At 39.7% G+C, this 57671-nt stretch carries 57 protein-coding genes and 1 pseudogene (2 of these 58 running past the window's edge); all 58 read left to right on the forward strand.

Going from position 1 to position 57671, the window contains the following annotated elements; translation table 11 throughout:
• Nucleotides 1-634 carry the final stretch of a flagellar basal-body MS-ring/collar protein FliF gene (gene fliF, locus ACOZIR_RS03580; protein ID WP_340141719.1) on the forward strand. 959 nt of this gene lie to the left of the window's left edge, so only the last 634 of its 1593 coding nucleotides appear in the window; the start codon falls outside the window, past its left edge; the stop codon is at nucleotides 632-634.
• 11 nt (nucleotides 635-645) lie between these two features.
• Nucleotides 646-1665: a flagellar motor switch protein FliG gene (gene fliG, locus ACOZIR_RS03585; protein ID WP_328120161.1), complete on the forward strand. Its 1020-nt coding sequence runs from the start codon at nucleotides 646-648 to the stop codon at nucleotides 1663-1665.
• The gene (fliH, locus tag ACOZIR_RS03590; protein WP_045290144.1) at nucleotides 1658-2446 is read left to right on the forward strand and encodes a flagellar assembly protein FliH; all 789 of its coding nucleotides are present in this window, start codon (nucleotides 1658-1660) and stop codon (nucleotides 2444-2446) included. Before fliG ends, fliH begins: the two co-directional genes overlap by 8 nt.
• Nucleotides 2421-3734, forward strand: coding sequence for a flagellar protein export ATPase FliI (fliI, locus tag ACOZIR_RS03595; protein ID WP_045290142.1), 1314 nt, complete (start codon nucleotides 2421-2423; stop codon nucleotides 3732-3734). The genes fliH and fliI overlap by 26 nt, the downstream gene beginning before the upstream one ends.
• A 2-nt stretch (nucleotides 3735-3736) precedes the next feature.
• Nucleotides 3737-4180: a flagellar export protein FliJ gene (gene fliJ / locus ACOZIR_RS03600; RefSeq protein ID WP_045290140.1), complete on the forward strand. Its 444-nt coding sequence runs from the start codon at nucleotides 3737-3739 to the stop codon at nucleotides 4178-4180.
• Between the two features lie 9 nt (nucleotides 4181-4189).
• Nucleotides 4190-4822, forward strand: a complete 633-nt coding sequence (locus tag ACOZIR_RS03605; RefSeq protein ID WP_045290139.1) for a MotE family protein — start codon at nucleotides 4190-4192, stop codon at nucleotides 4820-4822.
• 17 nt (nucleotides 4823-4839) lie between these two features.
• Nucleotides 4840-7080 (forward strand): flagellar hook-length control protein FliK, encoded by a 2241-nt coding sequence (locus tag ACOZIR_RS03610; protein ID WP_340141720.1) that lies wholly within the window; start codon nucleotides 4840-4842, stop codon nucleotides 7078-7080.
• 9 nt (nucleotides 7081-7089) lie between these two features.
• On the forward strand, nucleotides 7090-7518 hold the full coding sequence (gene flgD / locus ACOZIR_RS03615; RefSeq protein ID WP_045290135.1) for a flagellar hook assembly protein FlgD: 429 nt from the start codon (nucleotides 7090-7092) through the stop codon (nucleotides 7516-7518).
• A 25-nt stretch (nucleotides 7519-7543) separates the two neighbouring features.
• On the forward strand, nucleotides 7544-8338 hold the full coding sequence (gene flgG / locus ACOZIR_RS03620) for a flagellar basal body rod protein FlgG (protein WP_045290133.1): 795 nt from the start codon (nucleotides 7544-7546) through the stop codon (nucleotides 8336-8338).
• 35 nt (nucleotides 8339-8373) lie between these two features.
• Nucleotides 8374-8583 carry a flagellar FlbD family protein gene (locus ACOZIR_RS03625; RefSeq protein ID WP_025750317.1) on the forward strand — a complete coding sequence of 70 codons (210 nt, stop codon included), beginning with the start codon at nucleotides 8374-8376 and terminating at the stop codon, nucleotides 8581-8583.
• Between the two features lie 3 nt (nucleotides 8584-8586).
• Nucleotides 8587-9018 carry a flagellar basal body-associated protein FliL gene (fliL, locus tag ACOZIR_RS03630; protein ID WP_033579784.1) on the forward strand — a complete coding sequence of 144 codons (432 nt, stop codon included), beginning with the start codon at nucleotides 8587-8589 and terminating at the stop codon, nucleotides 9016-9018.
• A 21-nt stretch (nucleotides 9019-9039) separates the two neighbouring features.
• Entirely contained in the window at nucleotides 9040-10041 is a 1002-nt protein-coding gene (gene fliM / locus ACOZIR_RS03635; RefSeq protein ID WP_014458444.1) for a flagellar motor switch protein FliM, read from the forward strand.
• Nucleotides 10031-11161, forward strand: coding sequence for a flagellar motor switch phosphatase FliY (gene fliY, locus ACOZIR_RS03640; RefSeq protein ID WP_272946308.1), 1131 nt, complete (start codon nucleotides 10031-10033; stop codon nucleotides 11159-11161). The genes fliM and fliY overlap by 11 nt, the downstream gene beginning before the upstream one ends.
• Before the next feature lie 21 nt (nucleotides 11162-11182).
• Nucleotides 11183-11545 carry a response regulator gene (locus ACOZIR_RS03645; protein ID WP_045290124.1) on the forward strand — a complete coding sequence of 121 codons (363 nt, stop codon included), beginning with the start codon at nucleotides 11183-11185 and terminating at the stop codon, nucleotides 11543-11545.
• 63 nt (nucleotides 11546-11608) lie between these two features.
• Nucleotides 11609-12250 (forward strand): flagellar biosynthetic protein FliO, encoded by a 642-nt coding sequence (locus ACOZIR_RS03650; RefSeq protein ID WP_310878434.1) that lies wholly within the window; start codon nucleotides 11609-11611, stop codon nucleotides 12248-12250.
• The gene (gene fliP, locus ACOZIR_RS03655; protein WP_045290120.1) at nucleotides 12243-12911 is read left to right on the forward strand and encodes a flagellar type III secretion system pore protein FliP; all 669 of its coding nucleotides are present in this window, start codon (nucleotides 12243-12245) and stop codon (nucleotides 12909-12911) included. Before ACOZIR_RS03650 ends, fliP begins: the two co-directional genes overlap by 8 nt.
• A 10-nt stretch (nucleotides 12912-12921) precedes the next feature.
• The gene (gene fliQ / locus ACOZIR_RS03660; protein ID WP_016765390.1) at nucleotides 12922-13191 is read left to right on the forward strand and encodes a flagellar biosynthesis protein FliQ; all 270 of its coding nucleotides are present in this window, start codon (nucleotides 12922-12924) and stop codon (nucleotides 13189-13191) included.
• 2 nt (nucleotides 13192-13193) lie between these two features.
• A complete protein-coding gene (gene fliR / locus ACOZIR_RS03665) occupies nucleotides 13194-13970 on the forward strand; it encodes a flagellar biosynthetic protein FliR (RefSeq protein WP_045290116.1) in 777 nt (258 codons plus the stop codon).
• A 2-nt stretch (nucleotides 13971-13972) separates the two neighbouring features.
• Nucleotides 13973-15055: a flagellar biosynthesis protein FlhB gene (gene flhB / locus ACOZIR_RS03670; protein WP_045290114.1), complete on the forward strand. Its 1083-nt coding sequence runs from the start codon at nucleotides 13973-13975 to the stop codon at nucleotides 15053-15055.
• Nucleotides 15056-15085: 30 nt separating this feature from the next.
• Complete coding sequence (flhA, locus tag ACOZIR_RS03675; RefSeq protein WP_045290112.1) at nucleotides 15086-17122, forward strand: flagellar biosynthesis protein FlhA; 2037 nt, start codon at nucleotides 15086-15088, stop codon at nucleotides 17120-17122.
• Nucleotides 17122-18219, forward strand: coding sequence for a flagellar biosynthesis protein FlhF (flhF, locus tag ACOZIR_RS03680; RefSeq protein WP_045290110.1), 1098 nt, complete (start codon nucleotides 17122-17124; stop codon nucleotides 18217-18219). The genes flhA and flhF overlap by 1 nt, the downstream gene beginning before the upstream one ends.
• Entirely contained in the window at nucleotides 18212-19081 is an 870-nt protein-coding gene (locus ACOZIR_RS03685) for a MinD/ParA family protein (RefSeq protein ID WP_045290108.1), read from the forward strand. The genes flhF and ACOZIR_RS03685 overlap by 8 nt, the downstream gene beginning before the upstream one ends.
• Before the next feature lie 9 nt (nucleotides 19082-19090).
• Complete coding sequence (locus ACOZIR_RS03690) at nucleotides 19091-20134, forward strand: chemotaxis response regulator protein-glutamate methylesterase (protein WP_340141721.1); 1044 nt, start codon at nucleotides 19091-19093, stop codon at nucleotides 20132-20134.
• 14 nt (nucleotides 20135-20148) lie between these two features.
• Nucleotides 20149-22125, forward strand: coding sequence for a chemotaxis protein CheA (locus ACOZIR_RS03695; protein WP_045290104.1), 1977 nt, complete (start codon nucleotides 20149-20151; stop codon nucleotides 22123-22125).
• A 30-nt stretch (nucleotides 22126-22155) separates the two neighbouring features.
• A complete protein-coding gene (locus ACOZIR_RS03700; RefSeq protein ID WP_421535510.1) occupies nucleotides 22156-22584 on the forward strand; it encodes a chemotaxis protein CheW in 429 nt (142 codons plus the stop codon).
• 50 nt (nucleotides 22585-22634) lie between these two features.
• Nucleotides 22635-23129 (forward strand): chemotaxis protein CheD, encoded by a 495-nt coding sequence (locus ACOZIR_RS03705; RefSeq protein ID WP_071271072.1) that lies wholly within the window; start codon nucleotides 22635-22637, stop codon nucleotides 23127-23129.
• Between the two features lie 56 nt (nucleotides 23130-23185).
• Nucleotides 23186-23947: a FliA/WhiG family RNA polymerase sigma factor gene (locus tag ACOZIR_RS03710; protein ID WP_045290100.1), complete on the forward strand. Its 762-nt coding sequence runs from the start codon at nucleotides 23186-23188 to the stop codon at nucleotides 23945-23947.
• Between the two features lie 15 nt (nucleotides 23948-23962).
• The gene (locus ACOZIR_RS03715) at nucleotides 23963-24490 is read left to right on the forward strand and encodes a hypothetical protein (protein WP_310878440.1); all 528 of its coding nucleotides are present in this window, start codon (nucleotides 23963-23965) and stop codon (nucleotides 24488-24490) included.
• 158 nt (nucleotides 24491-24648) lie between these two features.
• Nucleotides 24649-25368 (forward strand): 30S ribosomal protein S2, encoded by a 720-nt coding sequence (gene rpsB, locus ACOZIR_RS03720; RefSeq protein ID WP_013058850.1) that lies wholly within the window; start codon nucleotides 24649-24651, stop codon nucleotides 25366-25368.
• 107 nt (nucleotides 25369-25475) lie between these two features.
• Nucleotides 25476-26357 carry a translation elongation factor Ts gene (tsf, locus tag ACOZIR_RS03725; protein ID WP_013058849.1) on the forward strand — a complete coding sequence of 294 codons (882 nt, stop codon included), beginning with the start codon at nucleotides 25476-25478 and terminating at the stop codon, nucleotides 26355-26357.
• 76 nt (nucleotides 26358-26433) lie between these two features.
• Nucleotides 26434-27156, forward strand: coding sequence for a UMP kinase (gene pyrH / locus ACOZIR_RS03730; RefSeq protein WP_028411409.1), 723 nt, complete (start codon nucleotides 26434-26436; stop codon nucleotides 27154-27156).
• A 2-nt stretch (nucleotides 27157-27158) separates the two neighbouring features.
• Nucleotides 27159-27716: a ribosome recycling factor gene (frr, locus tag ACOZIR_RS03735; RefSeq protein ID WP_013058847.1), complete on the forward strand. Its 558-nt coding sequence runs from the start codon at nucleotides 27159-27161 to the stop codon at nucleotides 27714-27716.
• 134 nt (nucleotides 27717-27850) lie between these two features.
• The gene (locus ACOZIR_RS03740; protein ID WP_045290096.1) at nucleotides 27851-28633 is read left to right on the forward strand and encodes an isoprenyl transferase; all 783 of its coding nucleotides are present in this window, start codon (nucleotides 27851-27853) and stop codon (nucleotides 28631-28633) included.
• A gap of 18 nt (nucleotides 28634-28651) precedes the next feature.
• A complete protein-coding gene (locus ACOZIR_RS03745) occupies nucleotides 28652-29443 on the forward strand; it encodes a phosphatidate cytidylyltransferase (protein ID WP_045290094.1) in 792 nt (263 codons plus the stop codon).
• A gap of 35 nt (nucleotides 29444-29478) precedes the next feature.
• Nucleotides 29479-30627 carry a 1-deoxy-D-xylulose-5-phosphate reductoisomerase gene (dxr, locus tag ACOZIR_RS03750; protein ID WP_028410835.1) on the forward strand — a complete coding sequence of 383 codons (1149 nt, stop codon included), beginning with the start codon at nucleotides 29479-29481 and terminating at the stop codon, nucleotides 30625-30627.
• A gap of 78 nt (nucleotides 30628-30705) precedes the next feature.
• Complete coding sequence (rseP, locus tag ACOZIR_RS03755; protein ID WP_045290092.1) at nucleotides 30706-31965, forward strand: RIP metalloprotease RseP; 1260 nt, start codon at nucleotides 30706-30708, stop codon at nucleotides 31963-31965.
• Nucleotides 31966-32069: 104 nt separating this feature from the next.
• A complete protein-coding gene (locus tag ACOZIR_RS03760; RefSeq protein WP_045290090.1) occupies nucleotides 32070-33767 on the forward strand; it encodes a proline--tRNA ligase in 1698 nt (565 codons plus the stop codon).
• Nucleotides 33768-33885: 118 nt separating this feature from the next.
• Nucleotides 33886-38196 carry a PolC-type DNA polymerase III gene (locus tag ACOZIR_RS03765; RefSeq protein WP_045290089.1) on the forward strand — a complete coding sequence of 1437 codons (4311 nt, stop codon included), beginning with the start codon at nucleotides 33886-33888 and terminating at the stop codon, nucleotides 38194-38196.
• Between the two features lie 365 nt (nucleotides 38197-38561).
• A complete protein-coding gene (gene rimP / locus ACOZIR_RS03770) occupies nucleotides 38562-39032 on the forward strand; it encodes a ribosome maturation factor RimP (RefSeq protein ID WP_045290087.1) in 471 nt (156 codons plus the stop codon).
• A gap of 37 nt (nucleotides 39033-39069) precedes the next feature.
• Nucleotides 39070-40182, forward strand: a complete 1113-nt coding sequence (nusA, locus tag ACOZIR_RS03775; RefSeq protein ID WP_013058839.1) for a transcription termination factor NusA — start codon at nucleotides 39070-39072, stop codon at nucleotides 40180-40182.
• Nucleotides 40183-40195: 13 nt separating this feature from the next.
• On the forward strand, nucleotides 40196-40477 hold the full coding sequence (gene rnpM, locus ACOZIR_RS03780; RefSeq protein ID WP_013058838.1) for an RNase P modulator RnpM: 282 nt from the start codon (nucleotides 40196-40198) through the stop codon (nucleotides 40475-40477).
• A complete protein-coding gene (locus ACOZIR_RS03785; RefSeq protein ID WP_045290086.1) occupies nucleotides 40477-40776 on the forward strand; it encodes a YlxQ family RNA-binding protein in 300 nt (99 codons plus the stop codon). Before rnpM ends, ACOZIR_RS03785 begins: the two co-directional genes overlap by 1 nt.
• 22 nt (nucleotides 40777-40798) lie before the next feature.
• Nucleotides 40799-42667 (forward strand): annotated as a pseudogene (gene infB, locus ACOZIR_RS03790) (translation initiation factor IF-2); the annotation flags it as partial.
• Entirely contained in the window at nucleotides 42664-42942 is a 279-nt protein-coding gene (locus ACOZIR_RS03795; protein ID WP_013058835.1) for a DUF503 domain-containing protein, read from the forward strand. The pseudogene infB and the gene ACOZIR_RS03795, both read left to right, overlap by 4 nt.
• A 14-nt stretch (nucleotides 42943-42956) precedes the next feature.
• Entirely contained in the window at nucleotides 42957-43322 is a 366-nt protein-coding gene (gene rbfA / locus ACOZIR_RS03800) for a 30S ribosome-binding factor RbfA (protein WP_013058834.1), read from the forward strand.
• Between the two features lie 92 nt (nucleotides 43323-43414).
• On the forward strand, nucleotides 43415-44332 hold the full coding sequence (truB, locus tag ACOZIR_RS03805) for a tRNA pseudouridine(55) synthase TruB (protein WP_045290085.1): 918 nt from the start codon (nucleotides 43415-43417) through the stop codon (nucleotides 44330-44332).
• 28 nt (nucleotides 44333-44360) lie between these two features.
• Nucleotides 44361-45317, forward strand: a complete 957-nt coding sequence (gene ribF / locus ACOZIR_RS03810; RefSeq protein ID WP_045290083.1) for a bifunctional riboflavin kinase/FAD synthetase — start codon at nucleotides 44361-44363, stop codon at nucleotides 45315-45317.
• A 149-nt stretch (nucleotides 45318-45466) separates the two neighbouring features.
• Nucleotides 45467-45736 carry a 30S ribosomal protein S15 gene (gene rpsO, locus ACOZIR_RS03815; protein ID WP_013058831.1) on the forward strand — a complete coding sequence of 90 codons (270 nt, stop codon included), beginning with the start codon at nucleotides 45467-45469 and terminating at the stop codon, nucleotides 45734-45736.
• Between the two features lie 168 nt (nucleotides 45737-45904).
• A complete protein-coding gene (gene pnp / locus ACOZIR_RS03820; RefSeq protein WP_421535511.1) occupies nucleotides 45905-48031 on the forward strand; it encodes a polyribonucleotide nucleotidyltransferase in 2127 nt (708 codons plus the stop codon).
• A gap of 142 nt (nucleotides 48032-48173) precedes the next feature.
• Nucleotides 48174-49154: a polysaccharide deacetylase family protein gene (locus ACOZIR_RS03825; RefSeq protein WP_045290081.1), complete on the forward strand. Its 981-nt coding sequence runs from the start codon at nucleotides 48174-48176 to the stop codon at nucleotides 49152-49154.
• Nucleotides 49155-49182: 28 nt separating this feature from the next.
• A complete protein-coding gene (locus ACOZIR_RS03830) occupies nucleotides 49183-50427 on the forward strand; it encodes a M16 family metallopeptidase (protein ID WP_045290079.1) in 1245 nt (414 codons plus the stop codon).
• A 98-nt stretch (nucleotides 50428-50525) separates the two neighbouring features.
• The gene (locus ACOZIR_RS03835; protein WP_028410846.1) at nucleotides 50526-50792 is read left to right on the forward strand and encodes a YlmC/YmxH family sporulation protein; all 267 of its coding nucleotides are present in this window, start codon (nucleotides 50526-50528) and stop codon (nucleotides 50790-50792) included.
• Between the two features lie 188 nt (nucleotides 50793-50980).
• Complete coding sequence (gene dpaA / locus ACOZIR_RS03840; RefSeq protein WP_045290076.1) at nucleotides 50981-51880, forward strand: dipicolinic acid synthetase subunit A; 900 nt, start codon at nucleotides 50981-50983, stop codon at nucleotides 51878-51880.
• The gene (locus tag ACOZIR_RS03845) at nucleotides 51880-52485 is read left to right on the forward strand and encodes a dipicolinate synthase subunit B (RefSeq protein WP_013058825.1); all 606 of its coding nucleotides are present in this window, start codon (nucleotides 51880-51882) and stop codon (nucleotides 52483-52485) included. Before dpaA ends, ACOZIR_RS03845 begins: the two co-directional genes overlap by 1 nt.
• 191 nt (nucleotides 52486-52676) lie before the next feature.
• Nucleotides 52677-53720, forward strand: coding sequence for an aspartate-semialdehyde dehydrogenase (gene asd, locus ACOZIR_RS03850; RefSeq protein ID WP_328120167.1), 1044 nt, complete (start codon nucleotides 52677-52679; stop codon nucleotides 53718-53720).
• 39 nt (nucleotides 53721-53759) lie between these two features.
• A complete protein-coding gene (gene dapG, locus ACOZIR_RS03855; RefSeq protein WP_045290074.1) occupies nucleotides 53760-54992 on the forward strand; it encodes an aspartate kinase in 1233 nt (410 codons plus the stop codon).
• Nucleotides 54993-55067: 75 nt separating this feature from the next.
• A complete protein-coding gene (gene dapA, locus ACOZIR_RS03860; RefSeq protein WP_013058822.1) occupies nucleotides 55068-55940 on the forward strand; it encodes a 4-hydroxy-tetrahydrodipicolinate synthase in 873 nt (290 codons plus the stop codon).
• Nucleotides 55941-56134: 194 nt separating this feature from the next.
• A protein-coding gene (locus ACOZIR_RS03865; RefSeq protein ID WP_328120168.1) for a ribonuclease J crosses the window boundary here: on the forward strand, nucleotides 56135-57671 show its 5' portion. It continues 131 nt past the right edge of the window; only the first 1537 of its 1668 coding nucleotides appear in the window; it begins with the start codon at nucleotides 56135-56137; its stop codon lies off the right edge, out of view.

Here is a 57671-nt window from a genome sequence, read left to right on the forward strand (position 1 = left end):
AACAGGAGAAGAAGATACAACAAATTATTCATCTAGCACAGCAAGTGGAGACGGAGACTACGAAAAAAACGAGGAACGAATTAATTATGAAGTGAATCGAATTCATAAAGAAATCGTCGAAAGTCCATACAAAATTCAAGACCTTGGCATTCAAGTAATGATAGATCCGTCCAATGCAAAAGGGAAATCACAAGTCTCCGATACGCTTGAGTCAGACGTTCAAAAAATGTTAGGTACAATTGTCCGTACTTCCATTTCAAAAGATGCAAATACGAAAGCTCTCTCGGATAACGCGGTCAGCGATAAGATTACCGTTTCCGTTCAGCCGTTTAATGGACAAGAAACAGCTGACAACACAGCAAGTTCGATTCCATTATGGATGTATATAATCGGAGGAGCACTGCTGCTTGTTATTGTGGTTCTTATTGTCCTGTTGGTTAGGAAAAGGCGTCAAGACTTAGATGAAGAGGAATATGATGAAGGGTATGATGAAACGTTTGAAGCATATGAAGCGGCACAAAAAGCTCCTGTTTTAAGTGCTGAACAGAAAACAAAAAGCAATCTTGAAACGTTAGCGAAGCAAGACCCGGAAGAGTTTGCAAAACTGCTGCGAACATGGATTAGTGAGGATTAGGAGGAAAGCTAATGGTAAAGGCTATGCAAAAAAATGAGTTAACTGGAAAGCAAAAAGCAGCAATTTTGTTGATTTCTCTCGGTCCAGATGTATCAGCTTCTATCTATAAACATCTCAGTGAAGATGAAATTGAGCAACTAACGCTTGAAATTTCTTCAGTGAGAAAGGTAGAGCCGTCTCTAAAAGAAGCTGTGCTTCATGAGTTTGAACAAATAACGCTTGCTCAAAACTACCTTGAAAAAGGAGGAGTAAGCTATGCGAAACAGGTGTTAGAAAAAGCACTTGGATCAGAGCAGGCTATGATGATTATCAATCGATTAACTTCTTCTTTGCAAGTTCGTCCGTTTGACTTTGCCAGAAAAGCTGATCCTATGCAGCTGTTAAATTTTATTCAGCATGAGCATCCTCAGACGATTGCCCTTATTTTATCTTATTTAGAGCCGCCGCAGGCAGGACAAATTTTATCATCACTGCCTCAGGAAAGGCAAGCGGATATTGCAAGGCGGATTGCAACGATGGGAAGTACGTCTCCGGAAGTCATTAATGAAGTGGAGCAAATTTTAGAGAGAAAACTTTCTGCTACTGTTACCCAAGACTATACCCAAACAGGTGGTTTAGAAGCAGTAGTTGAAGTATTAAATGGAGTAGACCGAGCGACTGAAAAAATTATTATTGATACGCTTGAAATTCAAGATCCGGCATTAGCAGAAGAAATCAAACAGCGAATGTTTGTATTTGAGGATATTGTAACGCTCGATAACCGTTCTATTCAGCGTGTGATACGAGACGTAGAAAATGATGATTTATTGTTGAGCTTAAAAGTAGCAAGTGAAGAAGTGAAATCTATTATTTTTAAAAATATGTCTAGCCGTATGGTGGAAACGTTTAAAGAAGAAATGGAATTTATGGGCCCTGTGCGTTTGAAAGATGTAGAGGAAGCTCAGTCACGTATCGTTGCTGCAATTAGACGTTTAGAAGATGCTGGTGAAATTGTACTAGCTCGAGGTGGAGGAGACGATATTATTGTCTAATATCATTAAATCAACTTATACGAATAAACTTTCAGATGAAAACGCTAAGCACATTCAAGTCATTCCATTTGGTTTTCCGATACAAGATGAGCCGGCAGAAGAACATCTTCAGCAAGAAAATGCACAGCACGTTATTGAACAAGCGCATAGTGAAGCTGAAATGATAAAGGCCGAGGCAGACGCTTACCGCAAACAAGCTCAAAACGAAGTGGAACGTTTGAAAAAGCAGTGGGAAGAAGAGAAGGTGCTGCTATTTCAACAAGAAAAAAAACGCGGATATGAAGAAGGCTACGAAGAAGGGCTGCTTCAAGGAAAACAAGAGTACGAACATGTATTAGCCATATCGCGAAACATTGTTGACGAAACCAAGAACCAGTACTACGAATATATAAATCAATCTGAAGAAGTCATTTTTGAATTAGGTTTCACCCTGGCAGAAACGATTTTAAATGAGCAGCTTCAAAGAGATGAATCATTTTTATCGGTTGTTGCAAGGTCTTTAAAAGAAGTTAGAGAACATAAAGAAATCCAGCTTTTTGTTTCTCCGAAAAAATATGCATATGTATGTGAACATAAACGAGAACTGTTCGATTTACTAAACGGAGAAACCGGGCTGTTTATTTATGCAGATGAAAATCTTCAGGAAATGGATTGTGTCATCGATTCCTCTTATGGGCGTCTTGTTGCTTCTTTTGATAGTCAGTTAACGGAAATGAAGAAAAAATTAAAAGAACGTTTGTTAGAGGAGAATAAACATGAAAGTCGCACAACTCATTCATGAAATCCCACGCACATCTTCTTTTAAACGGTACGGGAAAGTCAGCCGAGTAGTAGGAATGATGATTGAATCTAAAGGACCTAGAACGTCAATAGGAGATGTTTGCTTTATTCATCTTAGTGAACGAGGAGATAAAATTCGTGCAGAAGTTGTTGGTTTTAACGGTGAGCACGTCGTTTTAATGCCTTATACGTCTGTTCGATATATCGGACCTGGCTGCCTAGTGGAAACAACCGAAAAGCCTCTGCAGGTAAGCGTGGGGAAAGAGTTAATAGGTCAAGTGCTTGATTCCTTAGGGAACCCTTTAGATGGGTCTGAACTTTCTCATTATTTGCCTTTTGTTTTAACCGACCAAGACCCCCCTAATCCCTTAGAACGTCCGCCTATTGAACATCCTATTGAAGTAGGTGTAAGGACGATTGATAGTTTGTTAACCGTAGGTCGAGGACAGCGCATAGGTATTTTTGCAGGAAGCGGTGTTGGAAAAAGTACGCTGCTCGGGATGATTGCTCGTAATACAAAAGCAGATATTAACGTCATTGCCCTTGTAGGCGAGCGAGGAAGAGAAGTTAGAGAGTTTATTGAACGAGATCTTGGAGAGGAAGGGTTGAAGCGCTCAGTTGTAGTAGTTGCTACCTCGGATCAGCCTGCTCTACTTCGAATGAAAGCAGCATATACAGCTACTTCTATTGCTGAATACTTTCGAGATGAAGGGCTGAGCGTCATGATGATGATGGATTCTGTTACCCGTGTAGCAATGGCTCAGAGAGAAATTGGATTAGCCGTAGGTGAACCTCCCACTACCAAAGGTTATACACCATCTGTTTTTGCTAGCTTGCCAAGGCTGCTTGAACGTACAGGAACTAATCAACATGGATCTATTACTGCTTTTTACACTGTATTAGTAGACGGTGATGATATGAATGAACCTATTTCGGATACGGTGCGAGGCATTATAGACGGACATATTGTACTAGACCGGGAGCTGGCCAATAAAGGTCAATATCCGGCCATCAATGTCTTAAAAAGCGTTAGTCGCGTGATGAACCATATCGTAAGTGAACGGCATGAAGAAGCAGCTGAAAAACTGCGTTCATTAATGACTACCTATGCTAATTCTGAAGACTTAATTAACATCGGTGCCTACAAAAGAGGATCTTCTGCTTACATTGATGAGGCAATCCACTATCATCCTGTCATTGATGCATTTTTAAAGCAAAAAACGAACGAACATCCATCATTTGAAACAAGTGTAACAAAGCTCTGTGAACTGTTTGTGAAAGGTGAGTAAATATGGCATATGAATTTAGGTTATCTAAAATAATGGCAATCAAGTCAAATGAAAAAGATGAACTGCTATCTCAATATAATCAATCCTTACAGCAGTTTGAAACAGCGGGTGAAAAGCTTTATAAAAAGTTAAAAGAAAAAGAAACGCTGATTGAACAGCATACGGGCCAAATGAAGCAGGGGCTTTCTATTTTAGAAATTACATCATTTCAGCAGTTTTTAACAAGTGCCGAACGAGTGATTGAAAGGCTGCAACAAGAGGTCATGTTTGCCAGACAGCAAATGAACTTAAAGAAACTAAAGCTAGAAGAAAAGAATGTAGAAGTAAAGAAGTATGAAAAGTTAAAAAAGAGAGACTACGATTCTTATATAACAGCGGAAAAACAATTAGAAGCGAAGCAAATGGATGAGCTGTCTTTACAGCAGTACATGCTGCATAGAAATTAGGTGAAAAACATGGCTAAACGAAAAGAATTAAGAGAAGAGTACGAAGAAGAAAATTATGAAGATGGGAAATCTTACAGTAAAAGCCAGGTGTTTTTATTTTTAATCTTTATTCCAGCGGTGTTCCTCATCTTGGCAGCTTACATTGTCCTGACACTTTTAGGCGTCAATGTAAATGATAAAGTTTCTGCTGTTACACACGCCATTCCGTTTGTATCAAGTGAGCAGTCACAAAAAAATGAAAATATTCAAGAAAGCAATGAAGAAATACAAAAGCAGGTTGAGAGCCTTCAAAAGAAGCTGAGCACGAAAGAAAAGCAAATTGCAGCTTATGAGAAAACGATCAGTACCAAAGATCGTCAAATGGATGAACTAAAAATTGAAATGCGCGATATGGAAGAAAAAGCCGATGACGAAGCGAAAAAACAAAAGAATAATCAGCTGGCTAAAAAAGATGTCATTGCTACTTATGAAAATATGTCTCCTAAAAATGCAGCGCTCATTTTTGCCGAATTAAAAGAAGACAAAGCGGTAACGATGCTTAAGCAGTTCAAAGCAAGTACAAGAACGGCAATCTTAGAAAAAATGGATCCGAAAGTAGCTGCACGCTATACGACATTGTTAACAGATCAGATTGATGAATAAAAGCAGAGGTGAAAACAGTGGAAATTTCACTACGTCCAGCAGCTGCATCAAAGGTAAACTGCGATGAAAAAGCAGCTGTTATTCAGACTCAGGGTTTTTTTGAAGAAATCGTTCAGCAGCTTCAGCAGCTAGATACGCAGCCTTTAGCAAGCCGGGAGAAATCATCGAATGAAACAGCGGTAGATCAAGACCTTTTGCAGGCAGTTGGGTTAATAGCAATTCAGTTAAGTGAAGCGGAAGATAAAGAAGTTGAACCGTCTGTCTTATACGAACATCTAGCCGAAATGATCAGTAGTATTCCAAGTAGTCTAGATTTGGAACAGCCGCTTCTAAAGCTGCAGCACGTGTTAACAGAAATGCAGCAGGAACCTGTTTCATCTAAAACAGAAAGTCAAGAACAATATTTGTCTTCTATTTCTAGCTTGTTGACTATATGTAAAAACACGTCGTCTGCGTTTCAAACAGAATTAGCTGAGCTGATGGAAGAACTACAAAAACCGAAGCTGCAGTCAGTGAAGCTTTCAGATTCGCAGCTTCAAGGCTTGCAGAAAGCTGCTGTTGAAAAAATAGAGAAAATTCATAAACAACCACGTGTATTAACCGATACCTTACATGAAAAGCGCTCAGCTGGTTTCTTCGCCGTTGTTCATGCGGCTCCAAAAAGTTCTGTAAGAGATAGGGCCGCTTTTCAGAACGAGGAAAAAGTACCGCTTTTGAATCAGCTTCCCTGGAAAAAAGATGTGGTTTTAGGTAACCCAAGTATAGATAGTGAAAGTTCTTTCACTGCTAAAACGGCCGGGGTGATGTTAGCAAATAACCCATCAGCTTTTGGAGCTGGAGAAATGCTTAAGATTCAAGAGTTTTCTATTGATCTAGGACAAGCAAACTCTGATCATCAACAGTCTGACAATCTGGTAAACGAGCTGCAAAAGGTATGGAGTAAAGCTTCGATCAGTACTGAAGAAGGAGCATCCAAGCTTTCCATTAAGTTGTTTCCAAATCAGCTAGGTACGATTTCGATTGAAGTGCTTCAACAAGACAATGAAAAAATTGCGCAGGTTGTGGTAACGTCAGCGAAAACAAAAGAGCTTTTAGACGCCAGCCTTTTCAGTTTACGACAAGCTCTTGCGTCTCAGCATGTATCGGTTGAACAAGTGGATGCGGCGGACGTTCAAGCAGCTCCAGAAAGCTCTGTAACAGATATGACTGCTTTTGGTAAAGAAGAAAAAAGGCCGCAGTTTTCTATTGATTTAGGGAAAGCGAAATCAGATTATGAACAGTCTAGCGATCTGGTAAACAAGCTGGAAAAAATATGGAGTAAAGCTTCGGGCAGTACTGAAGAGGCGGCATCCAAACTTTTCGTTAAGTTATTGCCAAATCAGCTAGGGACGATTTCAATTGAAGTGCTTCAACAAGAAAATGAAAGGGTTGCGCAGGTTGTGGTAACGTCAGCGAAAACAAAGGAGCTGTTAGACACCAACCTTTTCAAATTACGCCAAGCTCTCACGTCTCAGCATGTATCCGTTGAACAATTGGATGTGGATGCTGTTCATACAGCTTCAGAAAGTTCTGTGAAAAATGTGACTGCTTTTCCTGAAGAAGAAAAAGTACCGTTTTTTAATCAGCTTCCATGGAAAAAAGATGTGGTTGTACCCAGTGGAAGTATAGATACCAATAGCTTTTTAAAAAATAGCGAAAGTCCGGCAGGTACACACACAACCGGGGCGCCAGTAGAGAATCAGCCATCATCCTTTGGAAGTGGAGAAATGCCTAAGCTTCAGCAGTTCTCTATTTATCTAGGGCAAGCAAAATCTGACTATCAGCAGTCTAGCAATTTGGTAAACGAGCTTGAGAAAATATGGAGTAAAGCTTCGTTTAGTACCGAAGAGGGAACATCCAAGCTTCTCATTAAGTTATTTCCCAAACAGCTAGGTGCGATTTCAATTGAAATGCTTCAGAAAGACAGTGAAACGGTTGCGCGAATTGTCGTATCGTCAGCAAAAACAAAAGAGTTATTGGACTCCAATCTTTCAACTTTGCGGCACGGTCTTGCGTCTCAGCATGTATCAATTGATAAAATTAATTTGCTACTGTCAGAACAAGCGATGTCGTATAACAATGAAAACGACCAACAAAAAGAAAGACAGGAAAAAGAAGCGTTTAAAAAAGAAGAAGAAGATCAAGATTCACAACAATTGGAAGAATCGGCTTCCTTTCTATCTTCTTTTGAATCAGCGCTCATTAACTACAACGTATAGGTGATAACAATGACAAATGAAATTACGTCTGACTTGTATTTAAGCAATAGGGACACACAAGTGAAGCAAACGGGAAACAGCTCGCTTGGCAAAGATGACTTTTTGAAGCTTTTGATTGCTCAGCTTCAAAATCAAGATCCAATGAATCCAATGGAAGACAAAGACTTTATTGCTCAAATGGCTCAGTTTTCATCTCTTGAACAAATGACAAATATGAGCACATCGCTCAATACGTTTGTAACGCAGTCTCAGGCTTCTCCTATTTTAAAAGGAAGCGAATTAATTGGTAAAACCGCTGCATGGTTAGATGAAGAAGGAAATAAAAAGCAAGGAGTCATTTCAACAGCATCCGTCAAAAACAATGAGATATCGTTTACGATCAACGATGAAAATCATACGATACTTTCGCTAAACGATATCTTAGAAGTAAGCAGTTAACCAACCAAATTTAAGGAGTGATTTTATGTTACGTTCGATGTATTCAGGAATCAGCGGCATGAAAAATTTTCAAACTAAATTAGATGTCCTAGGAAATAACATTGCCAATGTTAATACATACGGCTATAAAAAAGGACGTACAACGTTTCAAGATTTAGTAAGTCAGCAGGTAGCAGGAGCGACGGCACCGGCGGGGAACCGTGGAGGTGTTAATGCTAAACAAGTTGGATTAGGTTCACAGATTGGCACGATTGATACAGTTCAAACGGCAGGAAGCATTCAGTCAACGGGGCGTCCGCTTGATTTAGCTATTGCTGGGGATGGATATTTTGTTGTAAATGATGGAAGCACAAATTATTACACAAGGGCAGGGAATTTTTATTTGGATAGCAGCGGTAATTTGGTAACGGGTGATGGACTGTACGTACAAAAAACTGGAGGAGGGAATATTAATATTCCTTCAACAAGTAAGAGCTACAGTATAGGAGCAAATGGGAAGGTTAATATCACAGATGCTAACGGAAACATAACTCCAAATACACCAACAATTGAACTTGCTAAATTTGCAAATAATGAAGGACTCCAAAAGGCAGGAGGAAATTTATTTGCTCAAAGCGTAAACTCAGGAAATCCTTTGCTAGGAGCTCCAGGAGCCAACGGTACAGGAACCTTCGTCTCAAGCGCCCTTGAAATGTCTAACGTTGATTTATCGGAAGAATTCACGGACATGATTGTTGCACAGCGCGGATTTCAAGCGAATACAAGAATTATCACAACATCCGATGAAATACTGCAAGAATTAGTGAATCTAAAACGATAGGCGGGAGGAAGGAGTAGGTATTACTCCGGTCGATTATGATAACTTTAACGAGGCTAAACGGCAAAACATTTACGTTAAATGCTCTTTACATCGAGCAGGTTGAGGCATTTCCCGATACAACTATTACGCTAACAAATAACAAAAAGCTAGTGGTAAAGGATTCAGTTGAAGAAGTGAATGAGAAAGTGACGAGTTATTATCAGCGAATTAACGTATTAGGACTGCAGCAAACGACGGAGGAATAAAGTGTGTTCAAAAATAAGCTAATTAGTAAGATGATTATTATCCTGCTTTCTCTTACTTTAATAGGAAGCATTGCAGTTATTGTGACGTTAAAGTATACGGAGCAGGCAGGTACTGAAAAAGGTCCATCTATCGACGATGTGATTAAAGCTTCTGTAGATGTAACGGATATTAAAACCAATTTAAAAAGCAATAACTACATCAGCATCTCCTTTAAAATTCAAATGGATAGTAAAAAAGCGGCAGCAGAGCTTCAAAAAAGAGACTTTCAAGTAAGAGACATTATTATCAAAAGGCTCTCAGATATGAGTGCTCAAGATTTTGAAGGAACGCAAGGACTCAGCACGTTAGAAACAGATATTGCAAAGCAAATTGATCAATTAATGGAAAACGGACATGTTGTTAAAATTTATACAACGTCTAAAGTGTTGCAGTAAAGAAAAAAGGGAGGGAAGCTAGTGGCTGGGGATGTATTATCACAAAATGAAATTGATGCCCTATTATCCGCGTTATCAACCGGAGAGATGGATGCGGATGAGCTAAAAAAGGAAAATAAAAAACAGCGCATTCGTACATATGATTTTAAACGCGCGCTGCGTTTTTCAAAAGATCAGATTCGCAGTTTGACGCGAATTCATGAAAATTATGCGCGCATGCTAATCAACGTCTTTTCGGCGCAGCTTCGTAACGTTGTACAAGTGTCCGTTGTATCAGTGGATCAAATTCCGTATGAGGAGTTCATTCGCTCTGTTCCGAAAGTAACCATCTTAAATGTGATAGCTGTCCCTCCTTTAGAAGGGCATATCATTATGGAAGTCAACCCGAACATTGCCTATGCGATGCTTGACCGCTTGCTCGGGGGACAAGGTGAGAGCGGTGGGAAAATTAGTAACTTAACGGAAATTGAAACGAGCTTGGTTCGAAACTTGTTAGAGAAAACGTTAGATAGTATGAGAGAAGCTTGGAGTTCTATTGCGGAAATTGAACCTGAAACATCAGAGTTTGAAGTCAACCCTCAGTTTTTGCAGGTGATTTCACCAAATGAAATTGTCATCGTCATTTCATTAAACGTACAAATTGGAGATGAAACGGGCATGATCAATCTATGTATTCCGCACGTGACGCTTGAGCCTATCGTGTCCAAACTGTCCGTTCATTACTGGATGCAATCTTCGAAAAAAGAACCTAATGTAGAAGAGGTTGAGCAGCTAAAGGAACAAATTAATGATGCGGAATTGCAGGTTGTAGCCGAGCTAGGAAAAGCGGATATTTCAATTGAAGATTTCCTAGCATTAGATGCAGGAGATGTTATTCGACTGCAAACAAGCGTTCATAATCCGTTAACTATTTACGTCGGAGAACAACCTAAATTTATTGCACAGCCTGGAAAAGTCAGTCGAAAAGTAGCTGTGCAAATTCTAGATGATGTTAAGAGGAGGAACGAAAGGAATGAACGATGACATGCTTTCGCAAGATGAAATTGATGCGTTGTTAAAAGGAACTTCGTCACTTGACGAGTTTTCAGAGCCGAATAAGTCAAGTCAAGTAGACGATTACTTTACGGAAATGGAAAAAGACGCGCTTGGCGAAATTGGAAATATTTCGTTTGGCAGTTCAGCAACAGCGCTATCGGCTTTATTGAATCAAAAAGTCGATATTACCACACCGTTTGTATCGCTCGTATATAAAGAAGAGCTGACGGATGAATTTCCAAATCCTCATGTCGCTGTGCAAGTTCAGTATACAGAAGGCTTTTCTGGTACGAATTTGTTAGTTATTAAACATGAAGATGCAGCTGTTATTTCAGATTTGATGCTTGGTGGAACGGGTGAGAATCCGACGGAAATCATGGATGAAATTAAGCTGAGTGCAGTGCAGGAAGCGATGAATCAAATGATGGGTTCTGCAGCGACGTCTATGTCTACGGTATTTCAAAAGAAAATTGATATATCTCCGCCGAGCTTAGATATTTTAAATATTCAAAAAGGAGAAGGTACAGAGCTGATTCCACAAGATGACGTCTTTGTAAAAGTCTCTTTTAATTTGAAGGTAGGCACATTAATCGATTCGAATATTATGCAGCTTTTATCGATATCTTTTGCCAAAAGTTTGGTTGAAGAGCTCTTAGTTCCAAGCGCAGAAGGTACGGCAGCTTCTATTGAAAAAGAATCAGATCTTAACGAAAAGCAAACAGAACAGCCAGCAGCTGAATACATACAGCATGAAGAAACACAGCAGGCAGAACCTGTTCATGTACCAGTTGATGTTCAGCCCGCATCGTTTTCAGAGTTCGAGCACGTGTCTTCTCCTCAAGGGGATTCACGAAATTTAGACATGCTGCTTGATATCCCGCTTCAAGTTACCGTGGAGCTTGGAAGGACTAAGCGAACGGTTCAAGAGATTTTAGCATTATCTTCTGGTTCAATCATTGAACTTGATAAACTAGCAGGCGAACCGGTAGATATCTTGATTAATAGCAAATTAATTGCAAAAGGTGAAGTGGTCGTCATTGACGAGAATTTTGGCGTTCGCGTAACTGATATTATTAGTCAAAGAGACCGTATTAACAAACTAAAGTAATGATTTTTAGGAGGAGTAGAGATGGGAAACCGAATTTTAATTGTAGATGATGCTGCATTCATGCGCATGATGATCAAAGATATTTTAACGAAAAACGGATATGAAGTAGTAGCGGAAGCGGCAGACGGCCAGCAGGCTGTGGAGTTATTTAAAGAGCATACACCAGATCTTGTCACAATGGATATTACGATGCCTGAAATGGACGGAATTACGGCCTTAAAAGAAATTAAAAACATAAAAAGTGATGCTAAGGTGATCATGTGTTCAGCCATGGGGCAGCAAGCAATGGTGATTGATGCCATTCAAGCAGGGGCAAAAGACTTTATCGTTAAGCCGTTTCAAGCAGATCGTGTAGTAGAGGCAATTTCAAAAGCAATTGGATAAACAACAGATTGGCGGGACTTTCCCGCTAATCTTACACTATGTTGAAGTAAGAGGTGGCAGACATTGCTGCGAAAGTTCGTAATTGCTGCGCTGTTGATAAGCGTATTAGCAGGATCAAATCAAATCGTCTATGCAGAAAGTGGATCTGCATCGGTAAAAGAATGTTTGGAAAAAACGGAGAAGTGTGCAGAGAGTGAGAGTGCTGATTCAAAAGAAAAAACTGAACTCCAGGGGACGCCCGCGCTTTCAGCTGGAGATATCGTGAAGATGATATTCGCGTTTTTACTTGTAATTGGGCTGCTTTTTGCGCTCTTAAAATTTGTTAATAAAAAAGGAAGGCTGCTTCAAAAAAATAAAATAGTACAAAACTTGGGCGGTACAAATGTTGGAAGCAGCAAATCTGTACAAGTAGTCAAAGTTGGAGATCAGCTTTTAATCATTGGAGTCGGTGAAAATGTGCAGCTTCTTTCAGAAATTACAGGGCAAGAGAAACAGCAGCTGCTTACGCAGTATGAGGAACAACAGAAAAACGAGGGCGAATATAAAGTCGTACTACCGTCTTTTTTAGAAAAATTGACTTCTAAAAAAGAAGAGAAATCTAGTCATTCTTTTCAGCAGCTTTTTCAGCGAGAAATGAATGAAATGAAAATAAAAAGGCAAAACGTACTGAAAGAGTTAGAAAGGAACAAAAAGAACGATGAATGAAGTGATGAATCTCTTTAACTCAAGCAGTCCTACAAATATTTCAACTTCTGTCCAGCTTTTGCTGCTGCTGACGGTGTTTTCGGTAGCTCCTGGAATTTTAATCATGATGACCTGCTTTACACGAATTGTCATTGTGCTTTCATTTGTACGTACGTCGCTTGGGACACAGCAAATGCCTCCTAATCAAATATTAGTTGGTTTATCGCTGTTTTTAACATTTTTTATTATGGCGCCAACTTTTTCTCAGGTAAATGAACAGGCGCTTCAGCCGCTTTTAAAAGAAAAAATCACGTTGAATCAAGCCTATAAAAAAGCAGCTGAACCGATGAAAGAATTTATGAGTGCTCATACAAGACAAAAAGATTTAGCTCTTTTTTTAGAATATGCGGATATAGATAAACCATCCTCTGTTCAAGATATTCCCTTAACTGCGCTCGTTCCAGCTTATGCGATCAGTGAGCTAAAGACGGCATTTCAAATTGGATTTATGATTTTTATTCCTTTTCTCATTATCGATATGATTATAGCAAGCGTGCTGATGTCTATGGGAATGATGATGCTTCCTCCTGTTATGATTTCGCTCCCGTTTAAAATTTTACTATTTGTACTGGTTGACGGCTGGAATTTAGTTGTTAAATCATTATTAATAAGTTTTCAATAGGTGATAGACAATGAATGGAGAATTTGTCATTTCGTTAGCAGAAAAAGGCGTGTATACGATTTTAATTGTATCTGGTCCTTTATTACTGCTGGCCCTTGTAGTTGGGCTCATTATTAGTATTTTTCAAGCAACTACCCAAATTCAAGAGCAAACTCTTGCTTTTGTTCCTAAGATTGTAGCGGTCTTAGTAGGGATTGTATTTTTTGGTCCGTGGATGTTATCGAAAATGATTTCATTTACATATGAAATTTTTTCAAATCTGTATCGGTACGTAGGATAGCTATGAGTCAGTTGATCTTATCCTATCCCGCGTTTTTACTAGTATTAGTGCGGGTAACGTCTTTTTTTATCACGGTTCCGCTATTTTCATACAAAACGATTCCCGCAGTTCATAAGGTAGGTTTGTCTGCCTCGCTATCCGTCATTATTGCGACAACGATTGATTTACCCGTCGTTTCGTTAGATGCACAGTTTGTACTTTTAGTAGTAAAAGAATGTGCTGTTGGGTTGTTTATTGGTTTGACTGCGTATGTATTTATTATGGCTATTCAAATTGCCGGAGGTCTCATCGATTTTCAAATTGGGTTTGCCATTGCCAATGTAATAGACCCGCAGACAGGGGCGCAAAGTCCGATACTAGGTCAATATTTATATGTATTTGCTCTTTTATTTTTATTATCGACCAATGGACATCATTTATTAATAGATGGCATTTATAATAGTTATTTAATTATTCCGTTAGACAAAGTAGCTTTCCCTGTGGGAAGCCAAGCATTTGCTACACACATCATAACTGTTTTTTCATCGATGTTTTTAGTAGCTGTTCAAATGTCTTTGCCTTTGGTTGGTTCATTATTTTTAGTCGATATCGCGCTTGGCATCGTTGCGAGAACGGTTCCGCAGTTAAATATTTTCGTAGTGGGATTTCCCGTGAAAATCATCGTTGCCTTTATTTTACTAATTGCAGTGATGGGGAGCATGTTTTATATGATGCAAATCATATTTGAACAAATGATAGAAGCGATGCGCGCGATGATCCGCATATTAGGAGGGGGGTAGCTTTGTTTTTAGTAAAAGTTGATTTGCAATTTTTTGCAGGAGAAAAAACGGAAAAAGCTACACCTAAAAAAAAGCAGGACTCTCGAAAAAAAGGACAGATAGCTAAAAGTCAAGACGTTACCACTGCGCTCATTCTTTTAATGGTTTTTCTTTATTTTTTGTTTGGAGCCAAACAATTTTTACAGCAAATGATGAAGCTGTTAAGAGAAGCTTTTCAAACGTATATGCTTGAGGAAGTGACGGCAGAGCGCGTATTTGCGATGTTTAAGCATCTTCTTCCTTCAATTGCTCTTGCAGCGGGTCCTGTCATGCTCGCAGCTTTTGTTGCTGCGCTCGGAGCGAATTATATGCAGGTTGGCATTCTTTTTTCCACGGAGTCCCTTCAGCCTAAGTTAGAAAAGATTAACCCTATTAGCGGAGCCAAACGGATTTTTGCCGTGAGAGCGCTGGTAGAACTAATCAAGTCAACGCTGAAAATTATGTGTATCGGAGCCGTCACGTTTTTTATCTTATGGATTCACATAGAAGATGTATTAAATTTATCTCAAAAAAGTATAGGGGACTCGCTGGTTGTTCTGTCTAAGCTTGTTTTTCAAATGGGGCTTGCGGCCTCGCTTATGCTTTTATTTTTATCGCTGCTTGATTATTTGTACCAAAAGTTTGATTTCGAGAAAAATATTCGAATGTCAAAGCAAGATATCAAAGATGAACATAAAAACATTGAAGGAGATCCTCTAATCAAATCAAAAATAAAGCAAAAGCAGCGGGAAATGGCAATGTCTCGCATGATGCAAGAAGTTCCAAAAGCAGATGTCGTCATTACAAACCCTACTCATTATGCCATTGCTTTAAAATATGATGAAGAAAAAATGGATGCTCCCTATGTTGTAGCCAGCGGCGTAGATTTTATTGCTCAAAAGATTAAAGGAATTGCCAAAAGTCACGAAATTATCATGATAGAGAACCGCCCGCTGGCAAGAGCGCTTTTTGATCAAACCAAAGTAGGGGATGCGGTTCCAGAAGAGTTTTTTAAAGCGGTGGCTGAAATATTAGCTTACGTATACCGCATTCAAAATAAAATGTAACGTTACGCTATTGTAAGGAGAGAAAAATTAATGTCTGCAAGAGAACTGCCAGTTGTTATAGGTGTTGTACTCATTATCGTTATGCTTGTTATTCCGTTGCCTTCATGGTTATTAAGTATTTTAATCATGATTAACATTTCTCTTGCGCTGCTTGTACTGCTCGTTTCCATGAATATGAAAGAACCCTTAGAGCTATCGGTGTTTCCGTCTTTGCTGCTGGTTCTTACGCTGTTTCGATTAGGTTTGAACGTATCGACGACACGTTCAATCTTAGGAACAGGCGAAGCAGGCGGAGTGGTGGAAACATTTGGCCACTTCGTTATTGGAGGCAATCCGCTAGTGGGGTTTGTTGTCTTCATTATTTTAATTATCATTCAGTTTCTCGTTATTACAAAAGGAGCGGAGCGTGTTTCTGAAGTAGCCGCACGCTTTACCTTGGATGCGATGCCGGGTAAACAAATGAGCATTGATGCGGATTTAAATGCAGGTATGATTTCAGAAAAACAAGCAATTGACCGCCGTGAAAAAATTCAGCGCGAAGCAGATTTTTACGGAGCAATGGATGGAGCTAGTAAATTCGTCAAAGGTGATGCCATTGCAGGGATTGTCATTACCCTTATTAACATCTTGTTTGGAATTATTATCGGCATGCTGCAAATGGGAATGTCCATCACTGAAGCATCCCAAACCTTTACTTTGTTAACAGTAGGCGATGGATTAGTGAGTCAAATTCCAGCCCTCATGATTTCAACAGCGACGGGAATTATCGTCACGAGAGCTGCTTCAACAGGCAATTTGAGCGAAGATATTACACGGCAGCTGTTTGCTTTTCCCGTTATGCTTTATGTAACTGGAGGAACAATTGCGGCTCTTGGTTTAATTACGCCAATTAATGATGTCATTACAATGCCTATTGCTATTTTATTAGGGGTGGGAGGCTATTATTTGTCTCAGGCTAAACATCAGGCGGTTCGTGAAGAAATGGCGCCTACTGAAGAAGAGCTAGAAGACAATGAAATGAAAAGTCCAGAGAGTGTTGTCAATCTATTAAGCGTTGATCCGATTGAATTTGAATTTGGGTATGCATTAATTCCGCTTGCTGATATGAATCAAGGAGGCGATTTGCTCGATCGAATTGTCATGATTAGGCGCCAGCTGGCGCTTGAGCTAGGATTAGTCATTCCGGTTGTTCGCATCAGAGATAACATTCAGCTTCAGCCCAACGAATACTGTCTTAAAATAAAGGGCAATGAAGTGGCAAAAGGGGAGCTGCTGCTCGATCACTACTTAGCAATCAGTCCGGGAATGGATGATGAGTTGATTGAGGGAATTGATACGTTAGAACCGGCTTTTAAAATGCCTGCGAAATGGATTAGCGAGTCGGTGAAGGAGCAGGCTGAGATGTTCGGGTATACCGTTGTGGACCCCCCGTCGGTTGTGTCTACGCACATAACAGAAGTTATAAAATCGTATGCGCATGAGCTGATTGGAAGGCAGGAGACAAAGCAGCTAATTGATCACACAAAAGAAACGTATCCTATTTTAATTGAGGAAGTAACGCCTAATCCGCTTTCTGTTGGAGATATTCAAAGGGTACTGGCAAAACTTTTAAAAGAAAGCGTCTCAATTCGAAATTTACCCATTATTTTTGAGGTGCTGGCCGACTATGGAAAAATGACGTCAGACACCGATTTGTTAACCGAATATGTCCGGCAAGGACTCGCAAGACAAATTACCAGTCAATACACGGTCCAAGAAGGTCTGCTTCGAGTTCTTACCCTTTCAGGAAAAGTTGAAAAAACGATGGCTGAAGCTGTTCAACAAACGGAGCATGGGAATTATTTATCACTAGACCCTAACGTTTCACAAGCTATTGTGGAAAGTATAGCCAAGCAAATAGAAACACTTTCTTTTCAAGAACAGTCTCCCATTGTGTTATGTTCTCCTGCGGTGAGGATGTACGTGCGCCAAATCACTGAGCGGTATTTTCCCCATATGGCGGTTTTATCATATAACGAGCTAGAAGCAAATGTTGAAGTTCAAAGTGTTGGAGTGGTGGATATCTGATGAAAGTAAAAAAATACGTAGTAGCATCTATGCCGCAAGCTATGAAAGCAATTCGTTCAGATTTAGGTGAGGAAGCGGTTATTTTACATTCAAAACAAATTCGAACAGGAGGGTTTCTTGGCTTATTTACTAAGGCAAAAATAGAAGTATTGGCAGCTGTCGATTCCGTAGAAAAGCTGAGCGTAAAGAAGAACTTAGCACCGCCAGAACCCAGTATGAAAGATAATCAATCTTTTATGAAGCAGCAGCTCAGTGAGTTAAATACTCTTGTCTCACAAATGAGTCAAATGCCAAAGGTTTCTTCAGGTTCATATCCAAAAGCAGTGGAAGATGTGCTTGCCTATTTGCGTTTGCAAGAAATAGACGAAGCTATTTTAGAAAACTTGGAGGCTCCTATGCTAGAGTACTACTACTTACATCGCCTTGACTCAAACCAACTCATGGAGTGGACGAAGAGATGGTTTATCAATCAGTTTAAAGCAAGTGAATGGAGCGGTCCTTTCAAAAAATATGTAAGTGTAGTAGGGCCAACAGGTGTCGGTAAAACAACCACTCTTGCTAAATTGGCCGCAAAGTGTGTCTTGGAACAAAATCAAAAAATAGCATTTATCACAACGGACACCTATAGAATTTCAGCGATTGAGCAGCTCAAGACGTACGCTTCGATCTTGAATGCGCCTTTAACGATTTGTTATAACGGAGCAGATTTTAAAAAAGCGTTGCTGGAAACAGAAGCATACGATGTGATTTTTATTGACACAGCAGGCCGTAACTTTTTAGAACCGCAATATGTAAATGATTTAAAGAAAATTATTACGTTTCAAGAAGATTTGCAAACGTTTCTTGTTTTAGCCCTAACGTCAAAAGTATCAGATATGAAAGCTGTATATGAACGTTTTGCTAGTCTGCCTGTTGATCACTTGATTTTTACGAAGCAAGATGAAACCACCCGCAAAGGCTCACTTTTAAATATGTTATATCATTACGGCCAGCGAGCTGCTTTTACAACAAACGGGCAGGATGTACCAGAAGATGTTTCGGCATTTAAAATAAAAGAGTTTATTGACGATGTGTTTGGAGATTGGAAAGATGAATGATCAAGCAGCAGTTTTAAGAGAAAAAGTGTTAAAAAAGCATCAAAACTCTTTAAGGAATTGTAAAACAATAGCCGTGTTAAGCGGAAAAGGAGGAGTTGGAAAGTCGAATCTATCCTTAAACTTATCTCTTGCGCTAACGAAGCAAAAGCAAAGAGTTCTTCTTTTTGACATGGATATAGGGATGGGAAATATTGATATTTTGATTGGACAAACTGCTTCCTATACGATGGTTGATTTGCTAGAAAAAAAGCTTTCCATCCAGCAAATTATTAAAAAAGGTCCTAAAGATTTAGCTTATGTGGCTGGTGGAACGGGGATTTCCTCTGTATTTGAGTGGTCTCCATCAGACCTTGCTCATTTAATACAAGAATTGGGTTCTTTAACAAATCAATACGATTATATGATTTTTGATATGGGAGCGGGCATGTCAGAAAGTGTGCTTAAGTTTTTAAAAGCTGTAGATGAAATGATCGTGGTCACAACACCCGAACCTACATCTATCACAGATGCTTACGCTGCTATTAAGCTAGCAGCTTCCTATTCTGTATCAGCACCGGTTCGTCTTATTATTAACAAGACGCTTTCTGACAAAGAAGGAAATGAGACGTATGAACGATTTAACCGAGCTGTTCAGCAGTTTTTGAACATATCTATTTCTCTATTAGGTATTGTACCAAACGATCAAGCCGTCCAAAAAGCGGTCAATCGCCAAATGCCTTTTTTGCTTCAAAACCCAGCATCTAAAGCGAGTATATCACTAATAGAAATGGTGAATATGCTTATTCCTCAAGACAATAGGACAACGGCTAAAACCGAGGGAATGTTTATTCGGCGCCTCAAACGATTTTTTCTTGAAAGGTAGGAAATTAGAGTGAATGAAATAAAGGTGCTTATTGTGGATGATTCTGCATTTATGCGAAAGTTAATCGGCGATTTTTTAGCATGTGACAGTCGTTTTCACGTTGTGGGTACCGCACGTAACGGTGAAGAAGGGTTAAAAAAAGCGCTCGAGCTGTCGCCAGACGTTGTGACACTTGATATCGAAATGCCCAAAATGAATGGCTTAGATATGTTAAAACAGCTCATGCGTGTGAAGCCCCTTCCTGTTGTCATGTTATCGAGTACAACAATAGAAGGTACTGAAAATACGCTGACCGCTATGCAGTACGGCGCAGTTGATTTTGTTGCTAAACCTTCGGGAGCTATTTCGCTTGACTTACATAAAGTGAAAGATGAGCTTATCTCTAAACTATTGCTTGCTAGTAAAGCCAACATATCTTCAAGCAGTCATCAGTACGTGCAAAAAAGCAGTATATATAACCTCCAGGCAGGAGCGAAAGTGAACAAAATGATTTGTATTGGCACTTCTACTGGAGGGCCGCGTGCGCTGCAAGAAGTATTATCAACTGTTTCAAAAGACATAAGTGCACCCATTTTTATTGTGCAGCATATGCCTCCAAATTTTACAAAATCATTAGCGGTTAGACTAAATCAGCTAGCTGATATTAAAGTGAAAGAAGCAAAAGACAATGAAAACGTTCGCTCAGGATGTGCTTATATTGCGCCTGGAGGTTTTCATATGACGGTTGTAGAGAAAAAAGGACAGCTCAGCATTTGTTTAGACACTTCTTCACCTGTAAAAGGACATCGCCCCTCAGTGGATCGATTGTTTCAGTCGATTAGTAAAATTTCAGGTTATCAAAAACTTGCTATTGTGTTGACGGGAATGGGGGCAGATGGAACGGAAGGCATTATTGATTTAAAGAAAAATAAAGACGCGCTTATATTGGCTGAATCTGAAGAAACAGCTGTCATTTATGGGATGCCCAAATCAGCTGTTTCTACAAAGCTTGTTGATTATATTGAACCGCTGCGAAACGTTGGAAGTTTTATTTCTCGCTACGCACAGAAATAGGAGGGAAAGTTACGATGGATATGAATCAATATCTAGAAGTGTTTATTGAAGAAAGCAAGGAACATCTTCAAAACGTTAATGACCAGCTAATGCGTTTTGAAAAAAATACTGATGATCTTGGCTATGTAAACGAAATTTTTCGGTCTGCTCATACGTTAAAAGGTATGTCTGCAACAATGGGTTTTGATGATTTAGCACAATTAACTCACAAAATGGAAAACGTGTTAGATGCCGTTCGAAATCATCAAATCGACGCGCACACGGAAGTTCTTGATACTTTGTTTCAATCAGTCGATGCGCTAGAAATAATGGTTCAATCTATTTCTGAAGGCGGCGATGGTCAGCTTGATGTCAAATTGCTTGTTCAAAAGCTGCAGCGTATTGTAGCAGAGGAACCCGCAGCAGAGCATGCGGCTTCTTCTATTGAGTATGATGAATTCGTACAAACGCTGCTCAGTCAAACAGCAGATCAAGGGTTTAATACGTTTGAAATAACCGTACAGCTCGAACGCACCTGTCTGTTAAAAGCTGCGCGTGCGTATATGGTATTTGATGTGTTAGAGCAAGCAGGAGACGTCATTAAGTCAGCGCCAACCGTTCAAGATATCGAACAAGAAAAATTTGAATCATCTTTTATCGTTATATTAGTAACAACCGAATCGCAAGAAAAGCTGAAGGCGAGCATTATGGAAGTCTCTGAAGTAGAAAGCGTGAACATTGCTGCGGTCCCCATAAAAAAGGAGATAGAAACGGAGGAGCCGGTTTCACAAGAAGCAGCAGCCATACAGGAAGTTACTGTTTCCGCACCTTCTAAACCGCCTGTTGAAGAGAAAAGACAGGCCTCAAATAACAAGACGATTCGAGTCAATATTGACCGTTTGGACAGTCTCATGAACTTGTTTGAAGAACTAGTTATTGATAGAGGCAGGTTAGAACAAATATCAAAAGAATTGAATAACAGCGAGTTAGACGAAACGGTAGAGCGGATGTCCCGTATTTCTGGAGATTTGCAAACGATTATTTTAAATATGCGTATGGTGCCTGTAGAAACCGTTTTTAATCGGTTTCCTCGTATGGTGAGACAGCTTTCAAAAGATTTAGGGAAACAAATTGAACTTCAAATTGTCGGGGCCGACACAGAGCTGGACCGCACCGTAATTGATGAAATTGGAGATCCGCTTGTTCACTTATTAAGAAATGCCGTTGACCATGGAATTGAAATGCCTCAAGTGCGCTTAAAGAACGGAAAGAATGAAAAGGGAACGATTCGCCTTAAAGCTTATCATAGCGGAAATCATGTCTTTATTGATTTAGAAGATGACGGGGCGGGCATCAATCGTGAAAAGGTACTGCATAAAGCGTTAGATCGAGGAATTATCGATGGAAAAACAGCTGAAACGCTGACGGATAAACAAGTGTACGAGCTCATTTTCGCTTCGGGCTTTTCAACGGCTGAGCAAATTTCAGATGTTTCCGGACGAGGAGTAGGTTTAGATGTCGTGAAAAACACGATTGAATCACTAGGGGGTTCTGTAACGATTGATTCTAATGAAGGATACGGTTCGCGTTTTTCTATTCAGCTGCCGCTCACTTTGTCTATCATTTCTGCTTTACTCGTGCAAATGAGTGAAGAGCGCTATGCCTTGCCGCTTTCTTCGATTATTGAAACAGCTATTGTTCAGCCGAAAGAGGTCATGCATGTACACGGTCAAAAGGTTATTGACTTTCGAGGAGCCATTATTCCTCTTATTGATTTAAAAGAACTATTTACTGTGCCTAACTCGGTACAAGGCGATCATTATTCAGTCGTTATTGTGAAAAAAGGAGAAAAGACCGCCGGGCTAATTGTTGATTCTTTTATCGGTCAGCAGGAAATCGTTTTAAAATCTTTAGGTCATTATCTGCCGGGTGTATTTGCTATTTCAGGAGCCACGATTTTAGGCGATGGACAAGTAGCACTTATCATTGATTGCAACGCTTTGATTAAATAACAAATGCTGTAAAAAGAAAGGGAGAAAGGCATGGAAATTATTGTGTTTCAATTAGGGGACGAGGAGTACGGAATTTCAGTAGAAGAAGTGCAATCGATTGAAAAGATTCAGCACATAACACGCGTTCCTGGAGTAAAAGAATATGTAAAAGGTGTTATTAATCTTCGTGGTGTTATTACACCGATTATTGATTTGCGCACTCGTTTTAACTTACAAGAACAGCTTAACCATGAGCTGACACGTATTATTATGGTTCGTCTTAATGATGTAGAAGCAGGTTTGATTGTCGATGCGGCAAATGATGTGGTGGATATTGATGAAAAAACGATTGCTTCAGTGCCTGAAACAGTTGAAGGAACAGCTGTAGAATACTTGAACGGAGTCGTTAAAGTAGATAGCCGTTTAATTGTTCTTCTAAATTTACCTAAAGTGCTCTCTTTAGAAGACCACCTCCAGTGAGCCAAATGAATAATGGATATCACGCTGAAGGTTCTAGGAGTTGAAGAATCGTGAGAGATGATAAACAAGTGATTAAGGTAGGAATTGCCGAGATGAATGTTACACATGCACCCGCAGTGCTTCGAACAGCCGGGTTAGGGTCATGTGTAGGAGTTGTCGTTTATGACTCTGTTCACTCAGTAGCTGGGCTCGCTCATGTGATGCTTCCGGATTCAAGCGGGGCTAAATGTCCTTTTAATCGAGCTAAATATGCAGATACAGCCATTTTTGATTTGATAAATATGTTGATTAGACAAGGCGCACATAGAAGATTATTAAAAGCAAAAATAGCAGGGGGCGCGCAGATGTTTCAATTTGAACCAAGAAATGATGTGATGCGAATTGGCCTTCGAAATGTTCAAGCAGTGGAGAGAGAGCTGCATAGAAACAGTGTAGAAATTGCAGCAAAAGCTATAGGAGGACACAACGGACGCACAATTGAATTTGATCCTCAAACGGCTATTTTAAAGGTTCGTACGATTAATGAAGGGATAAAAACGATATAAAGCGCGCTCTGACCGTTGACCGTTTAATAGCGCTATAAAAAGGAGTTGAAAGACCCTTGAAAAGTATACAAGAAGTTGAAGAACATAAAATTTGGCAGGAATGGGTAGAGACGAGAGACTCACATGCGGGAAACATGCTTGTTAAAAAGTATATGCCGCTTGTTAACTATCACGTTCAGCGGATTAGTGTAGGGCTGCCGAAGAATATTCATAAAGAAGAGCTTCGTAGTTTAGGGTTAATCGGCCTTTACGATGCTTTGGAAAAGTTTGATTACGGTAGAGACTTAAAGTTTGATACATATGCGTCTTTTCGAATTCGAGGCGCGATAATAGACGGACTTCGTAAAGAAGACTGGTTATCAAGAAGCGCAAGGGAAAAGACGAAAAAGATTGAGCAAGCAACAGAAGCACTTGAACAAAGGTATTTGCGCAGAGTTGCACCAAGTGAGGTTGCAAAAGAAGTAGGCATGACAGAAGCAGATGTTGTTCATACAATGAATGAAGGCTTCTTAGCTAACGTTTTGTCCATGGAAGAACAGCCAAAAGAGTATGAAGACGGAGAGCAAAAATACACGATTAAAGATGAAAAAACGCTCTCTCCTGAAGAGGAGCTAATTAACGACGAACGATATCAAGAGCTCGCTGAAGTTATTGAGCAGTTAAATGAAAAAGAGCAGCTTGTTGTTTCGTTATTCTATAAAGAAGAGTTGACTTTCACAGAGATCGCGCAGCTGTTAGGGCTATCCACTTCACGCATTTCTCAAATTCATTCGAAAGCGCTGTTTAAAATGCGTACGAGTTTAAGCAAAATAATTTAACAAAGAGGTAAAAGAATGGGGTTTTTACTCACAGTTAGTTTTTTAATTCATGGTCTCTCACTGTTTTGCATTATTCTTTTATATATGCAAGTGACCAAAGGGAAAAGGGTTGAACGCTTGCACCAGCAAAATATAAATAAAATGGAAGCTGCAATGAGTTCATATCTCGCTGAATTTCAGGAACAAAACGAGCAGTTTTTACGGCAGCTTCGTGAGCGTTCAACTTCGCTTTCTTCCGATATGGAAGAAAGCAGCGCAAAATCACCTTTGGTAGATGAAGAAGACGTGCCTCTTCAAAGGGTGGATCTAAAAAGTGAGCCTTCTCAGTCGCTGCATGAACTTCTCTCTATAGAAGAAAATCAGAAACATATAAGCGCATCTTTTGATGAATTAACTACAGACCAAATTCAAGATTTGTCAGGTGAAGAGATAAAAGAATTTTCCGTTTATTTAAAAGGAAAAGGTTTAACAATTGAAGAAATTGCAAAACATTTACACAGAGGGAAAACTGAAATTGAATTATTATTGAAATTTCATCAATAAACTTAATGAAACGCTTGCTTGTGAAAAAGGAGTGTGCTATATTAGTTTTTGGTGTTATTACACACGCTTGTTGATTCGGTTGATGGTGCTACTTTTTGTAGTTTCGGCTGAAGATGATATAAGCGGAGGAGACTTAAAACCATTAGGAGGAAAAACACATGTCAGTAATTTCAATGAAACAATTACTAGAAGCTGGTGTACATTTCGGTCACCAAACTCGCCGTTGGAACCCAAAGATGAAGAAATACATCTTCACTGAGCGTAACGGCATCTACATTATCGATCTTCAAAAAACAGTTAAGAAAGTAGAAGAAGCGTACAAATTCGTTAAAGAATTAGCTGCAGACGGCGGTACTGTTTTATTCGTAGGTACGAAAAAACAAGCTCAAGATTCTGTTAAAGAAGAAGCAGCTCGCGCTGGTATGTACTTTGTTAACCAACGTTGGTTAGGTGGTACATTAACTAACTTCTCAACTATCCAAAAACGTATCAAACGTTTAAAAGATATCGAAAAAATGCAAGAAGACGGTACTTTTGAAGTACTACCTAAGAAAGAAGTAGTTCAACTTAAAAAAGAGTTAGAGCGTCTTGAAAAATTCTTAGGCGGCATTAAAGATATGAAACAACTTCCAGATGCATTATTCATCATTGACCCTCGTAAAGAGCGTATTGCAGTAGCGGAAGCTAAAAAATTACACATTCCAATCGTTGGTATCGTAGACACTAACTGTGATCCAGATGAAATTGATTATGTAATCCCTGCAAACGATGATGCAATTCGTGCTGTTAAACTTTTAACTTCTAAAGTTGCTGATGCTATTCTAGAAGCTAAACAAGGTGAAGAAACAGCAGTTGAAACTGAAACAACTACTGCTTAATTCCGTGAAAGGTGATAAGAGGGAATAGCCTTTTATCACCTTTTTTTGAAAAGATTTAACCCATTTATATACATTAATTACATACCCAAACAAGGAGGCTACACATTATGGCAATTACTGCTCAAATGGTAAAAGAACTACGTGAAAAAACAGGCGCTGGTATGATGGATTGTAAAAAAGCGTTAACTGAAACTAACGGTGATATGGAGCAAGCAATCGATTTCTTACGTGAAAAAGGTATTGCAAAAGCTGCTAAAAAATCAGACCGTATTGCTGCTGAAGGTCTAACTTACATCGAAACTCAAGGTAACGAAGCTGTTATCTTAGAAGTTAACTCTGAAACTGATTTCGTTGCGAAAAACGAAGGTTTCCAAAAATTAACAAAAGAATTAGCTGCTCACATCTTGGCTAACAAACCAGCTGACGCTGCTGAAGCTGCTACTCAAAAAATGGAAAACGGTGCAACTGTTGAAGAACACATCAACTCTGCAATCGCTACAATCGGAGAAAAATTATCTCTACGTCGTTTCGCTGTAGCAACAAAAACTGATGCTGATGCATTCGGTGCTTACCTACATGCTGGCGGACGTATCGGTGTGTTAACAGTATTATCTGGTACAACTGAAGAAGCTGTTGCAAAAGACGTTGCTATGCACATCGCTGCAATCAACCCTAAATACATCTCTCGTGACCAAGTTTCTGCTGAAGAAACTGAGCGTGAGCGCGAAGTATTAACTCAACAAGCATTAAACGAAGGCAAACCAGAAAAAATCGTTGCAAAAATGGTTGAAGGTCGCCTTGGCAAATTCTTCGAAGATATTTGCTTACTAGATCAAACATTTGTTAAAAATCCTGATCAAAAAGTACGTCAGTTCGTTGAGAGCAAAGGCGCTACTGTTGAAAGCTTCGTTCGTTTTGAAGTAGGAGAGGGTATTGAGAAACGTCAAGACAACTTCGCTGAAGAAGTAATGAACCAAGTTAAAAAGTAAGGGTTTGACCGTATAGGGAACACTGTGTGTTCCCTTTTTTACAAAAGAGATCTCACCGTTAACGATGGAGGTAAGCATGAGTCAAGCAAAATATAATCGTATCGTATTAAAGTTAAGTGGAGAAGCATTAGCTGGTGAAGATGGTTTTGGTATTAACCCATCCATCATCAAATCTGTTGCTGAACAAGTAAAAGCCGTTTATGAATTAGGTGTGGAAATTGCTGTAGTCGTTGGTGGCGGAAACATTTGGCGCGGTAAAATTGGTAGTGAAATGGGTATGGATCGTGCAGCTGCTGATTATATGGGAATGCTAGCAACGGTAATGAACTCGCTGGCTCTTCAAGATAGCTTAGAGAACATTGGTGTGCAAACACGAGTTCAGACTTCTATCGAGATGAGACAAGTGGCAGAGCCTTATATTAGAAGAAAAGCTGTTCGACATCTTGAGAAAAAACGCGTTGTTATTTTCGCTGCGGGTACAGGAAACCCTTATTTCTCTACAGATACAACAGCAGCTTTGCGTGCAGCTGAAATCGAAGCTGACGTTATCTTAATGGCTAAAAACAACGTAGATGGCGTTTATAATGCAGATCCTAAGCTTGTACCTGATGCTGTAAAATACGAAACATTAACGTATATTGATGTTTTAAAAGATGGACTAGCTGTTATGGATTCTACAGCTTCTTCATTATGTATGGACAACGATATTCCGCTAATTGTTTTTTCAATTACGGAAGAAGGCAATATTAAACGTGCCGTTACAGGCGAAAACATTGGAACAATTGTAAAGGGGAAATAAACATGCCAAAACAAGTGTTGCAAAACGCAAAGGAAAGAATGGAAAAAGCAATTCAATCATTTAGCCGCGAACTAGCATCAATTCGTGCTGGACGTGCAAGCGCGTCACTTCTTGACCGCGTAACGGTAGAATACTACGGTGCACCAACACCGATTAACCAATTGGCGCAAGTAAGCGTACCGGAAGCTCGTATGCTTGTTATTCAGCCTTATGACAAATCACAAATTGGTGAAGTTGAAAAAGCTATTTTAAAATCTGATTTAGGATTAACGCCTACAAGCGACGGAACGATTATCCGTTTATCGATTCCTGCTTTAACGGAAGAGCGTCGTCGTGAGTTAGTGAAAATGGTGAAAAAATATGCTGAAGAAGCAAAAGTTGCGGTTCGTAACGTACGCCGTGATGCAAACGATGATTTCAAAAAGTTAGAGAAAAAAGGTGAAATTACTGAAGACGATTTACGCGGCTACAGTGATGACATTCAAAAACTAACAGATGACCATATCGTAAAAGTGGATAAAGTGGCGAAAGATAAAGAAGAAGAAATTATGGCAGTTTAAGTCATTTCAAGGTAAAATATATTGTAAAAGACCCTCTATTGTTTACAGGGGGTTTTTTTGTTAATAATGTGTAGTAAGAAAAAACTCACATAAGCCACACGTTTATGTGAGAGCGTACAACGGGGGACCTTTGCATGTTAAGAAAATTTCAAGCATGGAAGAAAAGTCAAGATTTAAGTACACTGTCTTTGTCAGAACGAAAAGATCAAGTGAAACAGCACCCTGTTCCTGAACATATTGCAATTATTATGGATGGGAACGGTCGTTGGGCGCAAAAACGTGCTCTTCCTCGCATGATGGGCCATCATGAAGGAATGAAGGTAGTGCGTCATGTGACCAGACTGGCCAATGAATTAGGTGTTAAAGTATTAACTTTATATGCATTTTCCACTGAAAATTGGAAGCGCCCCAAAACTGAAGTCGAGTTTTTAATGAAACTGCCAGAGGAATTTTTAACAACCTTTCTGCCTGAGCTAATTGAAAAAAATGTGCAAGTTCGTATTATGGGGGATAAAAGTGAGCTCCCTGCCCATACGATTCGAGCCGTGGATAACGCAATTGAAAAAACAAAGCATAACACAGGGTTGATTTTAAACTTCGCGCTTAATTACGGTAGCCGTCACGAAATCATGGGCGCTATTCAGTCATTGGCAGAAGATGTGGAACAGGGAAAAATAGCTTCCTCTTCTATTTCAGAAAATTTATTTTCTTCCTATTTAATGAGCAAAAGCCTTCCAGATCCGGATTTGCTCATTCGCACAAGCGGCGAGCTTCGCTTAAGTAATTTTATGCTTTGGCAGTTAGCTTACACAGAGTTTTGGTTTACAGAAGTATTATGGCCAGATTTTAAAGAAAATCATTTAATCGAAGCAGTCGAGGCGTTTCAAAAGCGCGGTCGCCGCTTTGGTGGTGTATAAGAAGGTGTGGAAAACAAGATGAAACAGCGCATTATCACCGCGATTGTAGCACTTGCGGTATTTGTGCCGATTGTTTTAATTGGAGGGTTACCTTTTACCCTTATCATGTATGTAATCGGAACAGTTGGTGTAATTGAGCTTTTAAAAATGAAACATTTGAAAGCAATGTCTTTTCCAAGTATCATTAGTTTATTGCTAACGTGGGTGTTTTTGCTGCCAAACGGAAGAGATGTTGCATTTCAATTCGTAAGTGAACATAAGATAGAAGTAGCGCTTGCTGCTGTCCTTCTTTTATTAATGTACACGGTTGTAGTTAAAAATAAATTTACCTTCGATGACGTTGGGTTTATTTTATTAACGACAGTGTATGTGGGCTTTGGCTTTCATTACTTTATCGAGGTTCGTCAAGAGTTCGGGTTAGCTTATTTGTTCTTTGCTTTCCTTATTATTTGGGCGACGGATTCCGGAGCTTATTTTATTGGACGAGCAATGGGGAAAAGAAAGCTATGGCCGGAAATCAGTCCGAATAAAACAATTGAAGGTTTTGTTGGCGGCGTCGTATGCGCTATTGTAGTAGCCATTGTATTTAAGCTGTTAGCAGATATTGATCAAACGATGATTGAACTACTTGTAATTGGTATTATCGTATCGTTATTTGGACAGATGGGTGATCTTGTACAATCAGCGTTCAAACGTCACTATGGCGTAAAAGATTCAGGAAAGATTTTACCGGGTCATGGTGGGGTTCTAGACCGTTTTGACAGTTTAATGTTCATCATGCCGATTTTAGCTTTTTTATTATCTCTATAAAAAAGATGTCTTTGTTTTAATAGGAGTGAATATACTTGAAGAAAATTTCCTTGTTAGGAGCTACAGGTTCAATCGGTACTCAAACCGTTGATATTGTTCGAGCGCATCCTGAACATTTTGAGCTCTCAGCAATCTCTGTAGGTCGAAATATTAATGAAGCAAGAAAGATTATTCAGCAGTGTAAGCCAGCCCTTGTTTCCGTAATGAAGCAAGAAGATTGTCTGTCGCTGCAAGCGGAATTCCCTTCTATTCGATTTGTTTATGGAGAAGAAGGGCTTGTGGAAGTGGCAACTCATCCATCTACAGAAGTGTTGGTAAACGCTGTTCTTGGAAGTGTAGGGTTGACTCCTACGCTAGAAGCAATCAAAATGAGAAAAACAATTGCTATTGCAAATAAGGAGACACTTGTTACCGCTGGTCACCTTGTCATGGAAGCAGCCAAGGAATATGGCGCTGATATTTTACCGGTAGACAGTGAGCACTCAGCTATTTTTCAAAGTTTGCAAGGGCAAGATCAAAAAGCAATAGACCGTTTAATTTTAACGGCTTCTGGAGGGAGCTTTCGAGATAAGACGAGAGCAGAACTACAGGGAGTAACGGTTGAAGATGCATTAAATCATCCAAACTGGTCAATGGGAGCTAAAATTACAATTGATTCGGCAACGATGATGAATAAGGGACTAGAAGTGATTGAAGCACATTGGCTTTTTGATCTTCCCTATGAGAAAATTGATGTATTGTTACATAAGGAAAGCATCATTCATTCCATGGTAGAGTATTCTGATACAAGCGTTATTGCTCAGCTTGGAACGCCTGATATGCGCGTGCCAATTCAATATGCGTTAACGTATCCAAAGCGGATGTCTTTGCCTAACACCAAGCGTTTAAGTTTGGCGGATATTGGCCAGCTTCATTTCGCTAAAATGGATGAAGAACGTTTTCGCTGTTTAGCTTTTGCATTTGAGGCTGGCAAAGCGGGTGGAACACTTCCGACTGTTTTAAATGCAGCTAATGAAGAAGCTGTTCAAGCCTTTCTAGATGGTCACATTACATTTTTACAAATTGAAGATGTGATTGAAAAAGCAATGAATGAACATACTGTAATACAGAAACCTTGTTTATCTACTATTAAAGAAGTAGATTTAGAAGCAAGAGAGTTTGTTAGATCCGCCATCTCTCGATAATGTGCGTGCGAGAGAAGCCGCTCACTTATTTCTAGTGGGTGGAGGTTTGACTCTATTACATGAAGGGGGTAATACCCATTGAACACAGTCATTGCGTTTGTCGTCATTTTTGGAGCTCTTGTATTCTTTCATGAGCTTGGTCATTTAGTTTTTGCAAAGCGTGCAGGCATCTTATGCCGTGAGTTTGCCATTGGGTTTGGTCCCAAAATCTTTTCATTTAAACGAGATGAAACAGTTTATACCATTCGCTTACTGCCTCTAGGTGGATTTGTTCGAATGGCTGGAGAAGACCCGGAAATGATTGAAGTTAAGCCTGGTCAAATGGTGGGCCTCATGTTTGATAAGGAAGGCAAAGTAAATAAAGTCATTATTAATAACAAGGAACAGCATCCAAATGCAAAAGTTATTGAGGTAGAGCAAGCAGACTTAGAGCATAATCTATTTATTTCAGGTTATGAAGAAGGTGAAGATGAACATCTGCAAAAATTCGAGGTAGCAGAAGAATCTTACTTTGTTATGGACGGAGAAGAAATTCAAATTGCACCTTACAGCCGTCAGTTTGCTTCCAAAACTCTTGGTCAGCGTGCGCTAGCCATTTTCGCTGGTCCGCTAATGAACTTTATATTAGCCTTTGTTATTTTTATCGTTCTTGGGATTTCTCAAGGATATGTTGTTGACAAACCTGTGATGGGCAAATTAACATCAGATGGAGTAGCCGTTGATGCGGGACTTAAACAAGGAGATAAAGTTCAAGCAATTGATGGACAAAGTGTTTCAACGTGGGATGATGTCGTAAAAGTGATTCAAAAACATCCTGAACAGCAAATTACATTCACGGTTCAGCGCGGCGGCAAAACCCTAGATATTCCGATTACACCTGAAAGCCGCAAGGTTGGGGAACAGACAATTGGATTAATTGGCGTATATGCACCGGTTGAAAAGTCATTCATTGGTTCGATCACGCACGGAGCTACTGAAACATATACGTGGATGAAAGAAATCTTAACGGGTCTAGGGAAGCTTGTGACAGGACAGTTCAAACTGGATATGCTTTCTGGTCCTGTAGGTATTTACGCAGCAACCGATCAAGTAGCACAGTCAGGCATTTACTACCTAATGAAATGGGCAGCCGTTTTAAGTATTAACTTAGGGATTGTCAATTTGCTTCCACTTCCTGCTTTAGATGGAGGACGACTATTATTCTTCGCTGTAGAAGGAATTCGAGGTAAGCCAATTGATCGTCAAAAAGAAGGAATTGTTCATTTTATCGGTTTTGCTTTACTAATGCTGCTGATGCTCGTTGTAACGTGGAACGATATTCAAAAGTTCTTTTTATAAGACATACGCTCAGCGAGGGATATTCCCTCGCTGATTATATGAAAATTGCGGCATGGTCCGCTTTAAAAAATAAGATAGAGAAGTAAGCAAAGAGGTGCGAGGTTATGAGACAAAGTTCTACATTGATTCCTACATTAAGAGAAGTGCCAGCTGATGCGGATATAAAAAGCCATCAGCTTCTATTGCGCGCAGGTTATATGCGTCAAAATGCAAGCGGCGTGTACAGCTTTTTACCGCTTGGTAAGCGCGTATTGCAAAAAGTTGAACAAATTGTTCGTGAAGAGATGGACCGTGCAGGTTCTGTCGAATTATTGATGCCTGCTTTACAACAAGCTGAATTGTGGCAAGAGTCTGGCCGCTGGTATTCATATGGGCCTGAGTTAATGCGTATGAAAGATCGTCACGGCCGTGAATTTGCTTTGGGAGCAACACACGAAGAAGTTATCACAAGCCTGCTTCGCGACGAAGTGAAGTCATACAAACGCTTACCGCTAAATTTATATCAAATTCAAACGAAGTTCCGCGATGAAAAACGTCCACGCTTTGGTTTATTACGCGGTCGTGAATTTATTATGAAAGATGCATATTCGTTTCATGCTTCTCAAGAAAGTTTAGATGAAGTGTATGACAAAATGTTTGCTGCCTACAGCCGCATCTTTGAGCGCTGCGGATTAAATTTCCGTGCGGTTATCGCTGATTCAGGTGCAATGGGCGGAAAAGATACGCATGAATTTATGGTTCTTTCTGAAATCGGGGAAGATACAATTGCTTATTCAGATACATCTTCTTATGCAGCAAATGTTGAAATGGCACCGGTTGTAAATACGTATGAAAAATCAACTGAAGCTGAAAAAGAATTAACAAAAGTGGAAACACCAAATCAGCATAGCATTGAAGACGTAGCTGCTTTCTTAAATGTTGAAGCAACTTCTTGTATCAAGTCCCTTTTATTTAAAGTAGATGATCGTTTTGTGCTTGTACTTGTTCGCGGGGATCATGAAGTAAACGATATTAAAGTGAAAAACTATTTTGAAGCTTCCGTTGTTGAACTGGCAACTCCAGAAGAAACAAAAGACGTTTTAAAATGCGCAGTTGGTTCAGTAGGTCCGATTGGCGTAAGTGATTCAGTAGAAGTGGTAGCTGACCATGCTGTAAAAGCAGTTGTTAACGGTGTATGCGGAGCAAATGAAGAAGGTTATCACTATATAAATGTGAATGAAGGTAACTTTAATGCAACTTATGAAGATTTCCGCTTCATCCAAGAAGGAGATCAGTCACCGGATGGACAAGGCGTTATTAAGTTCGCTAAAGGTATTGAAGTCGGACACGTCTTTAAGCTGGGAACTCGCTACAGTGAAGCGATGGGAGCAACGTATCTAGACGAGAACGGACGCAGCCAGCCAATGATTATGGGCTGCTATGGTATCGGTGTTTCTCGTACAGTAGCTGCGATTGCAGAACAATTTAATGATGAAAACGGTCTTCTATGGCCAGAAGCTGTTACGCCTTATCAAGTGCACGTTATTCCAGTTAACGTGAAAAATGATGAACAGCGTGAACTAGGTGAGAAATTATATAATGAGTTATTAGATAATCGCTTTGAAGTGCTGTTAGATGATCGCCAAGAGCGTGCAGGAGTAAAATTTGCAGATTCAGATTTAATTGGTCTTCCTGTTCGAGTAACAGTTGGTAAACGTGCATCTGAAGGAATTGTAGAAGTAAAAGTACGCAAAACTGGGGAGTCATTAGAAGTGTCAGTTGACAATCTTGTTTCAACAGTGAAAGAACTGCTAGCGAAGTAATGAAGCAGCGGGGATTTGTATCCCTGCTGTTTTTATGTTTATAAACAGAACATATGACAGAATAGAAGTCATCTATGTTAAAATAGATTGCACTCATTTATAAAAGGAGGCAGAAAACTTGGAAGCACAAACGCTAGGAAAAAAAGAGCGTTTTAAGTTGCTGCTGCAGCAGTTAGAGCTGACGAGTGATCAAATTGTTCCTTACTTTGAAAACGCAGCGATTGAAAAGCTCGTCATTCAGAAAGAACAAAAAAAATGGCATTTTCATTTTTCTTTAGAAGGGTTATTACCTTTTGAGATCTATGAGTTATTCCATGCTCGCATGTCTTCAGCTTTTTCTCATATTGCGAGTGTTTCTTTTTCTATTCAAACCGTTAATAAAGAATGTACGGAAGAGCATGTACAGTCGTATTGGAAGCATTGTATTGGAGAAATGCAGGGCATATCTCCGCTTTTACAGTCGCTTTTACAAGATCAAATGCCGAGATTGAACGGTGCCAAATTGATTGTGAACGCACGACATGATGCAGAAGGAACGGCTTTACGTAAAAAGTACAGTCAGTTAATTGCTGATCAGTATGCGTCCTATGGGTTTCCGAACCTTCAGCTAATAACGGAAGTTGTACATTCAGAAGAAGCATTTCAGCAGTTTGTAGAGCAACGAAAACAAGAAGATACAGAAAAAGTATTACAAGCCATCACAGAAATGCAAAATAAAGAAAATGAAAAAAGTGATGGGCCAGACCTACCAAAAGGTCCGCTTACAATTGGATATACGATTAAAGACGAGACGGTTCGCCTAGACTCCATTGTGGATGAAGAAAAGCGAATTGCCGTTGAAGGATACGTATTTGATGCAGAAACTAGAGAATTACGAAGCGGACGTACGCTTCTTATTTTTAAAGTGACAGATTATACAAACTCTATTATGGTTAAAATGTTTTCACGTGACAAAGAAGATATTCCTTTACTTCAAGCGATTAAAAAAGGAATGTGGGTAAAGGTTCGCGGAAGTGTACAAAACGATACATTTGTCCGTGATCTAGTTATGATTGGAAATGATGTCAACGAGATTACCGGTCCTGCTAGACAGGATACAGCGCCTGAAGATGAAAAGCGTGTGGAGCTTCACTTGCATACGCCAATGAGTCAAATGGATGCCGTTTCATCTGTTGGAGCTTTAGTCGGACAAGCCAAAAAATGGGGACATCCGGCTGTAGCGATAACTGATCACGCGGTTGCACAGTCGTTTCCTGAAGCATATGGAGCGGGGAAAAAGAACGGCATTAAAATACTGTACGGAGTGGAAGTTAATTTAGTAGACGACGGCGTGCCGATTGCCTATAATCCGAAGCATGTGGATTTGACAGAAGCAACTTACGTAGTATTTGACGTCGAAACAACCGGTTTGTCAGCCGTATACGATACCATTATTGAACTTGCTGCCGTGAAGATGAAAGAAGGGGAAATCATCGATCGATTTGAACGGTTTGCAAATCCTCATCATCCTCTGTCTGCAACAACAATTGAGCTGACAGGTATTACAGATGATATGGTCCAAAATGCGCCTGAAATCTCAGAAGTACTTCGTGATTTTCACGAGTGGATGGGCGACAGTATTTTAGTCGCTCATAATGCAAGCTTTGATATGGGATTTTTAAATATGGGACTGCAAAAAATCGGATTAGAAAAAGCAGCTAACGGCGTCATTGATACGCTTGAACTCGGAAGATTTTTGTATCCGCATATGAAAAATCATCGTTTGAATACTCTTGCTAAAAAGTTTGATATTGAACTTGTGCAGCATCACCGCGCGATTTATGATGCGGAAACAACCGGCTATTTGTTAAATAAAATGCTGAAAGATGCATTTGAACGTGAAATTACAATGCACGATCGCTTAAATGATTATATGGGAGAAGGGAATGCATATCAGCGGGCCCGTCCTTATCATGCGACGCTTTTAGCACAAAACGACGTAGGATTAAAAAATCTATTTAAACTCGTTTCGATTTCTCATTTAAATTACTTTTATCGAGTTCCGCGAATTCCAAGATCTCAGCTCGACAAATATCGAGAAGGCATCTTGATTGGAACCGCATGTGACCGAGGCGAAGTATTCGAAGGCATGATGCAAAAAGGAATTGATGAAGTAGAAGGAGCAGCTGAATTTTATGATTACATCGAAGTACAGCCTCCTGACAATTACAAGCACTTAATTGAACTAGATTTAGTGCGAGATGAGAAAGCCTTAAAAGATATTATTAGCAATATTGTGAAGCTTGGTGAAAAGCTTGGAAAGCCGGTTGTAGCAACAGGAAATGTTCACTATCTCAATCCGGAAGACAAAATTTACCGAAAAATTTTAATTGGTTCACAAGGCGGGGCTAACCCGTTAAACCGTCATCAGCTGCCGGATGTTCACTTTAGATCAACGGATGAGATGCTGAATTGTTTTTCATTTTTAGATGGGAGTAAAGCGAAAGAAATTGTCGTTCATAATACGCAAAAAATAGCCGATATGATTGATGATATTAAACCAATTAAAGATGATTTATATACCCCGAAAATTGAAGGTGCCGACGAAGAAATGCGTGAAATGAGCTATGCGATGGCACGCAGCATCTACGGTGAAGAGCTGCCTGAAGTAGTAGAAGCTCGTCTAGAGAAAGAGTTGAAAAGTATTATCGGCCACGGGTTTGCCGTTATTTACTTGATCTCGCATAAACTCGTTAAAAAATCATTAAATGATGGTTACTTAGTTGGTTCACGTGGTTCCGTAGGGTCTTCATTTGTGGCGACGATGACGGAAATTACAGAAGTAAACCCACTGCCGCCGCATTATGTATGTCCAAAATGTAAGAAATCCGAGTTTTTTAATGACGGTTCCGTCGGTTCTGGATTCGATTTGCCGGACAAAAGCTGCGATGACTGTGGCGTACCGTTTATTAAAGATGGACACGATATTCCATTTGAAACGTTCTTAGGGTTCAAGGGAGACAAGGTTCCCGATATCGATTTGAACTTCTCCGGAGAGTATCAGCCGCGAGCTCATAACTATACAAAAGTACTGTTTGGAGAAGATAATGTATACCGGGCGGGAACAATTGGTACAGTTGCCGAAAAAACAGCTTATGGCTATGTAAAAGGCTACGCTGGTGACCGTGATTTACATTTGCGAAACGCAGAAGTGGATCGTTTAGTAGCAGGATGTACGGGCGTAAAACGTACAACCGGTCAGCATCCAGGAGGAATTATTGTTGTACCGGACTATATGGATATTTTCGATTTTTCACCGATCCAGTTTCCAGCTGACGACCGTAATTCCGAATGGAGAACAACTCATTTTGACTTCCATTCGATTCATGATAATTTATTAAAACTTGATATACTCGGACACGATGATCCGACCGTGATTCGTATGCTTCAAGATTTAAGTGGAATTGATCCAAAAACAATTCCGACGGATGATCCTGAAGTGATGAAAATTTTTAGCGGAACGGAATCACTTGGCGTAACAGAAGAGCAAATTATGTGTAAAACAGGAACGCTTGGCATACCTGAATTTGGAACGCGCTTTGTGCGTCAAATGTTAGAAGATACGAAGCCAACGACGTTTTCAGAGCTTGTTCAAATCTCGGGACTGTCGCACGGGACGGACGTATGGCTTGGTAATGCGCAGGAGCTAATTCGCAATGATATTTGCAACTTAAGTGAAGTAATCGGCTGTCGTGATGACATCATGGTTTATCTGATTTATCAAGGTCTTGAACCTTCACTTGCCTTTAAAATTATGGAGTCTGTGCGTAAAGGGAAAGGGCTAACACCTGAATTTGAAGAAGAAATGATCAAAAATGGTGTTCCGGACTGGTATATTGATTCTTGTAAAAAGATTAAGTATATGTTCCCTAAAGCCCATGCGGCTGCTTATGTATTGATGGCCGTGCGTATTGCTTATTTCAAAGTGCACCACGCGCTTCTTTATTACGCAGCATACTTTACGGTTCGTGCAGATGACTTTGATATTGATACGATGATCAAAGGCTCAACTGCCATTCGAGCGAAGATGGAAGAAATCAATGCCAAAGGGTTAGATGCATCTCCTAAAGAGAAAAACTTATTAACGGTGCTTGAGCTTTCTTTAGAAATGTGCGAACGAGGCTATTCATTTAAAAAAGTAGATTTATATGAATCGAGCGCAGACGAATTTTTAATTGACGGCACGTCTTTAATTCCACCGTTTAATGCCATTCCCGGTCTTGGCACAAATGCAGCGCTGAACATCGTAAAAGCTCGTGAAACGGGAGAGTTTTTATCGAAAGAAGACTTGCAGCAGCGAGGCAAAGTATCAAAGACGATTTTAGAGTATCTAGACAACCACGGATGCCTTGAATCATTACCTGATCAGAACCAGCTTTCTCTTTTCTAACATTTGCATAAAATAAGCGGTTATGATATAGTAATTGTGGAAATGCTAAGGATACGGACGAGAAAGAGTGGGGAAACCCGCTCTTTCTTATTGATATGAACTTACTGACATAGTAAGTAGTATGGAGAACGAATCGGCTTCTAGCATGATTCGTTTTTTCTGTAGATTTTTCAATCACCATGATTGATTTATTATGTGACGTTTAAAATCCTGCAATACAAATGACAACATTTCCACTCTAGTAGGTTAGACCTCTTATAGAGTGCAAAATAAAAATAGCAAATAAACCACTCTTTTTTGATATAAGAGACATAAAAAACGCGTAACCTAAACATACCATGCAATGTCTCGAAGGGAGGATTAGAATGAGTAAAAATGTGAAACAAACAGTGGAAGAAATGGTTTCCCCTATCTTAGAGGAAATGAATTTAGAGCTTGTTGAGATTGAATACGTAAAAGAAGGAAAAGAATGGTTTTTACGTGTGTTTATCGACTCTGATACCGGCGTGGATATCGAAGACTGCGGAGCCGTAAGTGAAAAATTGAGTGAGAAAATGGATGCAGTAGATCCAATCCCTCATAATTATTTTTTAGAAGTATCATCGCCTGGTGCGGAACGCCCATTAAAAAAAGATAAAGATTTTGAACGTGCAATTGGTAAGCATGTATACATAAAAACATATGAACCAATTGAAGGTGCAAAAGAATTTGAAGGCGAATTACAATCATTTGACGGAGAAACTGTCACATTATCTATTCGTATCAAAACACGCACAAAAACGGTGATTTTACCATATGACAAAGTCGCTTTTGCTCGATTAGCGATTGTATTTTAATGTGTAGGGGCCAATATTAAAGGGGGATTATCCAACGATGAGCAGTGAGTTATTTGATGCCTTAGTCATTCTTGAAAAAGAGAAAGGCATTAGCAAAGATGTAATTATTGAAGCAATTGAAGCAGCGCTAATTTCTGCTTACAAACGTAACTTTAACCAAGCGCAAAACGTACGCGTTGATTTAAATTTAGAAAGAGGTTCAATGCGCGTGTTTGCTCGCAAAGATGTGGTTGATGAAGTATATGATCCACGTCTGGAAATTTCGGTTGAAGAAGCACAAACAATCAACCCTAACTTCCAGCTAGACGATGTGGTTGAAATCGAAGTAACGCCAAAAGACTTTGGACGCATCGCGGCTCAAACAGCAAAACAAGTTGTTACACAGCGTGTTCGTGAGGCGGAGCGCGGCGTTATCTACTCAGAGTTCAGCGATCGTGAAGAAGATATTATGACAGGTATTGTTCAGCGTCAAGATTCTCGCTTCATTTACGTGAGCCTTGGCAAAATTGAAGCATTGCTTCCTCAAAGCGAGCAAATGCCAAATGAGCAATATAAACCTCATGATCGTATTAAAGTGTATATTACGAAAGTAGAAAAAACAACAAAAGGACCACAAATCTACGTTTCACGTACGCACCCAGGTCTTTTAAAACGTCTTTTCGAAAAAGAAGTACCGGAAATCTATGACGGTACAGTTGAATTAAAATCAGTAGCTCGCGAAGCTGGAGACCGTTCAAAAATCTCCGTTCATTCTGAGTATGCTGAAGTAGATCCGGTCGGTTCTTGTGTTGGGCCAAAAGGTCAGCGCGTACAGGCTGTTGTGAATGAACTAAAAGGCGAAAAAATTGACATCGTTCGCTGGTCAAATGACCCGGTTGAATTTGTTGCCAATGCTTTAAGTCCATCTAAGGTAGTAGATGTGATTGTAGATGAAAATGAAAAAGCAACAACTGTTATCGTTCCTGACTATCAGCTTTCACTTGCAATTGGTAAACGTGGACAAAATGCACGTCTAGCTGCTAAGCTGACAGGCTGGAAAATTGATATCAAAAGTCAATCAGAAGCTGAGCAAGAAGGTATGGTTGTAAAAAACAGCGATGATATGCTAGTAAGTCAACATGCATTTGATTCAGATGAAGATATGGAATAAGAGGTGAGCCAAGGTGAACAATCGTAAAAAAGTCCCGATGCGAAAATGTGTGGCCACTGGAGAAATGAAGCCTAAAAAAGAGCTAGTACGCGTTGTACGCTCAAAAGAAGGCGACGTTTCAGTTGATGTAACGGGTAAAAAGTCCGGGCGCGGAGCTTATGTAAGCAAGGATAAAGAAGCAATTTTATTGGCAAAAAAGAAAAATGTGCTTTCGACACATTTAGGCGCGTCAATAGATGAAGCGGTTTATGAAGAGTTGCTAGCGCTTGTAGAAAAGGAGAAACAGTCACGCTAATGAATGAACAGTGGATCTCTTTTTTAGGGCTTGCAAACCGTGCACGCAAATTGATTTCTGGAGAAGAACTTGTGGTTAGAGAAGTTCGGAAACAAAAAGCAAAGTTAGTACTTTTAGCAAGCGATGCGTCTGAAAACACAAAGAAAAAAGTAACGGATAAATGTTCTTACTACAACGTTCCGGTTAGAATCGTTCCCGATCGCTACACGCTAGGTCAAGCGATTGGTAAAGATGCTCGAGTTGTGGTAGCCGTTACGGACGAGGGGTTTGCTAAAAAGCTAACAACGATGCTCGGTTAATTTTATGGGGGTGAAAGTATTGAATAAAAATACAAAATCAACAGCTAACAAAGGAAACAATAAAGGTAACAAAAAGCCACAGGCACAAAAGTCACAGGCACCAAAAGGTAGACCAGCTCCAGCAGCTGCAAAAGAGTTACCGGAAAAAGTAACGTTTGTCGGAAGCTTAACGGTTTCTGAGTTAGCAAAAGAATTAGGCAAAGAGCCTTCTGAAATTATTAAAAAATTATTTATGCTTGGTGTAATGGCAACAATTAACCAAGAGTTAGATAAAGATTCTATCGAATTAATTGCCGGAGAATACGGTGTAGAAGTTGAAGAAGAAGTAGTAGTAGATGACACTGCTTTCGAATCATTAGAAATCATTGATGACGAAAAAGACCTTCAAGTGCGTCCTCCAGTTGTTACAATCATGGGTCACGTTGACCACGGTAAAACGACGCTTCTTGACTCTATTCGTAACACAAAAGTAACGGCTGCAGAAGCAGGCGGTATCACGCAGCATATCGGTGCTTATCAAGTTGTAGTTGACGAAAAGAAAATTACATTCCTTGATACACCAGGGCATGCTGCATTTACAACGATGCGTGCTCGTGGTGCGCAAGTAACGGATATTACAATCCTTGTTGTGGCAGCAGACGATGGTGTAATGCCTCAAACAATTGAAGCGATTAACCATGCAAAAGCGGCAGAAGTGCCAATTATTGTTGCGGTTAACAAAATGGATAAAGAAGCAGCAAATCCAGATCGCGTTATGCAAGAACTAATGGAGCACGGCCTTGTAGCTGAAGAGTGGGGCGGAGAAACAATCTTCTGTAAGCTTTCAGCCATTTCAGGTGAAGGTATCGATCAATTGCTTGAAATGATTTTACTTGTAAGTGAAGTAGAAGAGTTAAAAGCAAATCCTAACCGTCGTGCAGCAGGTACAGTTGTAGAAGCACAGCTAGATAAAGGCCGTGGGTCTGTAGCAACGCTTCTTGTTCAAACTGGTACACTACGCGTAGGTGATCCAATCGTAGTCGGAAATACGTTTGGCCGCGTTCGCGCAATGGTAAATGATATCGGCCGCCGTGTGAAGGAAGTAGGACCATCTACTCCGGTTGAGATTACTGGCTTAAACGAAGTTCCATTAGCTGGAGATCGTTTCTTAGTGTTTGAAGATGAGAAAACAGCTCGTCAAATCGGAGAAGCTCGTGCTCAAAAGCAGCTTGAACAACAGCGCGGTGAAAAATCTCGCGTAAGCTTAGATGATTTATTTGAAAAAATTAAACAAGGTGAAATGAAAGACTTAAACCTTATCGTAAAAGCAGACGTACAAGGTTCTGTAGAAGCATTGGCTGCTGCTCTTCAAAAGATTGATGTAGAGGGTGTAAATGTTCGTATTATCCATACGGGTGTAGGTGCAATTACAGAATCTGATATCATTCTTGCAACTGCTTCTAACGCAATCGTTATCGGATTTAACGTTCGTCCAGATGCTGGAGCAAAACGTACAGCTGACGTAGAAAACGTAGATATTCGTCTTCACCGCATTATTTATAAAGTAATTGAAGAAATTGAATCTGCGATGAAAGGAATGCTTGATCCTGAGTTTGCTGAAAAAATCATCGGTCAAGTGGAAGTACGTCAAACATTCAAAGTATCAAAAGTTGGTACAATCGCAGGAAGTTACGTAACAGACGGTAAAATTACGCGTAACAGTGGAATTCGTTTAATCCGTGACGGAATTGTTATCTTTGAAGGCGAAGTAGATGTGCTAAAACGCTTTAAAGACGATGCAAAAGAAGTCGCTCAAGGATATGAGTGTGGTATTACAATTAAAAACTTCAATGATATTAAAGAAGGAGATATTATTGAAGCATATGTAATGGAGCAAATTGATCCTAAATGATTGGACTAGTGGAGTGTGAATGCTTAATTTATGATGCTGCTTCTCTTAAAGAAAAACGTGCCGTGCTTCAGCGCATCTTGATGCGCTTGAAGCAGCGGTTTAACGTATCGGTTTCGGAAACTGATTTTCAAGATGTGTGGCAACGAACAAAAATTAGCATTGTCGCAGTCTCATCTAGCCGTGTCACAACGGAACAAGAACTGCAAAAAGCGCTAAGCTTGATCGATTCTTTTCCAGAGATTGAACGTACCATTACAACTTTTGATTGGTTATAAAAGGGGTGACACAGATGAACATAAGAGCAACTAGAGTCGGAGAACAAATGAAAAAAGAGATGGGCGAGATTTTAAATCGTAAAATCAAGGATCCGCGCATCGGTTTTGTGACTGTAACAGATGTTCAAGTATCAGGCGATTTACAGCAAGCGAAAGTTTATATCTCTGTTTTAGGAGATGCTGAACAGCGTGAGAATACGTTAAAAGGCCTTGCGAAAGCAAAGGGATTTATCCGCTCAGAAATCGGTCAGCGCATTCGCTTACGTAAAACACCTGAAATTACGTTTGAGTTTGATGAATCAATTGATTATGGTAATCGAATTGAATCATTGCTTCATGAAATTAAAAAAGAAAGCGATGACCATCAAGAGAACGAATAAGATCAGTGAATGTAGAAACAAAAAAGGGTGTCTCAAAAGTGGTTTTTGCTTCTGAGACACCCTTTTTTAAATGAAAAGGAGATGAAGAATGAGTGGACGGTGTTTTAGTTTTACATAAACCAGCTGGCCTGACTTCGCACGACTGTGTGTTTAAAGTCCGAAAGCTGCTTCGCACTAAAAAAGTAGGGCATACAGGCACATTAGATCCAGACGTTACAGGGGTATTGCCTATTTGTATCGGTAGAGCTACCAAAATTGTAGAATATCTAACAGGAGCTACTAAAACCTATGAAGGGGAAGTTACACTCGGATTTTCTACAACAACAGAAGATTCTTCCGGAGAGGTTGTAGAAGAAAAGAAAGTAGCGGATTCTTTTTCACGTGCTCAAATCGAACAAGTGCTGTCTTCGATGACAGGGGAACTTCAGCAAGTCCCTCCAATGTATTCAGCGGTAAAGGTCAAAGGTAAAAAACTATATGAATATGCAAGGCAAGGAATCGAGGTAGAGCGCCCCGTTAGAACTATTCATATCTATAGCTTTGAACTGCTGGATGATCGCGCTACATTTGAGGGAGAACAAATTTCCTTCAAATTCCGCGTAACGTGCAGCAAAGGTACATATGTGCGAACGCTTGCTGTGATGATTGGAGAAGCTCTTGGCTACCCCTCTCATATGTCGTATTTGCAGCGAACGGGTTCCGGACAGTTTTCACTCGAAGATTGTGTGACATTTGAAGAGATTGAACGGGCGGTAGAAGAAGAAACGATCAATGAGAAACTACATTCGATCGAAGAAGCTCTTAATCATTTGCCGAAACTTCAAATTAGTGATACATTAGCAGAGAAAGTGAAAAATGGCGCGGTATTGCCGTGTACGGAAGATGAAGAGTTAAAAAAAGAACCATTCTTTTTAATGATAAATTCTGCAGGTAAGTGCTTAGCAATTTATGCTCAGCACCCAACAAAAAAACATTTAATGAAGCCGGTTAAAGTGTTGGCAATCGACTAGACCGGTTAGGGAAAAGGTGAACTGTGTTTTGGAAACGATTGAAATTCGACATCCACACCACTTTCAACGAGAAGCTGTTCAACAATCAGTGTTAGCGCTTGGTTATTTTGATGGTGTGCATTTAGGGCATCAGCAAGTGATAAATTCAGCAAAACAGTTAGCCGATGAAAAAGGCATAGCTAGTGCTGTGATGACGTTTACTCCTCACCCTTCTGTGGTGCTCGGGCGCAATGTGCAGCACATTGATATGATCACACCGCTTCAAGAAAAAAAGAAACTCATTGAGGAAATGGGAATTGACTTTTTATATATCGTTCATTTTGATAAACAGTTTGCAGCACTATTGCCTCAAGAGTTTGTTGATCAGTATATTATTGGACTGAATGTACAGCATGTGGTAGCTGGATTTGACTATACGTATGGAAAGTTAGGTAAAGGAACAATGGAAATACTACCATTTCATTCTCGATCAAAATTCACGCAAACAACAATTGATAAGTTAACAAATGGTGAAGAAAAAATTAGTTCAACGCTTATTCGCGAAAGTTTAGCAAATGGAGATATGCATCGAGTAAAAGAGCTGCTTGGCCGCTATTATGAAGTGTCAGGTACAGTAACTCATGGAGAAAAGCGAGGCAGGCAAATAGGTTTTCCTACTGCTAACATCGCTTTAGACGATGAATATTTACTTCCACGCATCGGCGTATACGCTGTTGAGCTTCAGCTCCACGGCAAGTGGTATGCAGGAGTGTGCAACGTGGGCTATAAGCCGACTTTTCACGATAATTTAGAAAAGCCAACAATCGAAGTCCACTTATTATCATTTGACGAGCAAATCTACGATCAGCACGTAACGGTGAAATGGCACCAAATGATTCGTTCAGAAAAAAAGTTCAGCGGCATCGAAGAGCTTGTCGGTCAGATCTCAAAGGACAAGGAAGAAGCCCTTGCTTATTTTGAAGGAATTCAAAAGCATAAGAAATAAAAAAATATATATAAATAGCTGCTACGACTTGCTTTTTGTTCTAATAAGTAGTAACATAACACTTGTATGTAAAACAACCATTGCTTGGCATTACGATTCACCAACGTTTTGCTCGGTAACTGGGGTTTAATAATAAGGAGGTGAATAGGATGGCTATCACACAAGAGCGTAAAAATGAAATCATTAGTGAGTACAAAACTCATGCGAACGACACTGGTTCTCCAGAAGTTCAAATCGCTGTCCTAACAGAGCAAATTAACAATCTAAACGGTCACTTACGTACTCATAAAAAGGATCACCATTCACGTCGTGGTCTTTTAAAAATGGTAGGTCGACGTCGTAACTTACTTAACTACCTACGTAACAAAGACGTTACTCGTTATCGTGAGTTAATCAACAAACTTGGTTTACGTCGATAATAAGAAGAAAGCGGGAGCATTCCCGCTTTTTTAGTATGTACATTTAAGAAACATTAAAGATGCTACATAATGTGAAAAAAGCTATTGTTTTTGGATATTTCGTTTATAATAAAACTATCACATTTGATTACATACATATTTTATATGTAGAGAGGGGTACTCGTCGATATGGAACAAGAAAAACGAGTGTTCTCCGTAGATCTAGCTGGACGAAAGCTAGAAGTTGAAGTTGGCCAGTTGGCAAAACAAGCAAATGGCGCAGCATTAATCCGCTATGGAGACACAGTTGTATTAAGTACAGCAACGGCTTCAAAAGAGCCTAAAAATGTAGATTTCTTCCCGTTAACAGTAAACTATGAAGAGCGTTTATATGCAGTCGGTAAAATCCCAGGTGGATTCATTAAGCGTGAAGGCAGACCAAGTGAAAAAGCAATCTTGGCTAGCCGTTTAATTGACCGTCCGATTCGTCCTTTATTCGCAGATGGTTTCCGAAACGAAGTTCAAGTTGTCAGCGTTGTAATGAGCGTAGATCAAAACTGTTCTTCAGAAATCGCAGCAATGTTCGGTTCTTCATTAGCATTATCAGTATCTGATATTCCATTTGAAGGTCCTATTGCAGGCGTAATCGTAGGCCGTGTAGACAATGAATTTGTTGTAAACCCAACGGTAGATGAGCTTGAAAAAAGCGATATTCATCTGACGGTTGCTGGTACAAAAGACGCGATCAACATGGTTGAAGCAGGCGCTGATGAAGTACCGGAAGAAGTAATGTTAGAAGCAATTATGTTTGGACACGAGCAAATTAAAAAATTAATTGCGTTCCAAGAAGAAATTGGAGCAGCAGTAGGCAAAGAAAAAGTAGAAGTTGAGCTTTATACTGTTGATGCTGACCTTGAGCGTCAAGTTCGCGAAATTGCAGAAGGTGACATGAACCGTGCCGTTCAAGTTCAAGAAAAGCATGCGCGCGAAAATGCGATTAAAGAAGTGAAAAGCGCAGTAGCTGCAAAATTTGAAGAGCAAGATGTAGAAGAAGAAGTACTAAATCAAGTGAATGAAATTTTGTCGAAGCTTGTTAAAAGTGAAGTGCGTCGCTTGATCACAGAAGAAAAAGTGCGTCCTGATGGCCGTAGTATTGACGAAATTCGTCCACTTTCTTCTGAAACAAACTTGCTTCCACGTACACACGGATCTGGACTATTTACGCGTGGACAAACTCAAGCGCTTAGCATCTGTACATTAGGTGCACTTGGCGATGTGCAAATTTTAGATGGTTTAAGTGTAGAAGAATCTAAACGCTTCATGCATCACTATAACTTCCCTTCATTTAGTGTTGGTGAAACTAGACCGATGCGCGGACCGGGTCGTCGTGAAATTGGACATGGTGCGCTAGGTGAACGTGCACTTGAGCCAGTTATTCCAAATGAAAAAGATTTCCCATATACAATTCGTCTTGTATCTGAAGTATTAGAGTCAAACGGTTCTACTTCACAAGCAAGTATTTGTGCAAGTACGCTTGCGATGATGGATGCTGGGGTTCCAATTAAAGCACCTGTAGCAGGGATTGCCATGGGTCTGATCAAATCAGGTGAACACTACTCGATTCTAACGGACATTCAAGGAATGGAAGATCACCTAGGAGACATGGACTTTAAAGTAGCAGGTACGGAAAATGGCGTAACTGCGCTTCAAATGGATATTAAAATTGACGGGTTATCTCGTGAAATTTTAGACGAAGCCCTTCAACAAGCAAAAAAAGGCCGTATGCAAATCTTAAATCATATGATGTCAACGATTGCTACGCCTCGTCAAGAGCTTTCTCAATATGCGCCTAAGATCCTTACAATGGCGATTAACCCTGATAAAATTCGTGATGTTATTGGACCAAGCGGCAAGCAAATCAATAAAATCATCGAAGAAACAGGCGTTAAAATTGATATCGAACAAGATGGTACAATCTTCATTTCTTCTATTGATCAGCCGATGAATGAAAAAGCGAAGAAAATCATTGAAGATCTTGTACGCGAAGTTGAAGTCGGCCAAATGTACTTAGGAAAAGTAAAACGAATTGAAAAATTCGGTGCATTTGTAGAAATCTTCAGCGGAAAAGATGGACTTGTTCACATTTCAGAGCTTGCAGAAGAGCGTATTGGAAAAGTAGAAGACGTTGTAGCGATTGGTGACGAGCTTTTAGTTAAAGTCATGGAAATTGATAAACAAGGTCGCGTTAACTTATCTCGTAAAGCAATTTTAAAAGAACAAAAAGAAAAAGAAGAAAAAGCAAAAGAAACAAAATAATCTTCTTTTACTACTATATAGATATTGTGAAATCGTCCATACATGAAGAAAATCCATGTGTAGGGCGATTTTATCGTTTGTAGATGTTTGTTCTACCTTGTCCTCTTTATACATATTTTAAATGGTAAAGGGGGAAGGATAAGTGAAGAGAACCATTGTGCAATTTACAGCATTTCTATTTTTACTGGCAATTACATATAAATGTATTTATAATCCTTTTGCTGAAGCATATATAGAAGCACTTAAATCCGATGTACAACTTGTATCAGCTCAGCATGATGCGTTATATCAAAAGATTGAAGAAAAAGCAAAAGATTATGAAAAGCCAGCAGCGAATGCACGAATCGATCCCGTTTGGAAACGGGTTCCTGGCTATAACGGTATAAAAGTTGATCTTGCTGCTTCTTATAAAAATATGAAACCTGCGGGTAAATTTGATGAAAAAAAACTAGTGTACAAACAGGTTAGACCAAAGGTTCACTTGAGAGATTTACCACAGGAACCTATCTACCGTGGACACGATGAAAAGCCTATGGTATCGTTTACAGTGAACGTAGCATGGGGGAACGAGTATTTGCCTAAAATGTTAGAAGTGCTAAAAAAGCACCATGCTAAAGCAACCTTTTTTTTAGAAGGGAAATGGGTTAAAAATAATCCAGATATGGCAAAAATGATTGTAGACGCAGGGCATGAAGTAGGAAACCACTCTTATTCTCATCCTGATATGGCCACTTTATCGGCTAGTCAAATCAATCAGCAGCTTAAAAAAACGAATGATATTATTACATCTACTACGGGACAAAAAGTAAAATGGTTTGCTCCGCCGAGCGGCAGTTTTCGCCCCGAAGTAGTAACGCTTGCTTCTCAGTTAAAAATGAGTACAATCATGTGGACAGTTGATACAATCGATTGGCAAAAACCAAGTTCAGAAGTGTTAATTAATCGAGTAATGAAAAAGATTCATCCAGGGGCTATTGTACTGATGCACCCGACTGAATCAACGGCTGAATCGCTTGACCAATTGTTAACCGACATTGAACGCAAAGGCCTGAAAGTTAGCGATGTGTCAACAATGCTAGATGAAGAAAGAATGATGAAAATACCTTCTTCTACTAAGAAGTAAGTGAGATAAGCAAAAGGGAGGCACTAGCTTGATAAAACGATATACGTGCAAAAATGGTGTAAGAATTGTATTGGAAAATATCCCAACTGTTCGATCTGTGGCCATTGGGGTATGGATCGGAACGGGTTCTCGAAGTGAACACCCTGAAATTAATGGTGTATCACATTTTCTTGAACATATGTTTTTTAAAGGAACAAAAACAAGATCTGCTCGTGAGATTGCAGAAAGCTTCGACCGCATTGGCGGACAAGTCAATGCATTCACTTCTAAAGAATACACGTGCTACTATGCAAAAGTATTAGACGAACACGCAGATCAAGCGCTAGATGTGCTGGCGGATATGTTCTTTAATTCTTCATTTGATGAAGAGGAATTAGCTCGTGAAAAAAATGTTGTATATGAAGAAATTAAAATGTATGAAGATACACCTGATGATATTGTACACGATCTATTAGGAAAAGCCGTATATGGCAATCATCCATTAGGCTATCCAATTTTAGGAACGGAAGATACCTTAAAAACATTTAACGGTGATTCGCTTCGTCAGTATATGGAGCAAATGTATATTCCTGAAAACATCGTTATTTCAGTAGCTGGAAACATTGATGAGAGTTTTATTAAACAGGTGGAAAACTATTTCGGTACATATACGTCAAGTCATTCCGCTCATCAATATGTTCAGCCAGAGTTCCATACAAATCATATTGCGCGCAAAAAGGAGACAGAACAAGCTCATCTTTGCCTTGGATTTAAAGGCTTGCCAATCGGCGGAGAAGATGTATATAGCTTAATTGTATTAAACAACGTGCTTGGTGGAAGTATGAGCAGTCGTTTGTTCCAAGAAGTCCGCGAACAGCGCGGCTTGGCTTACTCTGTTTTCTCTTATCATTCTTCTTACCGAGACAGCGGTCTTGTAACGATTTATGGGGGGACGGGAAGCCATCAGCTCGACGTATTATATGATACGGTTCAAGAAACGCTTTATGATCTGAAAGACAAAGGTATTACGGATAAAGAACTTGCTAACAGCAAAGAGCAGCTGAAAGGAAACTTAATGCTGAGTCTTGAAAGTACAAACAGCCGTATGAGCAGAAACGGAAAAAATGAGTTAATGCTAGGCTATCACCGTTCATTAGATGAGATTTTAGACCTTGTTAATGCCGTGACTAAAGATAGTGTAAATGGTCTTGCGCGAGATATTTTCAAAGATGAATTTGCTCTTTCGTTAATAAGCCCGAGTGGAGATTTACCTAAAGGCTTTAAAGGAAATTAAACAGTAAAAGTAAGGTTGGCTAAAATAATTGAGCCAGCCTTATTTTTTTGTCATTTTTTGTATGGTTGTTCAATAAATTAGATGAAAGGAGGGATTCTATGAGATTAAGCGAACTGAGTGGAAAAGAAATTGTAGATGTTAAGCGAGCAGAGCGTTTGGGTATTTTAGGGCAAACAGATCTTGAAATTAATGAACATACGGGACAAATTAATGCGCTTATTATTCCATCCGTGAAGTGGTTTGGGTTTCGAAAACAAGGAGATGAAGTGCGAGTGCCTTGGGGGAATATCGAAAAAATTGGTACAGATATGGTGATTGTAAATGTCCAGCAGCTAGAAGACATAAACAATGAGTCAACAAAATAAGAAACGAGATGCTTCCTGCATCTCGTTTCTTTTATTTTCAGGGATAAAGATTCACCGATTCCTGTGTGTTTACATAGTATGTTGAAGAAAAGCAATAGGCATTCTAGGGCGTAATGATAGCACTTTACATCTCGATGGTTTAAGCGAAGGATACATCTATTTAATGTTAAAGAAGGTGAAAATGAAACATGTTAACGGATTTGCACATAGCTGTAATTGGCGGTGATGCTAGGCAGCTTGAAGTCATTCGAAAATTAATTCAATTAGATGCAAAAACCTCTCTTATTGGTTTTGATCAGCTAGATCATGGTTTTACAGGTGCGACGAAATATCAGATAGAGGAGCTGGATTTTTCAGATGTTGACGCCATCATCCTTCCAGTGCCTGGAACAAATCACGAAGGGCAAGTAGATACTATTTTTTCAAATGAAAAAGTAGTCTTGACTGAAGGAATACTTAAAAAAACGCCTGAGCACTGCATTATTTATTCTGGTATTAGCAATGGGTATTTAAACGAATTAGTCAAAACGACAAACCGTAAACTCGTTCAGCTATTTGAGCGTGATGATGTAGCAATTTATAACTCTATTCCTACTGTTGAAGGTACCATCATGCTTGTTATTCAACATACGGATTTTACCATTCACGGTTCAAATATTTCTGTCCTAGGTTTAGGAAGAGTAGGAATGAGCGTGGCGAGGTCCTTTGCTGCACTTGGTGCCAATGTAAAAGTAGGAGCTAGAAAATCTGAACATCTAGCACGTATTGCTGAAATGGGTTTGCAGCCTTTCTATCTATCTGAACTCGATAAAGAAATTGCTGATAGTGATATATGTATTAACACCATTCCATACCCCATCTTAACGGCTAAGACATTATCTAATGTCCCGACCCATGCGCTCATTATTGATTTAGCTTCAAAGCCTGGAGGAACCGATTTCCGCTATGCAGAAAAACGAGGAATTAAAGCTATTTTAGCACCTGGTCTTCCAGGAATTGTGGCTCCAAAAACAGCAGGTCAGATTGTCGCTAATGTATTAGTGAATTTATTAAAAGACGCTGCGGATGCGAGAGAGGAGAAAAAATAATGTCATTAAAAGGTAAAAGAATAGGATTCGGCTTGACGGGATCTCACTGTACGTATGATGCGGTTATGCCAGAAATTGAAAAGCTTGTTAATTTGGGAGCAGAAGTGTTACCGGTTGTTTCTTACACTGTACAATCCACAAATACTCGTTTTGGAGATGGAGAAGACTGGGTGAAGAAAATTGAGGAATTAACAGGTCACGCCGTCATCAATACAATTGTAAAAGCAGAGCCTCTAGGACCAAAAATTCCGCTTGATTGTATGGTGGTTGCCCCAATCACTGGGAATACGATGAGTAAGTTTGCAAATGCAATGACTGAATCTCCGGTACTCATGGCAGCTAAAGCAACGCTTCGTAATAATAAGCCGGTGGTACTGGGAATTTCGACTAATGACGCACTAGGGCTAAATGGTGTAAACTTAATGAGGCTAATGGCGACTAAAAATATTTATTTTATTCCATTTGGTCAAGACGACCCGGTGCTTAAGCCAAATTCAATGGTAGCGCGTATGACGATGCTATCAGATACGGTGTACGCAGCGCTTGAAGATAAACAGATTCAGCCTGTTATTGTCGAAAGGTTCCGCGACGGTCAAGAGTCATAGGACATATATGCCTCTTGCTGCTGCATGAATCTATTCAATACTGCGGCTGTAAGAGAACTCTCAATCTCAAAGAAGAGAAGATTTTAAAAATCTTCTCTTCTTTGACGCAATGAAGCATAATAATATGTTAAAATAGTCAGTATATGCAGATAAATGTTGAGTAGTTGAAAATTGTTGGAGGCGGTATTAAAATGACAAGAGAATTACATGTAGCAGTAGTAGGAGCAACAGGTGCAGTAGGACAACAAATGATTAAAACCCTACAGGAGCGTAATTTTCCAGTTGGTAAATTAACGTTATTATCTTCAGCTCGTTCAGCTGGTAAAAAAGTGTTGTTTAACGGAGAAGAAGTTGTTGTGCAAGAAGCAACTCCTGATAGCTTTGAAGGCGTAGACATTGCTTTATTCAGTGCAGGCGGGAGCATTTCAAAAGCACTTGCACCAGAGGCAGTAAAACGCGGAGCAATCGTTGTAGACAACACAAGCGCTTATCGAATGGATGAAAATGTCCCGTTAGTTGTGCCGGAAGTGAATGAAGACGCATTACACGCACATAAAGGAATCATTGCTAATCCAAACTGCTCTACAATTCAAATGGTAGCAGCATTACAGCCATTACGCGAAACATACGGTTTATCTAAAGTGCTAGTATCAACGTATCAAGCCGTTTCTGGAGCAGGCGCTGCTGCAATTAATGAATTAAAAGAACAAGCTAAAGCTATTTTAGAAGAAAAAGAGTTTACACCGGAAATTTTACCGGTTGGTGGAGATAAAAAACATTATCAAATTGCTTTTAATGCCATTCCGCAAATTGATAAATTTCAAGATAACGGTTTTACATTTGAAGAAATGAAAATGATTAATGAAACGAAGAAAATTATGAGCATGCCTGAATTGCCAGTAGCTGCTACTTGTGTTCGTCTACCGGTTGTAACAGGTCATTCAGAGTCAGTGTACATTGAAATTGAAAAAGACGGTGTAACGGTAGCTGATGTGAAAAATTTATTGGCTGATGCACCTGGTATCGTATTGCAAGATGATCCAGAAAATCAAGTATATCCAATGCCAGCAGATTGTGTAGGTAAACGAGATGTGTTTGTCGGCCGTATTCGTAAAGATTTAGATCGCGATAACGGTTTCCATATGTGGATCGTTTCTGATAACTTGTTAAAAGGTGCAGCTTGGAATTCTGTACAAATTGCAGAATCACTTATTAAGCTTAGCTTAGTAAAATAAGCGCAACCAGAGTGTCTCGGAACATGATGAGGTGTAAGTATGAAAATAATCGTCCAAAAATTTGGAGGAACTTCCGTTCGTAACGAAGAAGGAAGAGCGAGAGCAATCTATCATTTAAACAATGCATTAAGTGAAGGTTACAAAGTAGTCGTTGTTGTATCGGCAATGGGACGAAAAGGTGAGCCGTATGCAACGGATACATTGCTTTCACTTGTTGATGGAAATAAAGCGTCTCTTAATAAACGTGAGCTTGATATGCTTATGGCATGCGGAGAATTAATTTCATCGGTTGTGTTTACGAATTTATTAAACGAAAATGGCATTAAAGCTACAGCATTAAACGGTGCACAGGCTGGATTTGTGACGAATAATGATTTTACCAATGCCAAGATACTAGAAATGAAATGCGACCGTTTGTTAAAAGAATTAGAAGAATATGATGTCGTTGTTGTAACAGGATTTCAAGGGGCAACTACTGAAGGTGATACAACAACGCTTGGACGCGGAGGCAGCGATACATCTGCTTCAGCTTTAGGTGCGGCCCTTATGGCTGATTACATTGATATTTTTACGGATGTAGAAGGCGTGATGACGGCTGACCCGCGTATTGTAGAAGATGCAAGACCGCTATCGGTTGTCACATATAACGAAATATGCAACATGGCTTATCAAGGTGCAAAAGTAGTTCACCCACGTGCCGTAGAGATTGCCATGCAAGCAAAAGTACCGATGCGCGTCCGTTCCACATATGCTGATTCAGAAGGTACGCTCGTTACATCTCAAGGTGAAGCACAGCAGCGTGGAAGCGATGTGCAAGAACGCCTTGTAACAGGCATTGCACACGTATCCAACGTCACTCAAATTAAAGTTTTTAGTAAAGAAGGCCATTATGATACGCAAGCAGAAGTATTCAAAGCAATGGCACAAGAAAAAATCAGCGTAGATTTTATCAATATTTCACCGAAGGGTGTTGTCTATACGGTAACAGATGAAGCAACTGACAAAGCAATTGATGTGCTTCATACGCTAGGGTATGAGCCGGCTGTTATTCGCAACTGCGCTAAAGTGTCAACTGTTGGAGCAGGAATTGCAGGGGTGCCTGGTGTTACATCTAAAATTGTTACAGCCCTTTCTGGCGAAGGTATTCAGATTTTACAATCTGCTGACAGCCATACAACGATTTGGGTGCTTGTAAAAGAAGAGGATTTAAAGAAAGCTGTTAATGCTCTTCATGGTGCCTTTGACTTGTCAAAAGCACCGCAAAAGAGATAAACTACATGTTCCGTTAGCTATAAGCTAACGGTTCATTATATGAATAGGGATAATGCAATTTCAAGGAGTGAAAACATGATTGATTTTGGGAAAGTCGCAACAGCGATGGTAACGCCTTTTGATCATAAAGGAAACATTGATTTTGAAAAAACAACGCAGCTTATTAACTATTTAATTAGCAACGGTTCGGATGCGTTGGTTATTGCCGGAACAACGGGTGAATCTCCTACGCTTTCAACAGAAGAAAAGCTGGCGCTGTTCCGCCACTCAGTAAAGGTAGTAGATGGCCGCGTACCTGTTGTTGCAGGTACAGGAAGCAACAATACGTATGCATCAATTGAATTAACGAAAAAGGCAGAAGAAATCGGCGTAGATGCGATTATGATTGTAGCACCTTATTACAACAAGCCAAATCAGGAAGGCTTATATCAGCACTTTAAAACAATTGCTGAAAGTACAGAGCTGCCTGTCATGTTATACAATATTCCAGGGCGATCCGTGATCAATATGTCTGTTGATACAATTGTACGCCTAGCTGAACTGCCAAATGTTGTAGCGTTAAAAGATGCAAGCGGAGACCTTGACGCGATGACAGCTATTATCGCACAAACAAGCGATGATTTTGCTTTATACAGCGGTGATGATGGCTTAACACTGCCGGTATTGGCAATTGGAGGAACTGGCATTATTTCTGTTGCCTCTCACGTTATTGGAAATGAAATGCAAGAGATGGTTAAGTTATATGAGTCAGGAAATCCGAAAGAAGCAGCAAAAATTCATCAGCGTATTGTACCTGTGATGAAATCTCTTTTTGCGGCTCCAAGTCCAACGCCTGTTAAAACAGCTTTACAGCTAAAAGGGTTAGACGTAGGATCGGTACGATTACCTCTAGTTCCGTTAACGGAAGAAGAACGCCAAACGTTAGTCAGCACATTAAATACGCTATAAGCTATAAGTATGTTTTTTAAACGTCTCTTCATTGACCGTATATACGAGTCGGTGAAGAGACGTTTTTTTCTTATAAGATAATAGAAGAGCAGATGATGGAAATAGACGAATGAAATTTCTTGTATTCCAATTCTTACTTCAGTTATAATGTAAGCAAATGAAATTGTACGGGTGAAAGTAAGTAGGAGGAACTTATGGTACTAGAAAAGACAGAAAATATTAAAATTTCAGCCTTGGGTGGAGTCGGAGAACTTGGAAAAAACATGTATGTGGTGGAAATCAATGAAAACATATATGTGTTAGATGCAGGATCAAAGTTTCCGGGGGGAGAAATGTTAGGAATTGATATTGTTATTCCTGACATTACATATTTAGTAGAAAATCAGCAGAACGTAAAAGGCATATTTGTTACTCATGGACACGAAGAGCAAATTGGCGCTATTCCCTTTATACTTCAAAAATTGGACGTGCCGGTATATGGTACAGAATTAACGCTAGCACTTATCAAAGAAAAGTTAAAAGAGTATGGAATTAAAAAATATGAAGCTTTACATCCTATCACTTCGTCAACGGTTTTATCGTTTGAAGGAGTGGATATTTCATTTTTTAGAACGCAGCACAGCATACAAGATTCAGTCGGCATTTGTTTACAAACAAATCAAGGTGCAATTGTATATACAGGTGATTTTAAATTTGATCAAAATTCAGTCAGCATTCAAAGCGCTGATATTGGAAAAATGGCTGCCATTGGGGAAAAAGGCGTCCTGTGTTTGCTTTCAGACAGTACAAATGCGGATAAGCCAGGCTATACTGTTTCCGAAGCCGTCATCGGACAAAATATTACCGACGCTTTTTATAAAAGCAAAGGTCGAATCATTGTTGCTGCATACAGTTCCAATCTGCACCGTATTCAGCAAATCATTTATGCCGCATATCAGCATGGCCGTAAGTTAGTTGTTATGGAAAAAAGTATGCTGAAAATCATTGATATTGCAGCAAAACTTGGACATTTGCAGCTGCCTGAGGATTTAATTGTTCCTGTGCAAAAGCTAAAAGATCTTTCAGAACATGAAACGGTTATTTTAACAACAGGTCATCACGGAGAGCCGATTTCAGGTCTTACTCGAATGGCTAAACAGTCCCATAAATTTATTCAAATTAAACAAGATGACACGGTCCTGCTGGCTGCTACACCTATGGCGGGGCACGAAACGACCTTTTCAAAAACAATTGACGTCATCTTTCGTTTAGGAGCAAGCGTAGTATTTGCTCAGAAAAAAGTCCAGGCTTCCGGACACGGCAGTCAAGAAGAATTAAAATTTATGATTAACTTAACAAAGCCGAAATATGTCATGCCTGTGAATGGAGAGTATCGAAAACAAAAAGCTTATGCAAAGCTGGCCGGTCAATTAGGAATATCAGAAGATCATATTTGTTTGCTTGAAAAAGGTGAGCGAGTTGAGTTTAAAGATGCTCGCATGTACCCTAGCGGTTCTATTCAAGCGGGAAATACGCTCATTGATGGACTAGGCGTCGGTGATATTGGAAATATCGTTCTGAGAGATCGCAGGCTGCTGTCACAGGACGGAATCTTAACGGTAGTAGTTACGATTAATAAACGCCATAAAACAGTAGTAGCGGGGCCAGAAATCATCTCCCGCGGATTCGTCTATGTAAGAGAATCAGAAAAGCTTTTAGAAGAAGCAACGAAGATTGTTCAGCAAATTTTAG

This window comes from Priestia sp. D3YE.R1, assembly GCF_049199565.1.
Lineage (GTDB): Bacteria > Bacillota > Bacilli > Bacillales > Bacillaceae_H > Priestia > Priestia aryabhattai.

What these genes read in the sequence shown, in the direction of transcription:
- ACOZIR_RS03625 (WP_025750317.1), top strand. Translation starts at nt 8,374, where the DNA reads ATGATAACTTTAACGAGGCTAAACGGCAAAACATTTACGTTAAATGCT.
- ACOZIR_RS03835 (WP_028410846.1), top strand. Translation starts at nt 50,526, where the DNA reads ATGAGATTAAGCGAACTGAGTGGAAAAGAAATTGTAGATGTTAAGCGA.
- flhA (WP_045290112.1), top strand. Translation starts at nt 15,086, where the DNA reads ATGTCTGCAAGAGAACTGCCAGTTGTTATAGGTGTTGTACTCATTATC.
- rpsO (WP_013058831.1), top strand. Translation starts at nt 45,467, where the DNA reads ATGGCTATCACACAAGAGCGTAAAAATGAAATCATTAGTGAGTACAAA.
- ACOZIR_RS03700 (WP_421535510.1), top strand. Translation starts at nt 22,156, where the DNA reads ATGGAAATTATTGTGTTTCAATTAGGGGACGAGGAGTACGGAATTTCA.
- rimP (WP_045290087.1), top strand. Translation starts at nt 38,562, where the DNA reads ATGAGTAAAAATGTGAAACAAACAGTGGAAGAAATGGTTTCCCCTATC.
- flhF (WP_045290110.1), top strand. Translation starts at nt 17,122, where the DNA reads ATGAAAGTAAAAAAATACGTAGTAGCATCTATGCCGCAAGCTATGAAA.
- ACOZIR_RS03695 (WP_045290104.1), top strand. Translation starts at nt 20,149, where the DNA reads ATGGATATGAATCAATATCTAGAAGTGTTTATTGAAGAAAGCAAGGAA.
- tsf (WP_013058849.1), top strand. Translation starts at nt 25,476, where the DNA reads ATGGCAATTACTGCTCAAATGGTAAAAGAACTACGTGAAAAAACAGGC.
- fliY (WP_272946308.1), top strand. Translation starts at nt 10,031, where the DNA reads ATGAACGATGACATGCTTTCGCAAGATGAAATTGATGCGTTGTTAAAA.
- fliQ (WP_016765390.1), top strand. Translation starts at nt 12,922, where the DNA reads ATGAATGGAGAATTTGTCATTTCGTTAGCAGAAAAAGGCGTGTATACG.
- asd (WP_328120167.1), top strand. Translation starts at nt 52,677, where the DNA reads ATGACAAGAGAATTACATGTAGCAGTAGTAGGAGCAACAGGTGCAGTA.
- fliI (WP_045290142.1), top strand. Translation starts at nt 2,421, where the DNA reads ATGAAAGTCGCACAACTCATTCATGAAATCCCACGCACATCTTCTTTT.
- ACOZIR_RS03745 (WP_045290094.1), top strand. Translation starts at nt 28,652, where the DNA reads ATGAAACAGCGCATTATCACCGCGATTGTAGCACTTGCGGTATTTGTG.
- fliP (WP_045290120.1), top strand. Translation starts at nt 12,243, where the DNA reads ATGAATGAAGTGATGAATCTCTTTAACTCAAGCAGTCCTACAAATATT.
- ACOZIR_RS03685 (WP_045290108.1), top strand. Translation starts at nt 18,212, where the DNA reads ATGAATGATCAAGCAGCAGTTTTAAGAGAAAAAGTGTTAAAAAAGCAT.
- ACOZIR_RS03845 (WP_013058825.1), top strand. Translation starts at nt 51,880, where the DNA reads ATGTCATTAAAAGGTAAAAGAATAGGATTCGGCTTGACGGGATCTCAC.
- dapA (WP_013058822.1), top strand. Translation starts at nt 55,068, where the DNA reads ATGATTGATTTTGGGAAAGTCGCAACAGCGATGGTAACGCCTTTTGAT.
- ACOZIR_RS03785 (WP_045290086.1), top strand. Translation starts at nt 40,477, where the DNA reads ATGAATGAACAGTGGATCTCTTTTTTAGGGCTTGCAAACCGTGCACGC.
- fliR (WP_045290116.1), top strand. Translation starts at nt 13,194, where the DNA reads ATGAGTCAGTTGATCTTATCCTATCCCGCGTTTTTACTAGTATTAGTG.
- flgG (WP_045290133.1), top strand. Translation starts at nt 7,544, where the DNA reads ATGTTACGTTCGATGTATTCAGGAATCAGCGGCATGAAAAATTTTCAA.
- rpsB (WP_013058850.1), top strand. Translation starts at nt 24,649, where the DNA reads ATGTCAGTAATTTCAATGAAACAATTACTAGAAGCTGGTGTACATTTC.
- fliJ (WP_045290140.1), top strand. Translation starts at nt 3,737, where the DNA reads ATGGCATATGAATTTAGGTTATCTAAAATAATGGCAATCAAGTCAAAT.
- pyrH (WP_028411409.1), top strand. Translation starts at nt 26,434, where the DNA reads ATGAGTCAAGCAAAATATAATCGTATCGTATTAAAGTTAAGTGGAGAA.
- ACOZIR_RS03795 (WP_013058835.1), top strand. Translation starts at nt 42,664, where the DNA reads ATGATTGGACTAGTGGAGTGTGAATGCTTAATTTATGATGCTGCTTCT.
- pnp (WP_421535511.1), top strand. Translation starts at nt 45,905, where the DNA reads ATGGAACAAGAAAAACGAGTGTTCTCCGTAGATCTAGCTGGACGAAAG.
- frr (WP_013058847.1), top strand. Translation starts at nt 27,159, where the DNA reads ATGCCAAAACAAGTGTTGCAAAACGCAAAGGAAAGAATGGAAAAAGCA.
- dapG (WP_045290074.1), top strand. Translation starts at nt 53,760, where the DNA reads ATGAAAATAATCGTCCAAAAATTTGGAGGAACTTCCGTTCGTAACGAA.
- fliG (WP_328120161.1), top strand. Translation starts at nt 646, where the DNA reads ATGGTAAAGGCTATGCAAAAAAATGAGTTAACTGGAAAGCAAAAAGCA.
- ACOZIR_RS03740 (WP_045290096.1), top strand. Translation starts at nt 27,851, where the DNA reads ATGTTAAGAAAATTTCAAGCATGGAAGAAAAGTCAAGATTTAAGTACA.
- dpaA (WP_045290076.1), top strand. Translation starts at nt 50,981, where the DNA reads ATGTTAACGGATTTGCACATAGCTGTAATTGGCGGTGATGCTAGGCAG.
- ACOZIR_RS03605 (WP_045290139.1), top strand. Translation starts at nt 4,190, where the DNA reads ATGGCTAAACGAAAAGAATTAAGAGAAGAGTACGAAGAAGAAAATTAT.
- ACOZIR_RS03760 (WP_045290090.1), top strand. Translation starts at nt 32,070, where the DNA reads ATGAGACAAAGTTCTACATTGATTCCTACATTAAGAGAAGTGCCAGCT.
- rbfA (WP_013058834.1), top strand. Translation starts at nt 42,957, where the DNA reads ATGAACATAAGAGCAACTAGAGTCGGAGAACAAATGAAAAAAGAGATG.
- flgD (WP_045290135.1), top strand. Translation starts at nt 7,090, where the DNA reads ATGACAAATGAAATTACGTCTGACTTGTATTTAAGCAATAGGGACACA.
- ACOZIR_RS03715 (WP_310878440.1), top strand. Translation starts at nt 23,963, where the DNA reads ATGGGGTTTTTACTCACAGTTAGTTTTTTAATTCATGGTCTCTCACTG.
- ACOZIR_RS03645 (WP_045290124.1), top strand. Translation starts at nt 11,183, where the DNA reads ATGGGAAACCGAATTTTAATTGTAGATGATGCTGCATTCATGCGCATG.
- nusA (WP_013058839.1), top strand. Translation starts at nt 39,070, where the DNA reads ATGAGCAGTGAGTTATTTGATGCCTTAGTCATTCTTGAAAAAGAGAAA.